Source organism: Acidovorax sp. SRI_002, from assembly GCF_057586455.1.
Map to the genome: position 1 here is coordinate 560,792 of NZ_JBYCZW010000003.1, position 57,671 is coordinate 618,462.

General features: G+C 66.7%; 46 protein-coding genes (2 of these 46 running past the window's edge). 23 read left to right on the forward strand and 23 right to left on the reverse strand.

The window, feature by feature from the left end; genetic code table 11:
• On the forward strand, positions 1 to 308 hold the final stretch of the coding sequence (locus tag AC2YJX_RS10720; protein WP_487256026.1) for an EamA family transporter. Its footprint begins 667 nt before the window's first position; only the last 308 of its 975 coding nucleotides appear in the window; its start codon lies beyond the left edge, outside the window; its stop codon occupies positions 306 to 308.
• A 119-nt stretch (positions 309 to 427) separates the two neighbouring features.
• Here AC2YJX_RS10720 and AC2YJX_RS10725 read toward each other — a convergent pair whose 3' ends face one another.
• From AC2YJX_RS10725 to def, 12 genes are all read right to left on the reverse strand, one after another.
• The gene (locus tag AC2YJX_RS10725) at positions 428 to 1,432 is read right to left on the reverse strand and encodes a M14 family metallopeptidase (RefSeq protein ID WP_487256027.1); all 1,005 of its coding nucleotides are present in this window, start codon (positions 1,430 to 1,432) and stop codon (positions 428 to 430) included.
• Positions 1,429 to 2,403, reverse strand: a complete 975-nt coding sequence (locus AC2YJX_RS10730) for a Bug family tripartite tricarboxylate transporter substrate binding protein (RefSeq protein ID WP_431151235.1) — start codon at positions 2,401 to 2,403, stop codon at positions 1,429 to 1,431. The genes AC2YJX_RS10725 and AC2YJX_RS10730 overlap by 4 nt, the downstream gene beginning before the upstream one ends.
• A gap of 124 nt (positions 2,404 to 2,527) precedes the next feature.
• A complete protein-coding gene (locus tag AC2YJX_RS10735; protein WP_487256028.1) occupies positions 2,528 to 3,424 on the reverse strand; it encodes a LysR family transcriptional regulator in 897 nt (298 codons plus the stop codon).
• A 56-nt stretch (positions 3,425 to 3,480) separates the two neighbouring features.
• Positions 3,481 to 4,308, reverse strand: coding sequence for an orotidine-5'-phosphate decarboxylase (pyrF, locus tag AC2YJX_RS10740; protein ID WP_121508156.1), 828 nt, complete (start codon positions 4,306 to 4,308; stop codon positions 3,481 to 3,483).
• Between the two features lie 191 nt (positions 4,309 to 4,499).
• Positions 4,500 to 5,057: a FlgO family outer membrane protein gene (locus tag AC2YJX_RS10745; RefSeq protein ID WP_055400340.1), complete on the reverse strand. Its 558-nt coding sequence runs from the start codon at positions 5,055 to 5,057 to the stop codon at positions 4,500 to 4,502.
• Entirely contained in the window at positions 5,054 to 5,743 is a 690-nt protein-coding gene (locus AC2YJX_RS10750; protein ID WP_055400342.1) for a hypothetical protein, read from the reverse strand. The genes AC2YJX_RS10745 and AC2YJX_RS10750 overlap by 4 nt, the downstream gene beginning before the upstream one ends.
• Before the next feature lie 209 nt (positions 5,744 to 5,952).
• Entirely contained in the window at positions 5,953 to 7,152 is a 1,200-nt protein-coding gene (locus AC2YJX_RS10755; RefSeq protein ID WP_121508157.1) for a phosphoglycerate kinase, read from the reverse strand.
• A 238-nt stretch (positions 7,153 to 7,390) separates the two neighbouring features.
• Positions 7,391 to 7,729, reverse strand: a complete 339-nt coding sequence (locus tag AC2YJX_RS10760) for an AzlD domain-containing protein (RefSeq protein ID WP_121421627.1) — start codon at positions 7,727 to 7,729, stop codon at positions 7,391 to 7,393.
• Complete coding sequence (locus AC2YJX_RS10765; protein ID WP_487256029.1) at positions 7,729 to 8,553, reverse strand: AzlC family ABC transporter permease; 825 nt, start codon at positions 8,551 to 8,553, stop codon at positions 7,729 to 7,731. Before AC2YJX_RS10765 ends, AC2YJX_RS10760 begins: the two co-directional genes overlap by 1 nt.
• Complete coding sequence (locus tag AC2YJX_RS10770) at positions 8,550 to 9,617, reverse strand: methionyl-tRNA formyltransferase (protein WP_487256030.1); 1,068 nt, start codon at positions 9,615 to 9,617, stop codon at positions 8,550 to 8,552. The genes AC2YJX_RS10765 and AC2YJX_RS10770 overlap by 4 nt, the downstream gene beginning before the upstream one ends.
• 31 nt (positions 9,618 to 9,648) lie before the next feature.
• Positions 9,649 to 10,128, reverse strand: a complete 480-nt coding sequence (locus AC2YJX_RS10775; RefSeq protein WP_487256031.1) for a hypothetical protein — start codon at positions 10,126 to 10,128, stop codon at positions 9,649 to 9,651.
• 35 nt (positions 10,129 to 10,163) lie between these two features.
• Positions 10,164 to 10,673, reverse strand: coding sequence for a peptide deformylase (gene def / locus AC2YJX_RS10780; RefSeq protein ID WP_121421624.1), 510 nt, complete (start codon positions 10,671 to 10,673; stop codon positions 10,164 to 10,166).
• 199 nt (positions 10,674 to 10,872) lie between these two features.
• Here def and AC2YJX_RS10785 point away from each other — a divergent pair, with 199 nt between their 5' ends.
• Together AC2YJX_RS10785 and dprA are read left to right on the forward strand one after the other, a co-directional pair.
• Complete coding sequence (locus tag AC2YJX_RS10785) at positions 10,873 to 12,090, forward strand: LysM peptidoglycan-binding domain-containing protein (protein WP_218300823.1); 1,218 nt, start codon at positions 10,873 to 10,875, stop codon at positions 12,088 to 12,090.
• Positions 12,091 to 12,177: 87 nt separating this feature from the next.
• A complete protein-coding gene (gene dprA / locus AC2YJX_RS10790) occupies positions 12,178 to 13,365 on the forward strand; it encodes a DNA-processing protein DprA (RefSeq protein WP_487256032.1) in 1,188 nt (395 codons plus the stop codon).
• A 63-nt stretch (positions 13,366 to 13,428) separates the two neighbouring features.
• Here dprA and AC2YJX_RS10795 read toward each other — a convergent pair whose 3' ends face one another.
• The 5 genes from AC2YJX_RS10795 to AC2YJX_RS10815 form a co-directional block, all read right to left on the reverse strand.
• Positions 13,429 to 15,801, reverse strand: coding sequence for a DUF1631 domain-containing protein (locus AC2YJX_RS10795; RefSeq protein WP_121421622.1), 2,373 nt, complete (start codon positions 15,799 to 15,801; stop codon positions 13,429 to 13,431).
• A 17-nt stretch (positions 15,802 to 15,818) separates the two neighbouring features.
• A complete protein-coding gene (gene secF, locus AC2YJX_RS10800) occupies positions 15,819 to 16,769 on the reverse strand; it encodes a protein translocase subunit SecF (protein WP_121421621.1) in 951 nt (316 codons plus the stop codon).
• A 12-nt stretch (positions 16,770 to 16,781) separates the two neighbouring features.
• The gene (secD, locus tag AC2YJX_RS10805) at positions 16,782 to 18,665 is read right to left on the reverse strand and encodes a protein translocase subunit SecD (protein ID WP_436129372.1); all 1,884 of its coding nucleotides are present in this window, start codon (positions 18,663 to 18,665) and stop codon (positions 16,782 to 16,784) included.
• 161 nt (positions 18,666 to 18,826) lie between these two features.
• Positions 18,827 to 19,162: a preprotein translocase subunit YajC gene (gene yajC / locus AC2YJX_RS10810; protein ID WP_055400362.1), complete on the reverse strand. Its 336-nt coding sequence runs from the start codon at positions 19,160 to 19,162 to the stop codon at positions 18,827 to 18,829.
• A gap of 301 nt (positions 19,163 to 19,463) precedes the next feature.
• Complete coding sequence (locus AC2YJX_RS10815; RefSeq protein WP_487256033.1) at positions 19,464 to 23,039, reverse strand: indolepyruvate ferredoxin oxidoreductase family protein; 3,576 nt, start codon at positions 23,037 to 23,039, stop codon at positions 19,464 to 19,466.
• A gap of 191 nt (positions 23,040 to 23,230) precedes the next feature.
• Between AC2YJX_RS10815 and AC2YJX_RS10820 the strand changes: the two genes are divergently transcribed.
• From AC2YJX_RS10820 to AC2YJX_RS10835, 4 genes are all read left to right on the forward strand, one after another.
• A complete protein-coding gene (locus AC2YJX_RS10820; protein ID WP_094289647.1) occupies positions 23,231 to 23,716 on the forward strand; it encodes an Lrp/AsnC family transcriptional regulator in 486 nt (161 codons plus the stop codon).
• Positions 23,717 to 24,101: 385 nt separating this feature from the next.
• A complete protein-coding gene (locus AC2YJX_RS10825; RefSeq protein WP_487256034.1) occupies positions 24,102 to 27,065 on the forward strand; it encodes a DUF2339 domain-containing protein in 2,964 nt (987 codons plus the stop codon).
• Positions 27,062 to 28,546, forward strand: a complete 1,485-nt coding sequence (locus tag AC2YJX_RS10830) for a DUF3999 domain-containing protein (RefSeq protein ID WP_487256035.1) — start codon at positions 27,062 to 27,064, stop codon at positions 28,544 to 28,546. The genes AC2YJX_RS10825 and AC2YJX_RS10830 overlap by 4 nt, the downstream gene beginning before the upstream one ends.
• Before the next feature lie 82 nt (positions 28,547 to 28,628).
• Positions 28,629 to 30,389: an MFS transporter gene (locus AC2YJX_RS10835; protein ID WP_487256036.1), complete on the forward strand. Its 1,761-nt coding sequence runs from the start codon at positions 28,629 to 28,631 to the stop codon at positions 30,387 to 30,389.
• A 142-nt stretch (positions 30,390 to 30,531) separates the two neighbouring features.
• On the opposite strand, the gene AC2YJX_RS10840 is transcribed toward AC2YJX_RS10835, so the two are convergent.
• On the reverse strand, positions 30,532 to 31,086 hold the full coding sequence (locus AC2YJX_RS10840) for a hypothetical protein (protein ID WP_147433274.1): 555 nt from the start codon (positions 31,084 to 31,086) through the stop codon (positions 30,532 to 30,534).
• A 97-nt stretch (positions 31,087 to 31,183) separates the two neighbouring features.
• On the opposite strand from AC2YJX_RS10840, the gene AC2YJX_RS10845 reads away from it, so the two are divergent.
• From AC2YJX_RS10845 to AC2YJX_RS10855, 3 genes are all read left to right on the forward strand, one after another.
• On the forward strand, positions 31,184 to 31,315 hold the full coding sequence (locus tag AC2YJX_RS10845; protein WP_255424243.1) for a hypothetical protein: 132 nt from the start codon (positions 31,184 to 31,186) through the stop codon (positions 31,313 to 31,315).
• A 616-nt stretch (positions 31,316 to 31,931) separates the two neighbouring features.
• Entirely contained in the window at positions 31,932 to 32,177 is a 246-nt protein-coding gene (locus AC2YJX_RS10850) for a hypothetical protein (protein WP_055402226.1), read from the forward strand.
• A 4-nt stretch (positions 32,178 to 32,181) separates the two neighbouring features.
• The gene (locus AC2YJX_RS10855; RefSeq protein ID WP_487256037.1) at positions 32,182 to 32,625 is read left to right on the forward strand and encodes a hypothetical protein; all 444 of its coding nucleotides are present in this window, start codon (positions 32,182 to 32,184) and stop codon (positions 32,623 to 32,625) included.
• 113 nt (positions 32,626 to 32,738) lie between these two features.
• On the opposite strand, the gene mltA is transcribed toward AC2YJX_RS10855, so the two are convergent.
• Positions 32,739 to 33,962 carry a murein transglycosylase A gene (gene mltA / locus AC2YJX_RS10860; RefSeq protein ID WP_487256103.1) on the reverse strand — a complete coding sequence of 408 codons (1,224 nt, stop codon included), beginning with the start codon at positions 33,960 to 33,962 and terminating at the stop codon, positions 32,739 to 32,741.
• On the opposite strand from mltA, the gene AC2YJX_RS10865 reads away from it, so the two are divergent.
• From AC2YJX_RS10865 to AC2YJX_RS10875, 3 genes are all read left to right on the forward strand, one after another.
• Entirely contained in the window at positions 33,895 to 34,071 is a 177-nt protein-coding gene (locus AC2YJX_RS10865) for a hypothetical protein (RefSeq protein ID WP_199731485.1), read from the forward strand. The genes mltA and AC2YJX_RS10865 overlap by 68 nt on opposite strands.
• Entirely contained in the window at positions 34,068 to 34,196 is a 129-nt protein-coding gene (locus tag AC2YJX_RS10870) for a hypothetical protein (RefSeq protein WP_487256038.1), read from the forward strand. The genes AC2YJX_RS10865 and AC2YJX_RS10870 overlap by 4 nt, the downstream gene beginning before the upstream one ends.
• A gap of 78 nt (positions 34,197 to 34,274) precedes the next feature.
• Positions 34,275 to 34,922, forward strand: coding sequence for a YiaD family glycine zipper/OmpA-like lipoprotein (locus AC2YJX_RS10875; protein ID WP_055394716.1), 648 nt, complete (start codon positions 34,275 to 34,277; stop codon positions 34,920 to 34,922).
• Between the two features lie 41 nt (positions 34,923 to 34,963).
• Here AC2YJX_RS10875 and AC2YJX_RS10880 read toward each other — a convergent pair whose 3' ends face one another.
• The 4 genes from AC2YJX_RS10880 to AC2YJX_RS10895 all read right to left on the reverse strand — a co-directional run bounded on the left by AC2YJX_RS10880 (position 34,964) and on the right by AC2YJX_RS10895 (position 42,753).
• Positions 34,964 to 35,593 (reverse strand): response regulator transcription factor, encoded by a 630-nt coding sequence (locus tag AC2YJX_RS10880; RefSeq protein WP_487256039.1) that lies wholly within the window; start codon positions 35,591 to 35,593, stop codon positions 34,964 to 34,966.
• Between the two features lie 142 nt (positions 35,594 to 35,735).
• Positions 35,736 to 37,781 carry a two-component system sensor histidine kinase NtrB gene (locus tag AC2YJX_RS10885; protein WP_487256040.1) on the reverse strand — a complete coding sequence of 682 codons (2,046 nt, stop codon included), beginning with the start codon at positions 37,779 to 37,781 and terminating at the stop codon, positions 35,736 to 35,738.
• Positions 37,778 to 38,593, reverse strand: a complete 816-nt coding sequence (locus AC2YJX_RS10890) for a carbon-nitrogen hydrolase family protein (RefSeq protein WP_121508917.1) — start codon at positions 38,591 to 38,593, stop codon at positions 37,778 to 37,780. The genes AC2YJX_RS10885 and AC2YJX_RS10890 overlap by 4 nt, the downstream gene beginning before the upstream one ends.
• Positions 38,593 to 42,753 (reverse strand): YhdP family protein, encoded by a 4,161-nt coding sequence (locus tag AC2YJX_RS10895; RefSeq protein WP_487256041.1) that lies wholly within the window; start codon positions 42,751 to 42,753, stop codon positions 38,593 to 38,595. Before AC2YJX_RS10895 ends, AC2YJX_RS10890 begins: the two co-directional genes overlap by 1 nt.
• A gap of 98 nt (positions 42,754 to 42,851) precedes the next feature.
• On the opposite strand from AC2YJX_RS10895, the gene glnE reads away from it, so the two are divergent.
• The 10 genes from glnE to AC2YJX_RS10945 form a co-directional block, all read left to right on the forward strand.
• Positions 42,852 to 45,599 carry a bifunctional [glutamate--ammonia ligase]-adenylyl-L-tyrosine phosphorylase/[glutamate--ammonia-ligase] adenylyltransferase gene (gene glnE, locus AC2YJX_RS10900; protein WP_487256042.1) on the forward strand — a complete coding sequence of 916 codons (2,748 nt, stop codon included), beginning with the start codon at positions 42,852 to 42,854 and terminating at the stop codon, positions 45,597 to 45,599.
• Between the two features lie 105 nt (positions 45,600 to 45,704).
• A complete protein-coding gene (locus AC2YJX_RS10905; protein WP_176887534.1) occupies positions 45,705 to 46,433 on the forward strand; it encodes a TetR/AcrR family transcriptional regulator in 729 nt (242 codons plus the stop codon).
• Entirely contained in the window at positions 46,430 to 47,866 is a 1,437-nt protein-coding gene (locus tag AC2YJX_RS10910; protein WP_121508171.1) for an efflux transporter outer membrane subunit, read from the forward strand. The genes AC2YJX_RS10905 and AC2YJX_RS10910 overlap by 4 nt, the downstream gene beginning before the upstream one ends.
• A gap of 73 nt (positions 47,867 to 47,939) precedes the next feature.
• On the forward strand, positions 47,940 to 49,139 hold the full coding sequence (locus tag AC2YJX_RS10915; protein ID WP_487256043.1) for an efflux RND transporter periplasmic adaptor subunit: 1,200 nt from the start codon (positions 47,940 to 47,942) through the stop codon (positions 49,137 to 49,139).
• Between the two features lie 12 nt (positions 49,140 to 49,151).
• Positions 49,152 to 52,259 (forward strand): efflux RND transporter permease subunit, encoded by a 3,108-nt coding sequence (locus AC2YJX_RS10920; protein WP_487256044.1) that lies wholly within the window; start codon positions 49,152 to 49,154, stop codon positions 52,257 to 52,259.
• Positions 52,260 to 52,351: 92 nt separating this feature from the next.
• Positions 52,352 to 53,557: an HD-GYP domain-containing protein gene (locus tag AC2YJX_RS10925; protein ID WP_176887530.1), complete on the forward strand. Its 1,206-nt coding sequence runs from the start codon at positions 52,352 to 52,354 to the stop codon at positions 53,555 to 53,557.
• Positions 53,558 to 53,879: 322 nt separating this feature from the next.
• Positions 53,880 to 54,473: a glutathione peroxidase gene (locus AC2YJX_RS10930; protein WP_487256045.1), complete on the forward strand. Its 594-nt coding sequence runs from the start codon at positions 53,880 to 53,882 to the stop codon at positions 54,471 to 54,473.
• 244 nt (positions 54,474 to 54,717) lie between these two features.
• Positions 54,718 to 56,037: an NAD(P)/FAD-dependent oxidoreductase gene (locus tag AC2YJX_RS10935; protein WP_487256046.1), complete on the forward strand. Its 1,320-nt coding sequence runs from the start codon at positions 54,718 to 54,720 to the stop codon at positions 56,035 to 56,037.
• Positions 56,034 to 56,825: a DUF1365 domain-containing protein gene (locus AC2YJX_RS10940; RefSeq protein ID WP_487256047.1), complete on the forward strand. Its 792-nt coding sequence runs from the start codon at positions 56,034 to 56,036 to the stop codon at positions 56,823 to 56,825. Before AC2YJX_RS10935 ends, AC2YJX_RS10940 begins: the two co-directional genes overlap by 4 nt.
• Positions 56,826 to 56,851: 26 nt before the next feature.
• Positions 56,852 to 57,671 carry the 5' portion of an SAM-dependent methyltransferase gene (locus tag AC2YJX_RS10945; protein WP_436129633.1) on the forward strand. It continues 404 nt past the right edge of the window, so 820 of the gene's 1,224 nt are visible here — the first part of the coding sequence; its start codon is at positions 56,852 to 56,854; its stop codon lies off the right edge, out of view.

Sequence of the window (57,671 nt, forward strand, 5' to 3'; positions counted from 1 at the left end):
CACGCTGGCTGCAGTGGCAAACGCTGGCGGACGTGCCCTTGCTGTCGTGGGCGGCTGTGGCCTACCTGGGCTGGGCGGCCACCATTGTTGGCTATGCGCTGTGGACCAACCTGCTGCAGCGCTACCCTGCCAACCGCGTGGCCCCCTTCAGCCTGGCGGTGCCGGTGGTGGGACTCACCGCAGGCTGGCTGCTGCTGGACGAGGGCGTGGCGCCCTGGCAGGGGGCGGGGATTGTGCTGGTGGTGGCAGCTCTGGCCTGTGTGGTGCTGGGGCCAAAAATACAAGCAAAAATGGCCTCTAGCGCTTGATGGATAAGCGCTAGTAGCTATTAAATTTATAGTATTTGAATAGGAAGAGGCGGGGGCTCCTGCCACCCACCGCCTCTGCAGTGCGCCTGTTGCGCCGCTACTGAACTGTTACTGCGCGCTTACAGCGTCCTGCGCTGCGCGAACCGCACCACCGTCACGCCCGCGCGCGCCTGGCGCACCGACGGCATCACCAGCACGCAGTTGTCGTACGGCGTGGTCACCGGCACACCGTCGTTGTCGCCGATCACGGTGCCAGCCTTTTCAAACAGCTCCAGCCCCGTGTAGGGCGCAACAAAGCGGAAGGCGCTGCTGGTGGCCACCACGGGGCCGGTCACCTCCAGCGCCCATTGGCGGGGCGTATCGGGCAGGCGCCAGCCGGGCAGTTGCTGCGCCAGGGCGTCGGCGCTCAGGGCGCCGGACTGTTCGATGAAGCGCACACACTGGTCCTGTGCCACGGCGCGGCTGGCCGGGTCGCCATGGAAGCCACATTCAATGAGCAGCGAACGGGTGCTGTTGCCGTGGTCGTCTTCCAGCGCGCCAAACCGGCCGTAGTCGCGCATGCGCACGCCGTCCTTGTGGCCCGCATCCACCACGATGTGCTCGGGCGAGCGCATGGCGCGCGCCAGTTCCAGGTTGCGCGGCTGGATGCCGGTGAGCAGCAGTGGGGCCGAGGGCTCGTGCATCGAGTGGATGTCGAGCAGCCAGTCCGCCTGCGCCACAAACGGGCGCAGCGCGGCGGCGCGGCGGCGCTCCTTGGTATCGGCTGCGTCGATGCGCTCGTCCAGCCATTGGCGGTTGAGGTCTTCGTCGGTGAAGCGCGAGGCGTCGTGGTTGCTCGCGTCAAACCGGTCGAACGCATCGAGGTTGCAGAACGCCAGCGTGAGCGTGCCCTGCTGCGGCCGCACGCCCGCTTCGAGCAGGCCCTTCAAGGCCCAGGCGCCGCACAGCTCGTTGCCATGCACCAGCGCGCTGACCATCACGTGGCGGCCCGGCTCGCCCGAGTCGAAATGCCAGACGCCTTCGGTGCCGGTGTTGCCCACGCGCCAGGCGGTGATGTCGGGCGCGGGCAGCTCAAAGGCCAGCGGTGGAACGGCCGTGTTTTGGGGGGCGGTGCTGCTGCTCATTCTTCGATCTTGGCGAATTCCACAATCTTCTTGTACTTGGCGACTTCGGCCGCCAGGAACTGGTCGATGTTGACCGTGGTCGCAGCCACGGTGGAGCCGCTGGCTTCCATCTTCTTCTTGAACTCGGGCGACTGCAGGGTGTCGTTCAGCGCCTTCTTCACCTTGTCGAACACCGGCTTGGGCAGGTTGGCCGGGCCCATCAGCGCAAACCACACGCCAATGTCCACGTTCTTGTACTGCGGGGTTTCGGCCAGGGCCGGGATGTCCGGTGTGGCGGCGGAGCGTTTGGCTTCGGTGGTGCCCAGGGCGATCACCTTGCCGCTCTTGATGTGTGGCAGGCCGCTGGAGAGCACGAACACGCCGTATTCCAGGTTGTTGCCCATGAGGTCGTTGGTGAGCGGAGCGACGCCCCGGTAAGGGATGTGCGTCATGAAGAGCTTGCCCTGCTCCTTGACCATCTCGCCCGCCAGGTGCAGCGACGTGCCCACGCCCGAACTGCCGTAGCTGAACTTGCCCGGGTTCTTGGACACCTTCTGCGTGAACTCGGCCAGGTTCTTCACGCCCGCGCCGGTGGATGCCACCAGCACCAGCGGCTGCGAGGCGATGAGGCCGATGGCGGTGAAGTCCTTCACGTCGTACTTCACCTTCTTGGTCACCAGCTTGTTGATGGCAATCTCGTTGCTGGCGCCCACCAGAAAGGTGTAGCCGTCGGGTGCGCTGCTCGCCACCTTCTGTGCACCAATCGCGCCGCCTGCGCCCCCAATGTTTTCAATCACCACCGGCACGCCCAGCTTGGCGCTCAATTCCGTGGCCACGGTGCGGCCGGTCAGGTCGGTGCTGCCCCCGGGTGGGTAGCCCACCACAATGGTGATGGGTTTGGAGGGATACACATCCTGTGCGAACGCTGGGGCCGCCAGGAGGGCCATGCCACACAGCAAGGCGGTGCGGCGCAGGGAGGGAGTGTTTTGCATGCGGGGCTCCAGTGAAGTTCTTGTGGGTGGAGCCATTGTGAAAAGGCGGGCACACGTCTGTGGTGCTGAAATGGCACCGGGGTGTGCCAAATGCGTTCTGCCCCCTCGGGCAAACCCTGGGTTGTCAGCGCTGTGCCAGGGCTTTCCAGAGCGCTTCGGCCACGGGGCCGAGTCGGCGTTTGGGTCGGTACAGGCGCACGTCGAAACGCACTTCCATGCGCGCATCGCCCGCAGGCGCAAGTCGTTTGGCCTGGCAATCGGCGTGCACCATGGACCAGGGCAGCCACGCCACGCCCAGGCCTTTTTGCACGTATTCGTAGTGCGCGTCGGCCGAGTCGCACTCCACCACCCGCTGCAGCCGGGGCGCATGCGGGTTCTGGGACAGATGGTCTTCCACCAGCCGGCCCAGTGCGAGCTGGGGGGCATAGGCCAGGTAGGGCACGGGCAGGTGGTCCTGCCCGAAGCGGTGCAGCGCCTGCCCTTGCGCCGTCGCCCGCGAAATGGGCACCAGCCGGTCGGACGCCACGGTGACATGCATGAACTGGCGCGCATCCAGCCGTATCGCCAGCGCCGGGTGGTGGTACACGAGCGAGAAGTCGGCTTCGCCCCTTTCGAGCAGCGCCACGGTGTCTGCCAGGGCGCGGGTGCGTATGCACAGCTCGGCGTTTTGCAAAATGGGCTGCAGCCGCACCAGCCAGTCGGCCACCACCGTGCGCGCCAGCGTGCGGCCGGTGGCCAGCGTCACGGTGCGGGCCTGCCGCCCGGCCAGGCTCTGCAGCTCCTCGTGCGACTGCGCCAGGCTGCGCGCCATGTGGCCCGCAGTTTCCAGAAAGCTCTGCCCGGCAGGCGTCAGGGTGACGGGGCCGCCATCGCGCTCCACCAGCGGCGTACCCGCCCAGGCCTCCAGCGCGCGGATGCGGCGGCCAAAGGCGGGGTGCGTGACATGCCGCAGCTCGGCTGCCCGCGTGTAGCTGCGCTCCTGCGCCAGCACGATGAAGTCTTCGAGCCACTTGAGCTGCATGGGTGTGATCCGGGTGCAGCTGGGGCGCGAAGGTTGTCGGAGCTGAAAGTGGGGTGTCAGCGCGCGCGGGCTGCTTCGAGCACCGCGCGGGTGCGCTGGGCCTCGGTGCGCGCCGCCGCTGCAAAGTCGTCGCCCTTGGATGCGTACAGGATGGACCGCGACGAGTTCACGATGATCGGCCCGCCATCGCGCAGCCCGGCGCGCACGGTGGCAGCGGCGTCGCCACCCTGGGCGCCCACGCCAGGGATCAGCAGCGGCAGTGTGGGCGCAATGGCACGCACGCGCTCGATCTCCTGTGGGTAGGTGGCACCCACCACCAAGCCCAGCTGGCCGTTCTTGTTCCAGGGGCCTTGCGCCAGCCGTGCCACATGCTCATACATGAGCGGCTGGCCCTCGACGCTGGCCAGGCGCTGGGTCTGCAGGTCGTCGCCGCCCGGGTTGGAGGTGCGGCACAGCAAAAAGGCGCCCTTGCCGTGGTAGGCCAGGTAGGGCTCGATGGAGTCGAAGCCCATGAAGGGCGACAGCGTGACCGCATCGGCCCCGTAGCGCTCGAAGGCCTCCTTGGCGTACTGCTCGGCCGTGGAGCCAATGTCGCCGCGCTTGGCATCCAGGATCACCGGCACATGCGGCGCGTTGGCGCGCATGTGCTGCATCAGGCGTTCGAGCTGGTCTTCGGCGCTGTGGGCGGCAAAGTAGGCGATCTGCGGCTTGAAGGCACACACCAGGTCGGCCGTGGCGTCCACGATGGCGGCGCAGAAGTCATAGATCTTGTGCGCATCGCCCTGCATTCCCGCAGGAAACCGCGTGGGCTCCGGGTCCAGGCCCACGCACAGCAGGGAGTTGTTTTGCGCCGTGGCGTCGCGCAGCATGTCGGTGAAGGTCATGGGGCCTGATTTTAGGTGGGGTGACAAGCACCGCCGCACGGTTTTCTGCCCGCCGCTGCGGCGCAGAGGACTCCGGGGTGTGGTCACGAGACCGCAGTGGGCAACAAAAAAGGCCGTCGAGACGGCCTTTTAGGGGGTGGTTCGGGAGTCCCCGTACGCAGCGGGAGCACCCCTACCGAATTCGCATTTCCTCAGCGCGGTACCGCCAGCAGGCGCTGCACATCACGGTCGTTGGGCAGTGCGTAGTCGTGGCCGCGGATGATGCGGCTGTCTTCCGTGCGCACGAGCTTGAGGCTCACGTAGGTGAAATTGGCAGCGGCCGAGTAGGTACCCACCAGCACCAGCGAGGCATTGTGGCTGCGGGCGATATCCTTGATTTCGCGGGACAGCAGCAACTCGCCAGCACCTTCGCGCACGAACACGTCGCCGCGCAGCTTGATTTCCTTCACGTTGAAACCGCTGGCCGCCATGTGCGAGGCGTATTGCTCGGACAGCGTGCGGCCCAGAGGGGCCGAGCGGCTCAGGTCGTTCACGTTGACCACGGTGGCCACCAGGACGGGGCCGCTGCCTGCAGCGCTCAGGTCGAAACCGGCGGTCAGCTTGGCCACAGCATCGCGGCTGCTGGTCAGGAACTGGTTGTTGGCGGCTTCCTGGTAGGTCGGATCGGTGCGCGTGGGCGCGCCATTGTTGGCACAGCCGGCCAGCAAAGCTGCTGCGGCCAGCGCGGTCAGAAGTGCTGCGGTTTTCATTGCGAAACTACCTTCATATTGACGTTCTTGTAGTACGACGGACGCATGAACAGCGGCGTGTCCGCGTTCTCGAGGTAGTACACATCGGTCTTGCGGGCCACATACTGGCCACCGCGTGTGACCGTGGTGGTCAGGATCAGCTCGGTGTTGGTGGGGCCGCCCGAGTTGATGCTGGCGCCGTAGTCAGCCAGCGAGGTGGCACCGAGCGCGGCCAGCAGTTGCAGATCCAGGTGCTCGTGACGCAGCCCGTAGGCTGCCATCAGGCCCGCAGCGATCATCGTGAACTGGCCAGGAATGAAGTGGGGGCGGGGGCTGTTGTGACGAACCACCTGCGTGTTGTACGTCACGTTGAGTGCCTGGCCAGGATCCTGCAAGACAGGCGCACCGCTTTGCACGAGCTTGGTGATCAGGAAATCACGGAATGCCAGATCGAATGCGCTCGGGTTGGGGGGCAGTGCGACATGCAATTGCGTGCCAGGGGCCATGCCGGTCTTGTCGAGCGTGCTGAGGGTTTGCGCCACCACGTCGTTCGAGACCAGTTCCCAGTGGCCCGCCGAGCGGACCTTGGGTTGTACCGTCAGCTCAAAGTTCTCCGCCAGGGGAATGGGCGAACGATAAGCACATCCCGCCAAAGTAGCCACAGCGCCGGCCAATACCGCCAAGCTGACTGCCTTTGAAAATTTCATGATTCCCTCCTACGGACTTTGAGAGGCGGGGACATGAACAGATACATCCCACGCGATTGAAAAATAATTCTGGGCGCGATACTCAACAAAAACAAGAAAAAATTGAGGTAACTGCGCCCAGACACACGCAATTCGTTGTTTTTGGTCACAGATTGGCGTGCTTGCTTACGCGCGGCTGCATTTGCTTGTACCGGCGCGCGTAACAAATTTCAAACGATGGTAACGAAGCGTTTTTCAAGGATTTCGAACGCGGGCAGCGTCTTGCCTTCCAGCACTTCTAGAAAGGCGCCGCCGCCAGTGGAGATATAACCCACCTGTTTTTCGATGCCGTATTTGGCGATGGCCGCCAGGGTGTCGCCACCGCCAGCAATGCTGAACGCGGGGGATTCGGCGATGGCCTTGGCAATCTCGCGGGTGCCGTTTTCAAAGGCCGCGAATTCAAACACGCCCACCGGGCCGTTCCAGACGATGGTGCCTGCGGACTTGAGCTGGGTGGCCAGGCGGGCGGCGGTTTCGGGGCCGATGTCCAGGATCAGATCGTCCTCGGCCACGTCCTTGGCTGCCTTCACGGTCGCTGGGGCATCGGCGGCAAAGGCCTTGGCGGTGACCACATCGGTGGGGATCGGCACTTCGGCGCCGCGCGCTTTCATGGCGGCGATCACGGCGCGCGCTTCGTCCAGCAGGTCGGGTTCGGCCAGGCTTTTGCCGATGGGCAGGCCCGCAGCCAGCATGAAGGTGTTGGCAATGCCGCCGCCCACGATGAGCTGGTCCACCTTGTCGGCCAGGCTCTTCAAGATGGTGAGCTTGGTCGAGACCTTGGAGCCCGCCACGATGGCAGCCAGCGGGCGCTGGGGATGGGCCAGGGCCTTGGTCAGGGCGTCGATCTCGGCCGACAGCAGCGGGCCGGCGCAGGCAATGGGGGCGAATTGTGCGATGCCGTAGGTCGTGCCTTCGGCGCGGTGGGCGGTGCCAAAGGCGTCGTTCACGAAGATGTCGCACAGCGCAGCCATCTTGCGGGCCAGGTCTTCCTTGTTCTTTTTCTCGCCCACGTTCAGGCGGCAGTTTTCCAGCAGCACGACCTGGCCAGGGGCAACGGTGACGCCGTCCACCCAGTTCGAGACCAGCGGAACATCGCGGCCCAGCAGCTCGGACAGGCGTGCGGCCACGGGGGCCAGCGAGTCCTCGGGCTTGAACTCACCCTCGGTCGGGCGGCCCAGGTGGCTGGTCACCATGACGGCCGCTCCGGCGTCCAGCGCCATGCGGATGCAGGGGATCGATGCGCGGATGCGGGTGTCTTCGGTGATGCGGCCAGCATCGTCCTGGGGAACGTTCAGGTCGGCACGGATGAAAACGCGCTGGCCTTGGGCCTTGCCTTGGGCGCACAGATCGGAAAAGCGGAGGATGTTCATGGCGGGAGGGGTGGATTGAATCGGGCTCTTGAGGGCTGCCATTTTAGTGAGCGAAGCCCATGCGGCTCCCGCGCCCGTGCCAGTGCAACCGCGGAACTGGCTCTGCCAGGCCCCTGGCGTCGTCCCCCTGGGGGCTGAAGGGCAGCGGCTCCAAGCCTGCCTGCGCAGGCTTGGACTGCACCGAAGAGCCACCGCCTCTGGCGGCGGCACTGACGCACACGGCTCAGGAGGTGCTTCTCTACCAATTCCAGCCGATGTGCAGCGGCAGGTACACCACCATGCCCACCACGATGGTGCCCAGGATCCCGCGCCGCCAGAAGTAGTAGGCAGTGGCGCACAGGACGGCAGGGATGCGCGCGTCCATGAACGTGCCGATGAGTTCGCCCTGGGTCATCAGGATCTCGGGCGCGATCACGGCGGTGAGGGCGGCCAGCGGTGCGTACTTGAGGCCGCGCTTGAGCCAGTCGGGCAGCGGCAGCTCGCGCTCGGGGATCATGAAGAACGAGCGCGACACCACCGTGATCACGGCCAGGCCGAAGATGGCGATGGCGGGTTCGATCCAGGACCAGTCGTTCATCATGGATGGCGCTCCTCGCGCAGTGGCACCACGTCGCCCGCCTCGACCTGCTCGCGTTCTTCAGGGGGCAGCACGCTGTCGGCGGGCAGCAGGACCAGTTCGGGCTTGTGGCGGCGGCGGTCCACTGCTTCCATCAAGAGGCCCGCAGCCACCGCTGCCGCAATGGCCACCAGGATGTTGAGCTTGAGCGGCAGTGCAAACGCGGCAATCGCAGCCGTGGCGGCGACCGCGGTGGCCAGCCAGGTGGCCCGGTCGAACAGCAACGACAGCAGCACGCCCAGCAACGCCAGCACGCCCGCAAACCCCAGGCCCCAGGACAGCGGCACGGCATTGGCCAGCAGAATGCCGGCGATGGACGGCACCTGCCAGGCCAGCCAGTTGGTGCTGGCAGCACCCCAGAAATACGGCACCTGCTCGGGTTGGGGGCGCGGCTCCGGAAAGTGCTTCATGAAGGCCACGTAGATGACATCGCCGCTGAAATAGCCCACCGCCAGGCGCTGGCGCAGCGGCAGGTGCGCGAAGTAGCTGCGCCACATGCTGCTGAAGATCACAAAACGCAGGTTCACACAGCTCGCCGTGAGCCAGACCACCCACAGCGGCGCGCCCACCGCCATCAAAGGGATGACCGCCAGCTGCGCGCTGCCGGCATACACCACCAGCGACATGAAGATGGCCATCCCCACGGGCAGCCCGCTCTTGACCATGACCACTCCGGTGACCAGGCCCCAGGCCCCGATGCCCACGGCCGTGCCCGCCATGTCGACGGCGGCCACGCGAAAGGAGGGGTGACGCAGTGTGTTGCCGATGGCGGCCCGGCGGCTCATGCCGGTGTCGCGGCGGTAGTGGGCGCAGCGCCCAGCACCATGCCGGGCTGCAGGTCAAAGCCCCGCAAGAAATCGGCCGCTGCGAGCCGCTTGCCCCCCGCGCGCTGCAAGGTGGTCAGGCGCAGCGTGCCTTCGCCGCAGGCGACCGTCACTCCGTCGCCATTTACCGACAAAATTTGGCCCTGTCGCTTATCTGTATTGGGTTTATTGCTATCAATTTCATAACTCCACACTTTGATCGTTTCCCCGGCGCATTCGGTGCTGGCCCCGGGGAACGGGTCAAACGCCCGAATACGCTGGCCGATCACCGTGGCGGGCAGCGACCAGTCGATGGTGCTCTCGGCCTTCTCGATCTTGTGGGCGTAGGTGATGCCCTCGGCGGGCTGGGGCACGGCCTTCAGCCCTCCACAGGCGGCCAGTTCCAGAGCCTCCACGATCATGCGGCCCCCGAGGGCGGCCAGCCGGTCGTGGAGGGTGGCGGTGGTGTCTGTGGGCGCAATGGCCAGCCGCTCCATCAGCAGCATGTCGCCGGTGTCCAGGCCAGCATCCATCTGCATGATGGTGACGCCGGTTTCTGCATCCCCGGCCTCGATGGCGCGATGGATGGGCGCGGCGCCGCGCCAGCGCGGCAGCAGGCTGGCGTGGATGTTGAGGCATCCCAAACGCGCCCCCACGCTTCCCGCTGCGCGTGGTTCGCTGCCCCCCGCGGGGGCCTTCGCGCCTTCGGGCGGCCGTGCGGCGCTCATGGAATCCAGCACCCACTGCGGCAGGATGAGGCCATAGGCGGCCACCACCATCACGTCGGCCTGCGCAGCCAACAAGGCATCGCGGGCAGCGGCTGCGTCATCGGGGTACTTGCCGTCCAGGCGCAGGCTGCGTGGCTGCGCGACGGCGATGCCATGCTCCAGCGCGCATTGCTTGACGGGGGAGGCCTGCAGCTTCATGCCGCGCCCCGCGGGGCGGTCGGGCTGGGTCAGGACCAGGGGTACCGTGAACCCTGCGGCCAGCAGCCGCTCCAGCGCCACGCGGGCAAATTCGGGCGTGCCTGCAAAAATGACTCTCATGGGAAACCGTTGTCAGGAGGTAAGTACGCACTCAGTCGCGCGCGTTGTCAAAATGGGGAAGCTCGTCCGTGAACATGACCAGCCGAACCACGCCCTGGCGGTCCAGGTGGACGTGGGCAAGGCGCGGGTCGGAGTTCTGGCGGAAGCGGTAGGTCCAGATGTCGCCCTCGAACCGTGCCACACGCTCCACGCGCAAAGGCGCACCAAAGGTGCGCTGCACATCGGCGGTGGTCCATACGCCCACGGGAAGGTTCTCAAAGCGCGCCTGCGTCAGCACCTGCTCGTTGCGCACCAGCCTGCCGCTGGCGTCGAAATCCAGGTTGTAGGCCGCAAACCCCGCGGGCAGCTCGGAGTACAGGAGCCGCTCGCCGCTTGGCAAAGGGAAGGAGGCGGTGGGCGGCCCGAGACGGGCAACCACCTCGGCGCGCAGCGCGCCGGCTTTTTCGCGGGCCGGCAGCGCACAGCCCGAAATTTGCACCGCCAGCACAAGAAGCGCCAGGCGCGCCAGCACTCCGCCACCCCTGCGGGTGCAGAGCGCCGGACCGGTCACTCGCGCGCCCCCCGCTGCTGCTTGACCATCTTGGTCTTGATGCGGTTGCGCTTGAGTGGGGAGAGGTATTCCACAAACACCTTGCCCATGAGATGGTCCATCTCGTGCTGGATGCACACGGCCAGAAGGCCATCGGCCTCAATGACGCGGGACTGGCCCTGGGCGTCCAGTGCCCGCACATGCACGGCATCGAAGCGTTCAACGCCGTCGTAGATGCCGGGCACCGAGAGGCAACCTTCTTCGTTGAGGTGCTTTTCGGCACTGGTCCATACCAGTTCGGGGTTGATGAGCACCAGCGGCTGGTTGCGTTCCTCAGAAACGTCGATGACCACCAGGCGCTCGTGCACGTCCACCTGGGTGGCGGCCAGGCCAATGCCATGGGCGTCGTACATGGTGGCCAGCATGTCGGAGACCAGCGTCCGGATGCGGTCGTCCACCGCCGCAATGGGGCGTGCAACCTTGTGAAGCCGGGGGTCCGGGTAACAGAGAATGGGAAGGATTGCCATGAAAGCTGCCAAGAGATGTCGCTATTTTCGCCACTTTTAAGGCCTGCTGCAGCGCCGCCAGCCAATAATCGTTGCCGAATCAAGGGCTTGAGCAGAGAATCTAAGAAGCTTTGTAACGTATTTGCCCGGCTGCGCGGTTGCTCCGTGCGTCGAGGTGCCAGCGAGGGGGCGTTTCCCAATGCATGAGAAAAGGAACAACATGACAGCATTCACCAGCGTGCGGCGGACCGCCCTGGGCGCGCTCACCATCATCGCTGGCGCTTTGCTGGTCGCACCGGCTCAGGCCCAGACCCCTCCCATCTCCAGCGGTCAGCGCGCCACGGCACAGCAAGTGTCGGAGCGTGGCATCCCGCTGTCCGAGCTGGCGCCTAACGCCCCGGACACCTACACGGTGCAGCGCGGCGACACGTTGTGGGGGATTTCGGGTCTGTACCTCAAGCGGCCCTGGCGCTGGCCCGAACTGTGGGGCATGAACCTCAAGGCCATTGCAAACCCGCACCTGATTTATCCGGGCCAGACGCTTTACCTGGACAAGGATGGCAGCTACGCCCGCCTGCGGACGACACCCCCTGGCGTGTCGGATTCAGAGCCTCAGACGGTGCGCGTGTCGCCCCGCACCCGCAGCGACAGTCTGGCCAGCACGGCGCTCCCCACTCTCAAGTCTCACCTGATTGAGCCCTTCCTCGTGGAGCCTCTGGTGGTGGATGCCGACGTGTTGCAACGGGCTCCCCGCATTGTGGCCACCACCGAAGATCGCGTGCTCATGGCCAGTGGCGACCGCGCCTATGTGCGCGGCGATGCATCCGCCCCCGTTCGTGCAGAACCTGGCGAGCCCCGTTTTTTCCGTGTTTTCCGCGATGCCGTGGCCATGAAGGATCCGGTGACGGGTGAAATCCTGGGGTACGAAGCGCAGTACCTGGGCAAGGCCGAGCTGGTGCGTGGCGAGTCTTTTGAAGAGATTCCCAACGGCAAGGGCGGCTATGTCTCTGAATATGTGCCTGCCACTGTGGATCTGTCCGGCACCAAGGAAGAGATACGCGCAGGGGACCGCATCCTGCCAGCGCCTGCCCGGGTCTTCACCAGCTACACCCCACGAGCGCCCCACATCGATGTGGACGCGCGCATCGTCTCCATCTACGGCAGCTTCTCGGCAGCCTATGCCGCCCAGAACCAGGTGGTTGCGATCAACATGGGTTCGCAAGACGGCATTGAGCCAGGTCATGTCCTGTCGCTGCTGACCCAGGGCGACCGCATCAAGGATGTGACTGGTGAGGGGAAGACCATGATCAAGCTACCCAGCGAGAGCAACGGGACGGCCATGGTGTTCCGGACCTTCGACCGCGTCTCGTACGCGCTGCTGCTGGAAATCCGCAGCGGCGTGCGCGTGGGCGACCGCCTGATCAATCCTCAGGAATAACGGCGGACTGGCTGAAGCCGCACGGCTGCCTGTGGGTGGCGCGGCGGCGGGGCTGGCGTTGCCGTGGTTCTTCTATCAACTGCCTCCATGGACCGCGACGAGCTGGGCGCTTGGTTGCGCCTCACGCTTTCCCAGGGCGTGGGCAATGGCGCCGCGCGGCGCCTGCTGTCCCGTTTTGGGCTGCCGCAGGACATCTTCCGCCAACCCGAATCTGCCTTGCAGGACTGTGTGACCTTGGCCCAGGCCAAGGCGCTGTGTACCGTACCCAGCGGATGGGAGGCGTTGCTGGAGACCACCTGGCATTGGCTGGAGGGCGCAGACCGACAAGGACCTGCCCGTGCGGTGATCACATTGGGGGATGCCCGGTATCCCCAGTCGCTGCTGGACACCGAAGATCCCCCGCTGCTCATGTACCTGATGGGGGCGGCCCGGCTGGTGGCGCAAAACCCGTTCCCGACCGGCCGGTGCCTGGCCGTGGTCGGCAGCCGCAACCCGACGGCACAGGGCGCGGACAACGCGCGGCTCTTTTCGCGCGCGCTGCGGGGGGCGGGCTTCACCATCGTCTCGGGGCTCGCGCTGGGTGTGGATGCGGCAGCCCATGAAGGTGCGCTGGATGTGTCCTCCGACCCCTTTGCGGAGGCAACACCTGCCACCATTGCGGTCGTGGGCACCGGGTTGGATCGCGTCTACCCCCGCAAGAACCTTGACCTGGCCCACCGCATCGCAGCTCACGGGGTGTTGGTCAGCGAATACCCCCTGGGCACGCCACCGCTGGCCGCCAATTTCCCCAAGCGCAACCGCATCATCTCCGGCCTCTCTCAAGGCACTCTCGTGGTCGAGGCGGCGTTGGCGTCTGGTTCGCTGATCACCGCCCGAATGGCGGCGGAACAGGGCCGTGAGGTTTTTGCCATCCCCGGCTCCATTCACGCACCGCAATCGCGGGGTTGCCATGCGCTCATACGCCAGGGCGCCAAGCTGGTGGAGTCCGCGCAGGATGTGCTGGAAGAACTGCGCATGCCCCCTGCGGCAGGCAAGCAGAGCGCCTCTTCTGGCGCTGCCGTGCTTGACGAAGAAGGCAGCAGGGATATCGACACTCGCCAGACTGAAAGCCCCTTGTTGCAGGCGCTGGGTTTTGACCCCATGGGGGTGGATGCCCTGGTGGCCCGCACGGGCATGGATGCGGCGTCGCTGCAGGTGGAATTGCTGGAGCTGGAGTTGGATGGCCAGGTGGCGCGTCTGCCCGGCGGCCTGTACCAGCGGCTGGGCAGCGCCTGACGCTGGCGGTGACCTCTCGTTGCCCGGTGGCACAGGCATCGTCTTGATGCCCCTGAAACCGCGTCAGTCCAGCAGCCGCTCGGGGTTTGCGTCCAGCTTGGCCAGTGCATCGCGCGTGGCGCGCAAGGTCAGGCCTTCTTCGTCCTGGGCCACGAGCAAGCCCGCTTGCAAGTACGCAGCCAGCCTGCGCAGCTGGATCAGGTAGCTGCTGCCATCCACGGCTGCGAACAGGTGCAGCTGCTTGCGCTGGCTTTGCCACGCGTACTGCACCTGGGCCGATGCGCCGTTGTGGTCCAGTGTGTACCAGGTGCCAGGCTGCAGTTCCTGGGCCCAGGCCACCATGGCGTCTTCCACCGGGGCGCCGTTGTCGGCGACCACATGAATGGACGAAGCGTCGATACCCAGCATCATTTCGATGTTGTCGGCATTGAGCGGCATGTCGCCCAGCGTGGCGTCGCTAATAAAGTCCTCCAGATTGGCCAGGCGCTTGGCCATGGCGTCAATGTGGGCCTGCGGGATGGAGGCCGTCTTGGACAGGAAGGCATCGGCCAGGGTGTCGGTGAGGATCTTGATCTGGGCGTCCTGCGGCGCGCCGTTCACGCCCATGAGGGCCAGCCCCTGGCGCAGTCGCTGCAGCAGGCCAGGAAGATTCTGGATGACCTGCGCGCGGTCGCTGCGGTTGGGCTTGGCACTGGCGGCCCAGACGAGGTCGGCGGCTGTGCGCTTGAGCGAGATGGTGTCTGCGTGCTGGGGGCCGTCGCGCACGGCCGAGAGGGCCAGGACTTCGGCCCAGGTCTTGAACAGAAACTCGCGGATCTCGTCGCGCACCGGCATGTCGCGCAGCATGGTGCGCAGCTCGATGGTGTACTGGATCGCCAGCGTCTCCCTTTGCTCCACCTGTTGAGCCACCGTAACCAGGCGCGACGTAGCCTGTTTTTCGGTGAGGAACTTGGACAGGAATTTCTCGAACTCGTCGTAGACGAGCTGGAACACCCGGCGGCCGGTTTCAGGGTACTGCTCAATCACCTGTACCACGCGGCGGATTTCCGCCTCCAGTGCGCTGCCATTGATGCTGGTCGCATCAAAACCCATTACGCAGGCGCCCATGCGGTCGATCAGCTGGCGCGCTGGGTGGTTGAGGTTGCTGAAAAACTCTGGCTCGGCCAGTGCCACACGCAGCACAGGCACCTGAAGCCGCGCAAACCACACGCGCACGGCTGGCGGGATGCGGTCTTCGGCCAGGATGCTCTGGAACATCAGGGCCACCACTTCAATGATGGCTTTTTCACCGGCCGTCGAGGCTTTTTTCTTGAGTTCGGTCGAGCGTTCGCGCACGGCACCTGCCAACTGGACCACGGCCGCAGGGCTGTAGTCTTCCATCAGGGTGGCGACACCGCTGTAGTACGTGTCGGCGTGCACACGGTGGGCGGTCAGTGCATGGGCCAGCGCCGCGGACGCTGGTGGGGCATTGACCATGTCGAAGCCGGTGGCGGGCTGTGTGAGCAGCCTGCGCAGTTGCCCCATCACACCGTGGGCGCGCTGGCGGGCGCGTGCCAGCGGAGTCATGCCGGTGGCAAACGCAGTGGGCATTCCGTGCTGCGGGTAGCCCGGTGGGGGCATGCGGGACGGATGCTGGGGCATGGGCCGACCGCCTTGGGGGGGCATCATGCCCCCGCGCGCTGCCGCCATGGCATCCCGGGTCTGGGCCAGGGCCTGGGAGGCCAGGCCTCCGGCCCCGGAGTCGTTGCTCCCACCGCTGCCGGTGATCGCCCCCCCTGCCGTGCGCCGCACGCGGGACTTCAGGTCCGCCTGTGGCGTCACACCCTGTTCCACATAGAACACGTTGACGGCCTGGTACTGTTTCTGGAGCAAGTTGGCCAGTTCCCGCTGCAGCGGGTCCACCACGGTCTGCAGGTCGGTGCGGGGCAGTCCGGCCTCCACCCACTGCTCGACCAGCAGCAGGCACACGGCTTCCGGACGGAGGATATCGCTGCTGTCGAGTTCCTGGCCTTCCAGCGACTGGGTGCGCTGGCGCAGTGTGTCGAACTGCTGGCTCACCTGTTCGCTGACCGTCAGGGCCATGCGTGAAGCCAGGATCTTGTTTTCCACCACGTCGTCGCTCAACAGTTCGAACTGGGGGTTTGCGCCATTGGCTGCCAGGGCACCCCGGGTGGTGCTGCTGTGGGGGGCCAACGCATCGCGCCAAGCCTTGCCGGTGCGATCTGTCCAGGCTGCGTGGTGCTGTTGGTACCGCATCCAGGCATCGCGGTGCGACTGCATTTCGCGCGCCGTGCCCGTCTGGGTCATCAGCGTTGTCAGGAGGTCCAGGACCGTCTTGTCCAGGTCCGGGAGCCCTGCACAGATGCCCTCTACGAACCGCTGGCGCGCCTGGCGGGCCAGGCGGCGCTGCGGAACGGAAGAGGGCGTGGGCTGCATGGGCAGATATTAGCGGGTCAGACGGTGGCTCCGGCATGGGGATCATTCGGATCCCCATCTTTTCTGACGGGCTTGACAAGGTCCTCGCGTTTTACGCCCAGCCACATGGCGATGGCGGCTGCCACGAACACGGACGAGTAGATGCCGAACAGGATGCCGATCGTCAGCGCCAGCGCAAAGTAGTGCAGGCTGGGGCCGCCAAAGAAGAACATCGACAGCACCATGGCCTCGGTCGAAGCGTGGGTGATGATGGTGCGGCTCATCGTGCTCGTGATGGCGTGGTCGATCACCTCGTGCGTGCTCATCTTGCGGTACTTGCGGAAGGCCTCGCGGATCCGGTCGAAGATCACGACCGACTCGTTGACCGAGTATCCCAGCACGGCCAGCACAGCAGCCAGCACCGACAGTGAGAACTCCCACTGAAAGAACGCGAAGAAGCCCAGGATGATCACCACGTCATGCAGGTTGGCGATGATGGCGGCGACCCCGAACTTCCACTCGAAGCGGAAGGCCAGGTAGATCACGATGCCCACGACCACCATGGCCAGCGCCATAAGGCCGCCGTGCACCAGTTCCTCACCCACCTGCGGGCCGACGAACTCGGTGCGGCGCAGCGTGACCTCGGGGTCAGCGGCCTTGAGCGCGCCCAGTACCTGCTCGCTTTGCTGCGCGGATGTGACGCCCTTTTGCACGGGCAGCCGGATCATCACGTCGCGGGCGGTGCCGAAGTTCTGCACTTGCACGTCCGGATAGCCCAGGCCGGAAACCGTCTCGCGGACCTTGGCCAGTTCGGCGGGCTGGCTGTAGGCCACTTCCATGACCGTACCGCCGGTGAACTCCACCGACAGGTGCAGGCCGCGGGTCAGCAGGAAGAACACTGCGAGGGCAAAGGTGATGAAGGAGATCGCGTTGAAGATCAACGCGTGCTTCATGAAGGGGATATCTTTTTTGATGCGGAAGAATTCCATGGCCGTTGTCCTTTAGTTCGTCTTGGCCACGGCGGTGTCGGCATCTGGCTTCCAGACCGTACCGATCGACACGCTCTTGAGCTTCTTCTGGCGGCCGTACCACAGGTTCACCAGGCCCCGCGAGAAGAACACGGCCGAGAACATGCTGGTCAGGATGCCGATGCAATGCACCACGGCAAACCCGCGCACCGGGCCGGAGCCAAAGGCCAGCAGGGCCAGGCCTGCAATCAGGGTCGTCACGTTGGAGTCGAGAATCGTCGCCCAGGCACGCTCGTAGCCCGTATGGATGGCCGCCTGTGGCGAGACACCCGAGCGTAACTCCTCGCGGATGCGTTCATTGATCAGCACGTTCGAGTCAATGGCCACCCCAATCGCGAGGGCCATAGCGGCAATGCCCGGCAATGTGAGTGTGGCTTGCAGCATCGACAGAACCGCCACCAGCAGCAGCACGTTCACGCCCAGCGCAATGCTGGAGAACACGCCAAACAGCATGTAGTAGGCGCACATGAAGATGGCAATCGCGATCAGACCCCAGACCACGCTGTTGATGCCGCGCTCGATGTTGTCGGCGCCCAGGCTGGGGCCGATGGTGAATTCTTCGATGATTTCCATGGGCGCCGCCAGCGAACCGGCGCGCAGCAGCAGCGCGGTGTCGTTGGCTTCGGCCGTGGTCATGCGGCCCGAAATCTGCACGCGCCCGCCGCCGATCTCGGTGCGGATCACCGGCGCGGTCACCACTTCGCCCTTACCCTTTTCAAACAGCACGATGGCCATGCGCTTGCCTACGTTCTCGCGCGTGATGTCCTTGAAGATGCGTGCACCCTTGGCGTCCAGCGTGAGGTTCACAGTGGGTTCCTGCGTCTGGCCGTCAAAGCCCGGCTGGGCATCGGTCAGGTTCTCGCCGGTCAAGATCACCTGCTTCTTGACGATGACCGGCTGGCCGCTGCGTTCCAGATAGCGTTCCGAGCCGAACGGCACGGGGCCACGGCCAGTCTCGGCGGCGCGGGCTTCGGTGCCCTCGTCCACCAGGCGAACTTCCAGCGTGGCGGTGCGGCCCAGGATGTCCTTGGCCTTGGCCGTGTCCTGCACACCGGGCAGCTGCACCACGATGCGGTCCAGGCCCTGCTGCTGGATCACGGGTTCGGCCACGCCCAGTTCGTTGATCCGGTTGTGCAGCGTGACCATGTTCTGCTTGAGCGCCTGCTCCTGCACCTTGCGCGTGGCTTCGGGCTTGATGGCAACGCGCAGCTTGAATTCAGTGCCCTCGGGCGTGCTGGTGACCTGGAGGTCGGGGAACTGGTCCGCAATCAGGTTGCGGGCTGCAGTCATCGTGGCTTCGTCGCGTACCTTGATGTCGATGTTCTGCCCTTCGCGGCTGATGCCACCGTGGCGGATGCTCTTGTCGCGCAGTGCGGTGCGGATGTCGCCTGCGTACGACTCGGCTTTTTTGGTCAAGGCCGCCTGCATGTCCACCTGCAGCATGAAGTGCACGCCGCCGCGCAGGTCCAGGCCCAGGTACATGGGGTTGGCGTGCAGGGATTTGAGCCAGACGGGCGAGCGGGACACCAGGTTCAGCGCCACGATGTACGAGGGATCGCTGGCGTCGGGCACCAGGGCCTTCTGGATCGCGTCCTTGGCCTTGAGCTGCGTGTCGGGCGCATCGAAACGCGCGCGCACCGAGTTGCCTTCCAGTTCCACGAAGTCTGGCGTGACGCCAGCCGCCTTGAGCGCCTCTTCCACCCGCTGCTGCACGGCGGTGTCCACCTTGACGGTGGCTTTGGCCGACGAAACCTGCACGGCAGGTGCCTCGCCGAAGAAATTGGGCAGGGTGTACAACACCCCCACCAGCAGCACGATCACCAGGATCGCGTACTTCCAGACCGGATAACGGTTCATGATCGCGCTCTTATCTCAGTATTTCAGGCGCTGTGTGCGCCGATCCCCTCATGCCAGCGGACACCGTGGAACTGGCGTTGCCAGGCCACGGGCGTCGTCCCCCTTCCCGCGCGCAGCGCGAGAGAAAGGGGAAGCGGCGCAGCCGCTCAGGGGGTTGATCCTCACTTCACCGAACCCTTGGGAAGCACCTGAACCACGGCGCTGCGCTGCAGCTGCACTTCCACGCCGCTGGCGATCTCGATGTGCAGGAAACCTTCGGACAGGCGCGTGACCTTGCCGACGATGCCGCCTGCGGTGGCCACTTCATCGCCCTTGGCAATGGCTTCGATCATGGCGCGGTGTTCCTTCTGGCGCTTCATTTGGGGGCGGATCATGACGAAGTACAGCACCACAAACATCAGCACCAGGGGCAGCATGCCCGTGAGCGTGGACATCATGTCGCCGCCGCCAGCGGCTGCTGCGGGTGCGGTTTGGGCAAAAGCGGAAGAAATAAACACGGACTGGACTCCACAACGGATGTTCAAAATTCACACAACCCGCCAGAGGCAAGCGCCATAGCGCCTGTCAGGGCAGAACAGGGCATTGTATGCGGCGCCCCGCCTGTGTCCCCAGGAGGAAGACCCAAGGCGGCAGCGGGTGTTTGCCGCGCCAGGCGGCGCAGGGGATGGATTGACAGTTATTTAGGTAAAAATGGCTGCTAGCGCTTGATGGTTATGCATTTATAGCTCATCAATTAATAGCAAAAAGCCCGCGCCAGGCGCGGGCTCTCCGCCCCAAACGGCCGCTGCGGGCCGTGTGTCAGGCCGCCTGGCGCCGGGGCTCGGTCACCTTGCCGCTGCGCCACTGGGCCATCAGGCCGTCCCATTTGGGGCGTGCCGCTTTCAGGTGGCGCTCCTTCACGTGGCCATAGCCCCGGATCTCTTCGGGGATGCGGGCGATCTCCACGGCCAGGGCCAGGTTGTCCGCATTCAGCGTGGCCAGCAGTTCGTCGATGCAGGCGCGGTATTCCACGATCAGCGCGCGCTCCATGCGGCGCTCCTCGGTCTTGCCGAACACGTCCAGCGCCGTGCCGCGCAGACCCTTCATCTTGGCCAGCAGGCCAAAAGCGCTGCGCATCCAGGGGCCGAAGGGCTGCTTGACGAGTTCGCCCTTGTCGTTCTTCTTGGCCGTCATGGGTGGTGCCAGGTGGTGCACCAGCTTGTAGTCGCCTTCGAACATGTTGGCGATCTTGTCCGTGAAAGCCTGGTCGGTGTGCAGGCGCGCCACTTCGTACTCGTCCTTGTACGCCATGAGCTTAAACAGGTAGCGGGCCACGGCTTCGCTCAGGCGGGTGCCGACGTCCAGCCGCGATTCGGTCGCCTTCACCTTCTCGACAAACGCGTGGTACTCGGCCGCGTAGGCCGCGTTCTGGTAGCCAGTGAGGAATTCGACACGCTTGGCGATCATCTCGGTCAGCGAGGGCTTCTTCACAAACTGGATCACCTGCGCAGCCTGGAACAGCGCCTGCACCGACGCCAGATCGTGCGCGCAGCGGCGGCCCCATTCAAACGCCGCCTTGTTGTTGTCCACCTGCACGCCGTTGAGTTCCATGGCGCGGATCAGCGATGCCAACGTCAGCGGCACGCGGCCCTTTTGCCAGGCGTAGCCCAGCATCAGCGGGTTGGTGTAGATGCTGTCGCCCAGCAGCTGGGTGGCCACCTGCTCAGCGTCAAAGCTGCCCACACCGCCTGCGCCGACCGCCGCGGCAATGGCGCTGTCGCAATTGGCGCCGGGGAACTGCCAGTCCGGGTTGGTCACGAAGGCCGCCGTGGGCGTCCCGTGCGTGTTGAGCGCTACAAAGGTACGGCCCGGCTGCATCACTGCCAGCGTGTACTTGTGGGCCGCCACGATGGAATCGCAACCGATTACCAGGTCCGCCTTGGCCGTATCGACCTTGGTGGTGTAGATGGCTTCGGGGCGGTTGGCGATCTGGATGTGGCTCCAGGTGGCGCCACCCTTCTGGGCCAGGCCGCCAGCGTCCTGCGTGATGACGCCCTTGCCATCCAGGTGCGCCGCCATGCCCAGCAGCGAGCCGATGGTGATCACGCCCGTGCCGCCCACGCCGCCGACCACGATGCCCCAGGCCGCTTCGGCCACCGGCAGCACGGGTTCAGGAATGGAGGGCAGCGCCGACAGGTCGCCCTTCTTTTCCTTCTTGGGCTTCTTGAGCTTGCCGCCCTCCACCGTGACGAAGCTCGGGCAGAAGCCGTTCACGCACGAGTAGTCCTTGTTGCAGGTGCTCTGGTTGATGCGGCGCTTGCGGCCGAATTCGGTCTCCACGGGCTCGACGGAGAGGCAGTTGGACTTGGTCGAGCAATCGCCGCAGCCCTCGCACACCAGCTCGTTGATGACCACGGTCTTGTCGGGCGTGGCCAGGGTGCCGCGCTTGCGGCGGCGGCGCTTTTCGGTCGCGCAGGTCTGGTCGTAGATGATGACCGTGCAGCCCTTGATCTCGCGGAACTGGCGCTGCAGCGTGTCGAGCTCGTCGCGGTGGTGCACCGTCACGCCCTCGGCCAGCGGTACTCCGTCGTACTTCTGCGGCTCGTCGGTCACGATGATGAGCTTGACCACGCCCTCGGACTTCAGGCTGTTCATGATCTGCAGCACCGAATGGCCCTCAGGCCGCTCGCCCACCTGCTGGCCGCCGGTCATGGCCACGGCGTCGTTGTAGAGCACCTTGTAGGTGATGCTGGTGCCCGCCGCAATGCTCTGGCGGATGGCCAGCAGCCCGCTGTGGAAGTAGGTGCCGTCGCCCAGGTTGGCAAACACGTGCTGGTCGGTGGTGAACGGTGCCTGGCCCACCCAGGTCACGCCCTCGCCGCCCATCTGCGTGAAGGTGGAGGTGTTGCGATCGGGCATCCAGTTGGCCATGTAGTGGCAGCCGATGCCCGCCACGGCGCGCGAGCCCTCGGGCACGCGGGTGCTGGTGTTGTGCGGGCAGCCGCTGCAGAACCACGGGGCGCGTTCGCCCGTGTCCACCTTCAGCTCCGTCATCGCGCGTTCGCTGGCCTCGATGACGGCAATGCGCGAATCCATGCGCGCGATGATGTCGCTCGATACGCCCAGCTTCTTCAGGCGCTTGGCAATCGCCTTGGCGATGATGGCGGGGGTCAGGTCGGCCTTGGCGCGCAGCAGCCAGTTCTGGCTGGGGTTGGGCATGCTCCATTCGCCGCCCGTCGCATCGCCTTCGGGCTCGTCGAACTTGCCCAGCACATTGGGGCGCACGTCGGCGCGCCAGTTGTACAGCTCTTCTTTCAGCTGGTATTCGATGACCTGGCGTTTTTCTTCCACCACCAGGATCTCTTGCAGGCCCTGGGCGAAGTCGCGGGTGATGGTCGCTTCGAGCGGCCACACCACGTTGACCTTGTGCACGCGGATGCCCAACTGGCGGCAGGTGTCGTCATCGAGGCCCAGGTCCACCAGCGCCTGGCGTGTGTCGTTGTAGGCCTTGCCGCTGGCAATGATGCCGAAGCGGTCGTTCTTGCCTTCGATGACGTTGTAGTTGAGCTTGTTGGCGCGGATGTACGCCAGGGCCGCGTACCACTTGTAGTCCATGAGACGCGCTTCCTGCTCCAGCGGTGCGTCGGGCCAGCGGATGTGCAGGCCGCCGGGCGGCATCACGAAGTCCTCGGGCATCACGATCTTCACGCGGTCCGGGTCGATGTTGATGCTGCTCGAAGACTCCACCACCTCCTGGATGGTCTTCATGCCCGACCACACGCCCGAGAAACGGCTCATGGCAAAGGCGTGCAGGCCCATGTCCAGGATTTCCTGCACGCTGCTAGGGAAAAACACCGGCGTGCCGCAGGCCTTGAAGATGTGGTCGCTCTGGTGCGCGGCCGTGCTGCTCTTGCTGATGTGGTCGTCGCCCGCAATCGCGATAACGCCGCCATGCTTGGCGGTGCCGGCCATGTTGGCATGCTTGAACACGTCCGAGCAGCGGTCCACGCCCGGGCCCTTGCCGTACCAGATGCCGAAGACGCCGTCGAACTTCTTGCTCTGCGGGTACAGGTCCAGCTGCTGCGTGCCCCAGACGGCCGTGGCGCCCAGCTCTTCGTTCACGCCGGGCTGGAAGACGATGTTGTTGGCCGCCAGGTGCTTCTTGGCAGCCCACAGCGCCTGGTCGTAGGTGCCCAGTGGCGAGCCCCGGTAGCCGCTGATGAAACCCGCCGTGTTCAGGCCCTCCACGGCATCGCGCTGGCGCTGCAGCATGGGCAGGCGCACCAGGGCCTGCACCCCGCTCATGAAGGCCCGGCCGTGGTCCAGGGAATACTTGTCGTCAAGCGTGACGGTTTCCAGCGCCTTGCGGACGGATTCTGGGAGTGGGGCATTCATGGCTATGTCTCCAATGGCTTTTTTGTGGGGTCCGCGCCTTGTGGGCCGGTGGGGGGCAGAGTCCATCCGCCCGTTTAGGGCCGCGACTCCAGTGTGGAGAGAAGTGTATGTCTGCGCCGCTGATATGTCTTTGCGTTCTGTGCCGTGTTTAGGCTATTCTGAGAAAGGATCTTTCTCATTGCAGCCATTTTGTGAACACTCTCGACAAATTCGATATCGCCATCCTCAACGAACTGCAGGCTGACGCCCGCCTGACGAACGCCGAGCTGGCCCAGCGCGTGGGCCTGTCGGCCGCGCCCTGCTGGCGCCGCGTGCGGGCGCTGGAAGAGCAAGGCTTCATCAAGGGCTACCGCGCCGAGATCGACCGGCACAAGATTGGCCTGGGGGTGCTGGCCTTTGTGCGGCTCGATGCCGACCGCAGCACGGGCAACCTCACGCGCAAGATGGAAGAGGCCATCCGCCAGATCCCCGAGGTCGTGTCGTGTCACTACATCAGCGGCACCGGCACCTTCGAACTGCAGGTGGTGGCGCGCGACCTGGACAGCTTTTCGCAGTTCGCGCGCGACGTGCTGCTGAACCTGCCCAATGTGAAAGACATGCACACCAGCTTCTCGCTGGGCGAGGTGAAGGCCAGCGGGGCGCTGCCGCTCACGCACCTGGCGCGGGTCAAAGGGTAATTGCTATTAAATCAATAGCTGTTAGGGCTTGATGGACGCGCGGAAAGGCCTGTTTTGGCTTCAAATCCGTGCAGTGCAAGCCCTCGCCCCGGGGCGAGGGGCTCGATGTGGCCGGGCGTCCTGCAAGGTAACAAGGCGTTAGGGCGTGGTTCCTGCGCGGGGTGTGCTGTATAAGCCTGCGGAACCACAGCGGGGCTGCCAAGCTGCCGCACGCACCCTCTCCGCCACGCGCCTGCAAGGCCCTGCACCTCGTGTCCCTGACCGGGGTGTTGGTTCGCAAGGTGGCTGCGCGAGCGGTTGCCGGTGGATCTACCAATACAACGGCTCCTTTCGCGCACAGCCCCAGGGCCTGCCGACCGGAGCCCAAAAAGAGGGCGAGGGCGGCATGATCATCTGGGGCATTTTCTGGGGCGCGGTGCTGGGCTCGTGGTTCGGCGGCTACGGCGACTTCGGGCCGTTTGTGGGCGGCATTCTGGGCTTTTTCGCCGGGCTGTCGTTGCGCTGGGCGATCCGCTCGGCCATCCGCACCGAGCTGCAGGCGCACGCTACCAAGGCCACCGCCCAGCCCACGCGGGCACCGCAGGCGGCTGCGGTTGCCGAAGACCGGTCTGAGGCGGCGGCGCCCGTGCCGCAAGGGCCCGTGCCACACGCACCCCCTCCACCACCCACCCCCAGCGACGATCCTCGGGATGCGGACGACGTTTTTTGGGCCGGCGAACTCACGCCCCAAGGCCTGCCGCGTATCCCTTCGTCGGCCCCGGCGTCGGCCCCGGTGGTCGCCCGCGCGGACGCGCCCGCCGAGCCCCGCAAGACAACAACCCAGCCCGCCCCACCCAACCCCGTCGAGCTGGCCGTGCTCGCGGCCAAGAACTGGCTCCTGGGCGGCAACACCATCGTGCGCGTGGGCCTGGTGATCCTTTTCATCGGCCTGTCTTTCCTCGCACGCTACGCCGCCTCGGCCGGGCTGCTGCCGGTTGAATTCCGCCTGGCAGCGGTTGCCGCGGTAGGTATTGCGCTGCTGGGGGTGGGGTTCCGCAAGCGCACCGACAAGCCCGGCTTTGCGCTGGCCCTGCAGGGCGGCGGCGTGGCGGTGATGTACCTCACCGTGTTTGCGGCCTTCCGGCTCTATGGGCTGTTGCCGCCGCTCTGGGCCTTCGGGTTGATGATCGCGGTCTGCGCGGCCAGCTGCGCGCTGGCGCTGCTGCAGGATTCGCGCGCGCTCGCGGTGGCGGCGTTCGCCGGGGGCTTTGCGGCGCCCATCCTGCTGTCCACCGGCCAGGGCAGCCACGTGGGCCTGTTCAGCTACTACACCCTGCTCAACCTGGCGATTCTCTTCATCGCCCACCAGCGCTCCTGGCGCGTGCTCAACGTGGTGGGTTTTGTCGCCACCTTTGGCGTGGCCACGGCCTGGGGGGCGCTCAAGTATGTGCCCGCTCACTACGCCAGCACGCAACCCTTCCTCGCGGGCTTTGTGCTGATCTACCTCGCCACCGCCATCCTCTATGCGCGCAACACGCCCACGAAGCTGGGCAAGACGGTGGACAGCATGCTGGTCTTCGGCACGCCGCTGGTGGGTTTTGGGCTGCAGGCCGGGCTGGTGCAGCCGTTTGAGCTGGGCGCGGCCTTCTCGGCGCTGGCCTTTGCTGCGCTCTACCTGCTGACCGCGACCGTGCTGGTGCGCCGCGCGCAAGCCAGCTGGCGCCTGCTCACCGAATGTTTCATCGCCATCGGCGTGGGCTTTGCCACGCTGGCCGTGCCGCTCGCGCTGGATGCGCAGTGGACCTCGGCGGTGTGGGCGCTCGAAGGCGCGGGCGCCTTCTGGGTCGGCATGCGCCAGGCGCGCTGGATGCCGCGGGCCTTTGGTCTGGTGCTGCAGGTCGTCGCCATGCTGGCGTTCATGAGCGGTGTGGACGGCGGGGGCCTGCAGGTCTCGCCCCTGCCGCTGGCCAACCCGGCCTTCCTGGGTGCGATGCTGATTGCGCTGCCCGCGCTGCTGCTGGCCTGGTGGCTGCGCCAGCCGCTGTCACACAGCGGTTCGGCCTGGGCCCAGGGCTATGCCAGGGTGGAGGTGCTGCTGCCCAATCCGGCCTACCTCTACGGCTTTGTCTTCTGGTGCCTGGCCTGGTGGCTGGAGATCACGCGGCGCGTGCCTAGCCTGGAGGCGGGCCAGTGGCCCGTGCCGGTGTTCTCGGACCGCGTTGCCGAACTGCTGGGCATGTTGGCCGTGGTGCTGAGCGCCGCGCTGTCGATGGTGCTCGGCCTGCGCACGCGCTGGGCCGTGGCCACCTGGCCTGCGCGCGCCACCATCGGCGTGCTGGCGCTGGGGTTCGTGGCGCAGGTGGTGGACGGCCACCGCGTGCTGAACACGCCCGCCTGGGCCGTGTGGCCCATTGTGCTGGCGCTGCATGGGTGGATGCTGCGGCAGACCGATCGCTGGCAGGCGGCGGACGCTGAGGGCCCGTCCGCCCAAAGCGCGCCGCGCTTCGGCTGGTTCCACGCCGCCACGGCCTGGCTGGTGACCTTGCTGCTGGCCGACTGCCTGTGGTCCGGCATCGGCAAGGCCGAGCTGTGGCGCACCTCGTGGGCCGGTGTGGTCCTGCTGGTCAGCGCGATTGCGGTGCTGATGCTGCTCGCGCTCTGGGCAGGCCGTGGCAACCAGCCTGCGGCACGCGCGGCGCTGCCCTGGCCGCTGAACCCCCATGCCGAGGCCTACTACTGGCTGGCCGCCCTGCCCCTGGCGGTGCTGGTGTTCGGGGGCGCGCTGCTGGCCGCCGTGCATTCGTCCGGACACACGGCGCCGCTGCCCTACATCCCGCTGCTCAACCCCACCGACCTGACCCTGGCGCTCGCGCTGGGCGGCCTGGTGTTCTGGCGGCGCGTGCTGCTCGCAGCGCTGCCGCCCCCGGCCCGCTCGGGCGGGCTCACCGGGCGCCATGCGCTGGTGGCCTTGGCGCTGCTCGCGTTCATCGTGATCAACACCGTGTGGCTGCGGGTGGCCCACCACTTCTTTGGCGTACGCTGGGATGCCTCGGCGCTGTTCAACAGCTTTGTGGTGCAGACCGGCTACGCGATCCTGTGGACGCTGCTGGCGCTCAGCATGATGGTGCTGGCACACCGCTGCGTGCAGCGGCCGCTGTGGCTGGTGGGCGCGGGCCTGCTGGGCGTGGTGGTGGTCAAGCTGCTGCTGATCGATCTGTCCAACGCGGGGGGGGCCGAACGCATCATTGCCTTCATCGCCGTGGGTGTGCTGATGCTGGTGGTGGGCTACTTTGCGCCGCTGCCGCCCAAGGCTGCGGCCCCTGCGGAGCCTGCTGCGCCACCGCCATCGCAACCAGAAACACTGCCATGAAGAAGCCTGTCGCCCTGAACCTGCCCCTGGTGCTGGCCGCAGCCGCCTTGTCCCTGTGCGCCGGCGTGGCCCAGGCGGCGGCCGATGCCAACAGCCCTGCGGCCTACGCCATCCGCGTTCCTGTCACGCTCGCGGCCGATGCGCCGCTGCAGCGCGTGGTGCTGCCCGCCGAGGTGCTGGTGCGCCTGCAAAGCCCGGGCTATGCCGATGTGCGCCTCTTCAACGGCGCGGGCCAGCCCGTGCCGATGGCCCTGGCCGGTGTGGCGGCGGCCAGCGCGCCCGAGGAATTGGTGACCTTGCCCGCGTATCCCATCCTGGGCGCCGCCAGCACGGGCACGGCCGGGCTGGAGGGGCTGTCGCTGCGCATCGAGGAGCGCCAGGGCCAGCGTGTGGTGCAGATCGACACGGCCGCCACGACCACCACGGCAGGCCCTGCCACCCCGCAGGCCGTGCGCGGCGCGCTGCTCGACGCGCGCAATGTGCAGCTGCCCGTGGCCCGCATGGCCCTGGACGTGGATCTGCCTGCGGGCCAGCCCGTGACGTTCCGGGTGCAGGCCAGCAAGGACCTCAAACATTGGCAGCCACTGGCCGAGACCGTGCTTTACCGTGCCGACGCTGCGGCGGCGCCCACGGCACCGGGCCGCCTGGGCAACGAGCAGGTCGACCTGCAGCGCGCCGACCTGAAGGGCCACTACCTGCGCGTGACCTGGGGCGACGCTGCCGTGACCCTGCGCGGCGCCACGCTGGCTACCTCGTCCAAAACGGGCCCGCGCGAGCGCGTCAGCGCCAGCATGGCCACGCCCGCCCTGGCCAACCCGCGCGAGCTGGTGTTTGCGCTGCCGTTTGCCACACCGGTCGCCGCGCTCGCCATCACGCCGCCCGGCAGCAATGTGCTGATTCCCGTGCGCGTGCTGGGCCGCAACCACCGCGAGCAGCCTTGGTCGCCATTGGCCAGTGCCGTGGTCTACAAGATGGCAACCGGCGGCAAGGAACAGGCCAGCGGGCCCGTGGAGCTGGGCGGTGCCTCGGTGCGCGAGATCAAGATCGAAGCCGACCCCAAGACCCCCGGTTTTGCTGCCGCGCCCGCTTTGGCGCTGCAGTTCGAGCCCGCGCAGCTGGTGTTCCTGGCCAGCGGGCAGGGGCCCTTCACGCTGGCGGCGGGGCTGCCCGGGGCCACGGCGGCGGCCAGCGCCTTCCTGCCCCTGGCCAGCCTGGTGCCGGGCTACCAGCCCGCGCAAGAGAACCAGCTGCCCGTGGCGCTGGCCGATGTGGCCCGTGCCGATATCACCGGCGGCCAGCCCGCAGACGGCGCGCAGGTGCCCGCTGCGGCGGCCAGCGGCGGCATCTCCACGCGCAGCGCCGTGTTGTGGGGCGTGCTGCTGGCGGGCGTGGCGGCACTCGGGCTCATGGCCTGGCTGCTGCTGCGGCAAACCAAACAGGCGGGCCACCAGGCCCCTGCTGCGCCGACCGATGCGGCGTGACGAGACGCGCGGGACATGCCTGCAGTCGGCTATTTAGCGCGGAACCACCACAGCCGCGCCAACCGTCGCACAATGCGCAGACATGCCGCCATTGCCGTCCCACGAAAGCACGCGCAGCGTTGCGCCCCCGCCCTCCCCTGATGCCCCGGACCTGAGCCCGGGCGCCCCGCCGCAGAACGATGCGGCTGCAGACCGTGCCGCGCGTGCGGATCTGGCGCATGGCACCGAAGAGTCCGTCGCCGCCCAGTTGGGGGACAGCGCGGCGCTGAACCAGGCGGCTTCGCTCTCACCGTTTGCGCCCTTGTCGGTGCCTGTGTTCCGCATGCTCTGGCTCACCTGGGTGGCGGCCAACACCTGCATGTGGATGAACGACGTGGCGGCCGCCTGGCTCATGACCACGCTCACCACCTCGCCCGTGCTGGTGGCGCTGGTGCAGACCGCTTCCACGCTGCCCGTGTTCCTGCTGGGCCTGCCCAGCGGTGCGCTGGCCGACATCCTGGACCGGCGCCGTTACTTCATCGCCACGCAGTTTTGGGTCGCGGCCGTGGCGCTGGTGCTGTGTGTGGCCATCCTGGCCGGAGGCATGACGGCGCCGCTGCTGCTGGCGCTCACCTTTGCCAACGGCATCGGCCTGGCCATGCGCTGGCCGGTGTTTGCGGCCATCGTGCCGGAGCTGGTCAGCCGCCCGCAGCTGCCCGCCGCACTGGCGCTCAACGGCGTTGCCATGAACGCCTCGCGCATCATCGGCCCGCTGCTGGCGGGCGCCATCATCGCCAGCGCGGGCAGCGCCTGGGTGTTTGTGCTCAACGCTGTGCTGTCCATCCTCTCGGGCCTGGTCATCATGCGCTGGAAGCGGGTGCACACACCCAGCCCGCTGGGCCGCGAGCGTCTGACCAGTGCCATGCGCGTGGGCCTGCAGTTCGTGCGCCAGTCGCCGCGCATGCGGGCCGTGCTGTGGCGCATCTCCATCTTCTTTCTGCACGCCACCGCGCTGCTGGCCCTGCTGCCGCTGCTGGCCAAAGGGCTCGAAGGCGGCGGCGCGGGCACCTTCACGCTGCTGCTGGCCAGCATGGGCGCGGGCGCCATCACGGCGGCCATGTTCTTGCCGCGCCTGCGCCAGGCCATGGCGCGCGATGTGCTGGTGATACGCGGCACAGCGCTGCAGGCCGCCGCCACGGGCGTGATGGCCGTGGCGCCCAATGTGTACGTGGCCGTGCCCGCGATGTTCGTGGCGGGCATGGCGTGGATCACCACGGCCAACTCGCTGTCGGTGTCTGCCCAGCTCGCGCTGCCCAACTGGGTGCGCGCGCGCGGCATGTCCATCTACCAGATGGCCATCATGGGCTCCACCGCGCTGGGCGCCGCCGTGTGGGGCCAGGTGGCCACGGTCACCGATGTGCATGTGAGCCTGGGCATTGCCGCCGCCACCGGCGTGGTGGCCATGCTGCTGGTGCAGCGCCTGGTGGCCGACCGCAGCATGGAGGAGGACCTGAGCCCCTCGCGCGCCTTCAAGGCGCCCGTGGCCGACACACCGCCCGGATCAGGGCACCTGGTGGTCACCATCGAATACTTCATCGACCCCGCCCGCGCCGCTGAATTTCGCGCCGTGATGCAGGAAAGCCGCAGGAGCCGCCTGCGCCAGGGCGCCCTGGGCTGGCAGCTGCTGCACGACATCAGCCAGCCCGCGCGGTATGTGGAGCGCATCGAGGACGAGTCCTGGACGGAGCACCTGCGCCGCTTTGACCGCGTGACCGCCTCGGATGTGGCGCTGCGGGACCGCAAGCTGGCGTTTCATGTGGGCGATGCGCCGCCCCGGGTGACGCGCTGGGCGGTGGAGCAATGAGGGGCCTCCCCGGGTAGCTATAAATCACCCGCGCATGCCGCTGGTGCAGACAATGCGGTAGCCCGAAAAAAAGGGAACACACGATGGTGTTCCCTTTCAATAGGAGCGTGCAACGCCCCGAAGCCAATGAGCGGCTGTTGGATCAGTCGGGCGAACCGGCCCAGATATCGGAACGCAAGCCCGCATCTGCGCCCACGGCTGCAGACTTCGCGCTCGCCGCCTTTGCCGTGACGTCGGTCACGGAGATCGCCACCGGACGAAGCGCATCGCCGCCGGAAACTTCACGCGAAGTCACACAAAACCATTCGCCTGGAATCGCCGCGACCACTGTGCCAGCATCACTTTCGCGCCCTGGGTTGCGGCCCAGCCATCCTGCAGTATTCGTCCGGATGGGTTTGCCGCTAGCGTCGATAGATGTGGAATTCCAGTCGTCGTTGCTCCCGGTGGAGTTGTCGCTGAATCGGATCACCAGCGTGGGGTTGGAATCGGCAGCCATGCCTTCTGCCAGGACGACGAACACTTTGCTGCCGTCCGGCAACGTTTTCCCACCTGCGCCCACAATCGTGCACGCCGCTGTCAGCGTGTTCTGCGATTGCACCGCAATCGTGCTGATGTTGAGCAGCTCTGCATGCACACCCGTGGCCATCGCCAGGCCCAAGCTCATTCCCAAAACACTCTTCAAAATACCTTGTCGCATGGTGCGATCCTCTCATTGTTAATAACAAACACGATCTGTGCTGGGGCACAGACCTCCTCCCTGTCTTCGGCGCTGGAACAGAACAACTGCCATCGCCATGACGCCACCATGGCACCGCAATGAAGCCCATGCCGACGCAGGCCTGGCAGGTTCGGCGCCCCTGCACTCCGCTGTCAAAAGCGGCGGCTTTGTGCCATCCGTGCGCTTCGCGCGATTCTTGGCTGGCTGAAGGGTTACGGCGGCGATAGGCCGTTGGTCGCCCAGAGAGCCACTACCTGCCGAAGACGAGCGCAGATTCTCAAGGGCCAATCTGGTAGTGGTGCCGTTGACTTTGTAGTCATCTGTAAATGCACTTGGCCCGCAGGTATGGCCATTCACAGGAGGGTTTACAACCTCCGCACGCGCGTCGATGCGGGCGGCGGCGTTGCTTCGTTCCGCGAGTGCCTCTTACAACGCGTCACAAAAACTCCATCGGTTTCACCATCCTGCTCCGGGGCATGTGGGGCTGGCCATTGCTGCATGGCATCAGCCAGTCCGTTCGGTTTGTGGAACGCATCCGCGAGGAAGCCCGGACGGAATACCTGCTGTGCTTTATCGGGTGATGGCTGTATGACGTGGCGCAGCGGGGCCACACGCTGGGGCTTTATGGGGGATGCGCCGCCGAGGGGGACAAGGTGGGCGTTGGGCCGTGGGCTGGGTTTTGTGCGATTTGAGATGTTTTTGGTCGCTAGCGCTTGTGGGGTAAGTGCTATAAGCTATAAATTTTGTAGCATTGTGGCTCGCCTCACTCCGCCCTTCGGGCTGAACGCCCCCGGCCAGTGCGACTCGGTTGAAAATCCCGGCCCATGACCTTCATTTTTCAGATGCTCTACCAAGTGCATCCGCTGCTTCCACTCGCGTATTTGATCGTGCTGGGGAACGGGGTTCTCGCCCCCGCTATCTATTGCGCCGCGCGCGGTATCCCGTATGACATCACGAAGATCTGGTCGTTGGCCAAGCACGGCCAGATCGGCGCGAGATATACCGTGATCTCGTGGGCCGCATTTGCCGCAGCGTCGGTCTTGGTTCTTGTTCTGTATGGGGTGAGATGAACCTATGAATCTCCTCGCGCGCTCCCGCCTGCTGCTTTCTTTCCTGTGTATCGTCCCCTGCGTCCACGCCGCCTCCGACCCAGCCCTGCTCGGCTGCTGGCGCGCCACCAACATCGTGCTGACCACCCCCGATGGCGAAAAGGCCGAAGACACCTCCGGCCGCTGCACCCTGCAGTTTAAGGAAGATCAGTTCGAATCGACCTGCAAGACCGCCAGCGGGACGGCCATTACCACGTACCGTTACCAGGTCGTCCGCCCCCAGGTGTATGCGGCTACCATGGCGGGCAGCACTTTCAGGACGGAGATGGTGGGCTCGACGCGCGAGTACGAGTACCGCATCACGGGCGATCAACTGCGCACTGTGACCGTGCCCCCAGCCATGGCGTTCGCGGCAGCGGCTGCGGCCCAGCGGGTGGAAACCGAAGCGGCAAGGGCGCCGTGCCCGTGAACCCGGCGGCCAACCACTGGGCGTAGGTTCGCAGAGGGGTTGAGAGTTTGCTATTAATCTAATAGCTATTAGCGCTTGCTGAATAAGCGCTGGCGGCTAAAATCATCCAAAAATCATCGGGGCCACAACGCCCACAGACGCAGGTTCTGCTTCAGGCGCCCGGCGATGTCGCCCGCTTCCGGGCCCCAGCCAGTGAAGAAGTCTGCACGCACCGCCCCCAGGATGGCGCTGCCCGTGTCCTGCGCAAGCACCATGCGATTGAGCTGTACCTGCGGGCCGCTGGAGGCCAGCCAGACGGGTGTGCCGTACGGGATGCTCTGGCGGTCCACGGCGATGGAGCGGCCGGGGGTGAGCGGTACACCCTGGGCGCCGCGCGGGCCGAAGCCCGCGTCCAGCGGGTTCAGAGGCTCCTCGCGAAAGAACACATAGCGCGGGTTGGTCCACATCAGCTCGTTGGTGCGCTGGGGGTTGGCGGCCAGCCAGGCGCGGATGCCGGGCCAGGTGGCGTCGCGGGTGTAGCCCTGGTCGAGCAGCCAGCGGCCGATGCTCTGGTAGGGCTGGTCGTTGGTGCCCGCGTAAGCCACGCGCACCAGCGACACCGTGCCGTCTGCCTCGGCGATGCGCAGGCGGCCCGAGCCCTGGATGTGCAGCACCATCGATTCCACCGGGTCGCGCAGCCAGGCGATGGCGCGGCCCGCGAGCGCGGCCTGCGCTTCCGGCAGGGTCTCGATCTGCTGGCGCGTGTACCAGGGCTTGCGGGCCCCAAGGCTGGTCGGTACGCGGTAAATGGGCACGGCAAAGCCATTGCCTGGCTGGCGGGTGGCCTCCATCATCGGCTCGTAGTACGCGGTGAGCAGGCCTTCGGGGTTGCCGTCGGTTGCTTCAACGCGGTAGGGCTGCAGGCGGGCGATGAGCCACGCGCGTTGCTCGTCGGCGGTGGCAATGCTGAGCTGGCGCACTTCGCTGCACAGCGCAGTGAAGGGGGGCTGGGGGCGTTCGCAGCTCTTGATCCAGGCGTTCCAGGCCTCGTGCAACGCATCGTCGGCAAAGCCCGGCAGCTCGGCCCAGCGCACGGGAATCCAGCGGCTTTTGGGCTGTGACATCGGTGGCGGCAGCGGGCCGGTGTCGCCGGGCAGCACCACGGTGCTGGGCGGTGGTGGCGCGGGGATGGCCCCGGGGCGGGAGGGGCTTGGGGCAGGGGGCGTTGAGCAGGCGGCCAGCGTTCCTACAATCAGCGCCGTCAAAGCAACGCGCAGGAGTGTCAATTTCATGGGGCTGATTTTGCTTGAAGCGCTGCTGGCGCTGGTGTTGCTGGTGGCCATCGTCTGGTGGACGATGTTCTCGGGCCGCAAGGGTGGCGAGCTGCAGCCGCCGCCGCAGGAGCCTTTGCCACCACCGCCAGCGGCATCCCCCCAGGCAGCTCCCCCACCACCTCCGGCGCAATGACCTTGCCTGCGCGCGGGCAGCGGGCCCAGGCGGCTTCGTCCTACAGCCAGGGTGCCGCTGTGCCGATGGTGCCCCGGCCCGGCTGCAGCCACGATGGCGATGAGCTGGGCGCACCCGATGCCTAGGCCCACCACAGGCCATGCGGCACGCGATCGGAAGTCCCGAAGCGCCCAGCTCCGTTGAATCTTTCAAGGAGCACCACCATGCGCAAACACATTCTTCTCGGCGCCACCGCCGTCATCGTTCTGGCCACTGGCTGTGCCAGCATGGACGACACCCAGCGCCGTACCGCCACCGGGGCCGGCGTGGGCGCGCTGGCAGGCGCCGTCATCGGTTCGGCCACCGGCGGCAGCGCTGGCACCGGGGCAGTGGTAGGTGCCGGTGTGGGGGCCCTGGGCACCTACATCTGGTCGCAGAACATGGAGCGCCAGAAGCGCGAGATGGAGCAGGCCACGCGAGGCACCGGCATCGGCGTGACGCAGACAGCCGACAACCAGCTCATGCTCAACATCCCCAGCGACATTTCGTTTGCCGTGGGCCGTTCGGACATCCAGCCCAATTTCGCGCCCGTGCTCGACCAGTTCGCTGCCGGGCTGCGCAACAACCCCAACACCGATGTCCGCATCGTCGGCCACACCGACAACACCGGCAGCGACGCCATCAACAACCCGCTCTCGATGGACCGGGCTGCCAGCACGCGCAGCTATCTCACGGGGCGGGGCGTGGACGGGCGCCGCATCGCCATCGACGGAATGGGGGAGCGGTATCCCATCGCCACGAACGAGTCGGCCGACGGCCGGGCGCGCAATCGGCGCGTGGAGATCTTTGTGGGCGAGCGGCCACGCGGGTAAGCAACCACACCCGAGAGGGCGTGGGGCGGGCGCGCAGAGCCCTACTTCTCTATGCGCAGCAGGTTGGCCAGCTCCACGGCCGACTTGACCTGCATCTTGTCGAACACGCGTGAGCGGTGCACCTCCACCGTGCGCACGCTGATATCGAGCTGGTCAGCGATCAGCTTGTTGGGCAGGCCCGCTACCACGAGGTCCATCACATCGCGCTCGCGGTCCGTCAGATCGCGCAGGCGCACCTGAAGGTCGCTGCGCTCACGCAGTTGCGCCAGGCGCTCGGCCGACTTGGCCAGCGCCTGCTCAACACGGTCTACCAGCGCGTTGTCGGAAAACGGTTTTTCGCAGAAATCAAACGCACCCCTCTTGACGGTGTCCACGGCAGTGGGCACGTCCGCGTGGCCGGTCAGGAAGATCACCGGCATGGTGGCCAGGTCACCACGCACCGCCAGCAGGTCGAACAGCGCCAGGCCGCTCATGCCGGGCATGCGCACGTCCAGCAGCAGGCAGCAGGGCTGGCGCTGCGCGGGCCGGCTTGAGAGCATGGCGTCAAAGGCCTCGGCACTTTCAAAGGACTCGCTGAATAGCCTGCGCGAACGCAATAGCCACGCCAGCGCTTCGCGCACGCTGGCGTCGTCGTCCACGATGTACACGGTGGCGTTGGTGGTGGGCTCCATGGTTTAACTCGGTTAACTAGTGCATTGTCGGTTACGCGCGGTCGACGCAACCGGCGCGACCTGGGCGGGGGCCGCCCCGCCGCGCTAGCGGCGTACCCCTTCCCGCGCGCAGCGCGAGAGAAGGGGGAAGCGACGTAGTCGCTCAGGGGCTTGTTGCTGGTAGCGTGAAGGTAAACACCGTACCACGCGGTTCATGGGGCGCAAATCCGAGAAAACCGCCATGCTGCTCGATCACCGTGCGGCACATGCTCAGCCCCAGACCCATGCCCTCGGGGCGGGTGGTGAAAAACGGGGTGAAAAGCCTTTCGGCTACGTCCTGGGGAATGCCCGATCCCAGGTCGGTCACCGCAAACTCGATCCAGCCGCTGTGCTGGTTTGACGCCGCACGCCGCACCCGAATGTCCAGAATGCGCGTGGGTAGGGCGGGGTCGTCCATGGCCTGCATGGCATTGCGCGCCAGGTTGAGCAGCACCTGCTCGACCATGGTGCGGTCGCACAACACGGGGGGCAGGTGGGGCTCCAGCGAGGTGTTCACGCGCACCCCCAGCTTGCGTGCCTGCAGGCTCACCAGCGGCAGGATGGCATCGAGCAACTGCTGCGCGTACACCGCTTCGCGCGCCTGGTCGCGGCGGCGCACAAAGTCGTGGACGCTCTTGATCACCTTGCCTGCGCGCTCGGCTTGCCGCGCAATATGTTGCATGGCCATGCGCACATCCTGCAGCTGCTCGGCATGGGCAGCGGCGCCTGCGCCCTGCTCTGCCGGTGCGGGCGCCTCCAGCAGGTTGATGGAGCCGGTGGCATAGCTGGAAATGGCGGCCAGGGGCTGATTGAGTTCGTGGCTCAGCAGCGAGGCCATTTCGCCCACGGTGGCCAGGCGGGCGGTGGCCTGCAGCCGCTCTTGTGACGCCCGCGACAGCTCTTCCACCCGCCGCTGCTCGCTGATGTCGAGGAACGCGCTCATCCAGCCCGTGTGCAGGCCCTGGGCGTTGATGAGCGGGGCCTCGATGATCAGCACAGGGAAGCGGGTGCCGTCCTTGCGCATGAATTCGGACTCGAAACCCTCGCGCGGCGGCATGGTGCCCGCAAAGCGGATGGCCTGGCGCTGGCGATACTCCTCCACCCGCTCGGGGGGCCAGTAGGGCGCGGTCACGCTTTGGCCCAGCAGCTCCGGCGCGCTGAACCCCACCATGGCGCAGAAGGCCGGGTTGACATAGGTGATGCGGCCTTCCAGATCGCGGGCGCGCAGGCCTGTGACCAGCGAGTCCTCCATGGCCTTGCGAAACGCCAGCGCGTCGGCCAGATCGCGCTCGGCGCGCAGGCGCCTGCGGTTGTCGCGCACCAGCACCACCATCACGGTGACCAGCGCAATCGACATGGCGGTGACCAGCGCGGTCAGCACGTTGGGGAACAGGCTGGGCGCGCTATGCCAGGTGTCCATGCGCAGCACCAGGGTGCTGCCGGGCAGATCCAGCAGGTGCGTGGCCGTGAACATGCGCGAGCCGCGGCGCGCGGCGCCCAGCACGGCCAGCCGGGTGCCGTCGGCCTCGGTGAACGAGGCCTCCTGGCTGCGGGTGAGGTTGTGCGCCACCAGGTTGATCAGCACGTCCTGCAGCGAATACGTGACCACCAGGAAACCCGTGCTGCGCCCGCCCGAGGTGAGCGGCAGGCACAGCTCCATCATCTCCGAGCCCAGCCCGTCGCCGTGGGGCTGAAAGTAGCTGCTTGAATAGGCTGGGCTGCTCAGGCGGCGTGCGTTGGCACAGGCAATGGCGGCGTCGGACTGGTTACCCTCACGCAGCCGGGCGTCCCAGGCCACGGGGCGGTAGGGCGACTGTGCATGGGTGCGTACCCGCAGGTCGGCATCGCGCCACTCGATGCGCACGAGCTCCCGCCGGTTGCGCAGCAGCTCGGCTGCATCGACCTCCCAGGCCAGCTGGCCCGGGTCGCCCGCGTGCAGGGCCTGCAGGCTTTGCAGGTTGCGCGTAAGCGCCACGCGGATGTCGGACACCGCGTCGGCCGTGTCACGCTCCAGGCGCGACTGCACCTGACTGGCCTCGTAGCGCCCCGCAAGCCACACCATGGTGGCGAGCATGGAGATCACCAGGGCTACCAGCAGGGTCCACAGCGACCAGCGCCGCCATGCGCCGCGCCAGCGTCTGAAGAGTGTGCGCTGCTGCGGGATCTTCACAGGACGCGGTGCGACAAGGCGGGCAACTGAAGGCGAATGTCGCGCAGGCGCTGCGGGTCCACCACACCTGACACCACGCCCGCCAGTTGGTCCTGCTGGGCGAGCACGGTGCCCCAGGGGTCAACCAGCATGCTGTGGCCCCAGGTGTGCCGCCCGTTTTCGTGCACACCGCCCTGTGCGGGCGCCAGCACATACGCCAGGTTTTCCACGGCGCGGGCGCGCAGCAGCAGCTCCCAGTGCGCCTGGCCGGTGGTGTGGGTGAACGCGCTGGGCACGAGCAGCAGGTCTGCGCCTGCGCTGGCGTGGGCGCGGTACAGCTCGGGAAAGCGCAGGTCATAGCACACCGAGAGGCCCACGCGCCAGCAGTGGCCGTCGCGCGATGGCAGCTCGAACTGCACGGGGGTGTTGCCCGCTTCGATGACCCGGCCTTCGTGGAACTGCTCGCGCCCGTTGTCAAAGTAGAAAAGATGAATCTTGTCGTAGCGTGCCACGCAGTCGCCAGCGGGGTTGAACACCAGGGTGGTGTTGCGCACCCGGTCGGGTGTGGTGGCGACCAGCGGCAAGGTGCCCCCCACAATCCACATCTGCAGCTCGCGTGCCGCGCTGGCCAGAAAGTGCTGGATACGGCCCTCGCCCGGTGCTTCGCGCAGGGCGAGCTTGTCGGTGTCCTTGTGGCCCATCACGCAGAAGTATTCGGGCAGCACGGCCAGCTCGGCACCTGCGCTGGCGGCCTGCTCCAGCAGGGCGCGTGCAGCGCGCAGGTTGTCGTCGAGCCGGGTGCAGGACACCATCTGGATCGCAGCAACTTTCATCATGACGGTTCTCCGGTGCGGGGTGCGCTGGGGCGTGTGGGCGTGCCGGTTGCAGGGCCTGCCTCGCGGTTGCGGCGGGCCACGCGCACCACGCGGGGGTCCGTCCAGGTGCCATCGATGCGGAACTCCTGCGTGGCCGCCTCGATCAGCGGGCCGCGCAGAAATACCTGGGCCAGGAAGCTGCCCAGCCCAATGACCGGGTTGATGGCTGTGGCCACCAGGGACGCGGTCATGGCGTTGATCTCGGGCACCACCACCACGCGCAGGTCCTGGGTTTCCTGGTCGATGTTGGCGCTGCCCTCCATCAGCACGGCGGCGTTGACGCCCTTCATCTGCAGATTGTTCGTGGTGGCCACGCCCTGCTCGATGCGCACATCGCCCCGGACAAAGTCGAACGCAAAACCCTCGCTGAACACATCGCGGAAGTCGAGCGTCAGGCGGCGTGGCAGCGATTGCAGGCTCAGCACGCCCAGCAGCTTGGCCAGGCCTGGGTCGGCCTTGAGGAACTGGCCGGACTCCACGTTCAGGTTGATCTGCCCGGTCATGCTGCGGTAGTCAGGGCTGAACGGCGCGCCGATCCAGGCCACCTGCCCTTCCATGCGGCCCTTGCCACGCCGGACCACATTGGCCATGCCCATGCGGCCCAGCAGGTCGCCCGAGTCGCGGATGTCCAGCTTGAAGTTGAGCACCGTGCGCCGCTCCGGCGTGCGGGGCCCCACCCCTGCGGTGTTCAGCACCGCCCAGTTGCCGTTGGCTGTGAAGTTCGCCTCGGGCGCGAGGATATTGAATTTGGAGAGACGCCATTCGCGCTGCGTGCCATCTCCGCCCCGGTTCTGCGCTTCTATTTCCACACGCCCGAGGCGTTTGCCGCGCAGTTCAAAGTCATCCACCACGATGTCCAGCGCAGGCAGGGCGCCGGGCTGCTCGTCCAGCAGAGCCTCGACCTGGGTGACGTCGCTCTGGGGCATGTTCACGCGCGAGAGCCGCGCAAACAGGCGCCCGTTGGGGTGTTCGGCGCCGCCTGGCTGGCGGTATTCCAGATAGCCGTTGAGTTCCGTGGCGTCGAGGTTGGCACGCCAGGTGGTGCCATCCCGCAGCGCGCCGGCCACGATGTTGTGCAGGGTGCGACCCTGCAACGTGAGTTCGCGGGCGCGCAAGGCCAGTGTGGTGGGCAGGTAGTCCTGCGCCGTGCTGGGCGTTCCCGTTGAGCCTGGCGATCCGGGTGCGGTCGCGGGGCGCGCAGCGGGTTCGCTGCCGGTTGCCTGGGTCAGCACGTCTTCCCAGGCATCCACATCGAGCTTGCCCTGGCTGATGTTGGCCGCCACACCCTGCGCGGGCACCGGGGCGGATTCCCCGCCCGACAGGCCGATGCCGATGGCACCGCGCAGCACCCGGGCCTGGGGCCCGCCCAGATCCCGAACGTAGGTGGCCGAGCCTAGTGCGCCCAGGTCCAGCGTGATCTGATCGCGCAAAGGCGGGGCTTCGGTGCCATTTCCAGCCTGCGTAAGGCCCACCAGCGATTCGCGGGCCACCTGGGTTTCAAACCGCAGTGGCAGGCTGCTTTCGGCCGTCTTGCCCAGCGGGGCGGGCAGCGCCAGCGCCAGCCCCTGCAGGCTGGTGGTGACCTGCACCTCCGGCACGCCACGGCGAAACGCGAGCGCCATGGAATACGCGGTGCTGCCCGTGGCGCGGCGCGCCAGCTGCGAGAGCATGCCCAGTTGTGATGCCTGCTGCAGCCCTTCGGCCGTGGCGGTGCCCTGTGCGCGAAGCTGCACAGCCGATTCGGTGGCCGGGGCATTGGAGGGCAGAGCGCGCATGCCGCCCTCCAGCCGGACAGCGCCGCCCAGTGCCTGGGCCTGCACGGTATTGAGCGAAAAACCGCCTTCGGTGAACTGCACCACGCCCCGCACCCGGCTCAGCGTCGGGGTGTCGGGGGTAATGCGAAGTTCGTTGCCCGCCAGCGTGACGCTGCCCTGGACCTTGGATTTTTCGATGTCGCTGATCGGCAAGGTCAGGCGCAACTTGAAATCTGCGTTGCCGGCGCCGCTGGCCTGCTCCAGTGCATTGCCGGTCATCCGGCCCAAAGGCGACGTGTTCATGAGCGTGAGCAGCTCGGTCAGCGGCCCCCGGGCATCGGCACTGACACCCACCACGGTATGGGAGAGATCTGGAATCTTGGCGTCCACCTTCGACAGGCGCAGGCCCGGGCGTCCCGCAAAACTGCCACTGGCGCCGCGCACCTGCATGGAGGAGCGTTCAAAGATCAGCTCCCCCGCCAGCTCCGTCAATGCAGGCCACGGCAACGTATTGGCCGGTTGCAGCTGCGTGGGGACGTAGGCGTAGGTGACATCCTTCACGCGGGCTGCGATGCGAAATTCGCCTTGTTTGGGGTCGTCGAAAGGCAGGTGGTGCAGATCCCCCTTGACGCGGAACTGCACGTTGCTCGCGCTGCCCGCCACCACGGCGTCGCGCACATAGTGGCGCGACTCCTGGGGGATGGACAGCGGCAGGTAGCGGTGCACACGGGTCCCGTCCGCCCGGTTCAGGGTGCCTGTGAGGTCCAGCACCCCCGGAAAGCGAGAGCGGTGTGCCACTTTGCCCGCATCGCTGGTATGCCAAGTGGCCCGGGCCTCGCCCTGGGCGTCGGCATTGGCAAACTGCACATCGGTGGCCTGCACGGCGATGCGGTCGCCATCGAGTTGCCAGCGCACATCGGCGCTGAGCCGGTCCAGCGGCAGCACCGGGTCTTCGAACACGCCGGGCAGCACCAGCGCGCCGGAGGCAATGGTCAGCGCTGCCTTGCCGCCCGCCTGGGTCATGTCGATGTCCACCGTGGCACCCCGCAGGCCCAGGTGGGTGGACGCGCTGGCGGGGGTGTCGCCTGCCAGCGCCAATCCGCGAATGCGCCCGCGTACTTGATACTGCTGCAGGTTTTCGAGAGGGCCTTTCCAGGTGGCCTGGATCTCGTCCACGAGCCCGTGGGGTGAATAGGTGCGCACGGCCTCATGTGCCGTGGCGCCCAGGGGCAGGCGGCTGGCGACCTGCGCCAGGGCAGCCAGGTCCAGGCGGTCGGCGCGGAACTCGCCTTGCGCGGGTGCCTTGCCGGCCGCTGCCGTGTGCACCAGCCGGACGTTGCCTCCGGGCCAGGTGAGACCATCGTCCGTCTTGAATTGCAGCGCCTGGGTCGAGAATTCGAACCCCCCGTTCAGTCGGCGCCCACCCAGCCGCCCCTGAATGGACGGCAGCACCAGCGCCTGTAAGCCTGCACCCAGTGTGGCATTGACATCGGCCAGCGCCAGGTCGGCTGTGCCGCCCACAATCTGCCCGCGCTGCACATCGGCCCAGGCTCGCAGCGCGCCCCGGCCCTGGGCGATCTCCACGCCTACATCGGCATGGTGGCGCAGCCGCGAGACGTCCACCCGGGAAAAGTCGGCGAAGACCTGCCCGTTCCAGTGTTTCCAGTTGCCGTCGCGCGCGCGCAGCAAGGGGGCGCGGAACAGCCCCGTCACCGTGAAGCGGTCTCCCCAGGCTTCGGGCGGCGTGGCATCCAGCCGCATGTGGTGGTGCCAGTTGCCGTTGCGCAAGAGCAGGTCCACCTTCTCCAGCGCAAGCTCCGGGGCGCCGCGCTGCTCATCGGTCCAGCGCACCGTGCCACCCCGGATGAACACCTCGCCCTGTGAAAACAGCCAGTCGGCGGCGGCGTTGTCCTCGCCCTGCTGCTGGGAGAAATCCAGACCCGCCACCTGGATGCGGCCGTCCGCAGTGCGGCGCACATCCAGCTCGGGCTCTTCGATGTACAGCTGCTCGAACCCGCCCTTGAGCAGGGAGCGCGGCGACAGCGCCACCACCACCCGTGGAAGGCGCAGGGCAGAGCGGCCGGCAGCGTCCAGCAGGGTGACATCCGAGAGTTCAATGGAAGGGATCAGGCCTTCGGTGTGCGCCGCGATGGCGCCGATCTGGACAGGAACCCCCAGCGCCCGTGCGGCATGCGCCTCCAGCTGTGGGCGGAAGTCACCGATTCGCGGCACAATCCAGCCATGAAGGGCCCCCCACGCGATGGTCAGCAGCAGCCAGAAGGCCAGCAGCAAGCCCAGTGACCACCGCGCGAGACCTGCCACAATTTTCAGCAGGCGGGTGGGGTGCGTGGTGGGATCGATCATGGTGGGATTGAATGTGGCAGGAATTATGACCCGCAGGCTTAGCGCGGGTTCACTACAAACCAGTGTTCTTATGTACGCAGCATTGCGCTGCGGCTGCCATGTCGATCCCGTATCCTGAATCCCCCTGCAATCCCTCCGCGACCTTTGTTCACGGGGCCGCGCACTCGCGTTTCTATCAGCGCCTGCATCGCCGCTACGAGGCTGACCTGCTGCTCCTGCCGCCCGGTGTTCCCCGGTGGCCCAGCATGGAGCAGGCCTACGACGCGCTGCGCGCACGCGGTTGTGACACGGGCACCGCGCTCCGGGTGCTGCGCCAGCTGGTCATGGAGCGGCTGATCCAGATGGATTGCGAGGCGCAGGCTCCGCTGGCGGACATTACCAGCGCGGTCACCGAGCTGGCCGAACTGGCGCTGGACAGGGCCTGCCAGCATGCCCGCCAGGAGCTGGACGAGCGCCACGGCGCGCCGCGCGGGCCGGACGGCCAGCCCGTGCAGCTGTGGATCATCGGCATGGGCAAGCTCGGTGCCCGCGAACTGAATGTCTCCAGCGACATCGACCTGATCTACGTGTACGAGCACGATGGCGAAACGGCGGGCACGGCTGATGGCCGGGGGCGCATCTCGAACCACGAATACTTTGCACGTGCGGTCAAGGCCATCTACAGCCTGGTGGGCGACACCACCGAACACGGATTTGTGTTCCGCGTGGACCTGGCGCTGCGCCCCAATGGCAACTCTGGTCCGCCTTCGGTCTCGTTGTCGGCGCTGGAGGAATACCTGCAGCTGCATGGGCGCGAGTGGGAGCGTTTTGCCTGGCTCAAGAGCCGGGTGGTGGCACCGCGTGATTGCATTGCCAGCCCTGAGGTTCAGGCGCTGCGCGGTGTGGTGCTGCCCTTTGTGTTCCGCCGCTACCTGGACTACAGCGTGTTCGATGCGCTGCGGGTGCTGCACCGCCAGATCCGGGACCATGCCGCCAAGCGCAGCGCGGGCCACCCGGAGCGCGCCAACGACGTCAAGCTCTCGCGCGGCGGCATTCGTGAGATCGAGTTCACGGTTCAGCTGCTGCAGGTGGTGCGGGGCGGCCAGTTCCCCGAGTTGCGCCGCCGCCCCACGCTTGATGCGCTCACACGCCTGTCCCAGGCGGGTCTGATGCCGCAGGAAACGGCTGATGCGCTCGCGCGGGCCTACGTCTTCTTGCGCCGTGTGGAGCACCGCATCCAGTACCTGGATGACCAGCAGACCCATGTGCTGCCCACGCGCGATGACGATCTTGCGTGGATCGCGCACACCCTGGGGTATCCCGATTGCTGCGCCTTCCTGCACGAGCTGGACGCACACCGTGAACTGGTGGCCCAGGAATTCGACACCCTGCTGGGCGGGGCGGGCAAGAAGCAGTGCAATGGCGGAGGCTGTGGCGGCCCCCGCGCTGCGGCAGCAGCCCCCCCCGAATTCGACACGCTGCTGGAGCAGTTGCCGCCCGGATTTCGCGAGCGCGTTGCCGAATGGCGCAACCACCCGCGCGTGGCGGGGCTGCGCGACGAAGCCCGTGCCCGCCTGTTCCGGCTGGTGCAACGCACCGCACAGTGGCTCAAGGAAGGCCGCGTCACCGAAGAGGCCGCCCTGCGCCTTGCCAACTGGCTGGAGCCGCTGCTGCGCCGCGAGAGCTATCTGGCGCTGCTGCTGGAGCGCCCCTCTGTGCACGAGCAATTGCTGCACTTGCTGGGCGCGGCCAAGTGGCCCGCCCGCTACCTGCTGCAGCACCCCGGTGTCATCGATGAACTGGTGGGGGATTCGCTGCTCGCCGAACGTTTTGTGGTGGCCGACTTCGAGCGCGAACTGGCCGTGCGGCTCGCGTCGCTGCAGTCCACGGGCGAGGACGATGACGAAACCTTGCTCAACCTGCTGCGCCGTGCCCAGCACGCGGAAACCTTCCGCACCCTCGCGCGCGACGTGGAGCGGCGCATCACCGTCGAGCAGGTGGCGGATGACCTGTCCGCCCTGGCTGACAGCGTGCTGCGCATCACGGCCCAGTGGTGCTGGAGCCGGCTCAAGACGCGCCACCGCGAGAGCCCGCAATTCGCCATCATTGGCTACGGCAAGCTGGGCGGCAAGGAACTGGGCTACGGCAGCGATCTGGACATCGTCTTTGTGTTCGATGACGACGACGAACGCGCCCCCGAGGTCTACGCGGCCTTTGTGCGCAAGCTCATCAACTGGCTCACCGTGAAGACGGGTGAAGGCGATCTGTACGAGATCGACACTGCGTTGCGGCCCAATGGCAGCTCAGGTCTGCTGGTCACGAGCTTCGAGGCCTACGCCAACTACCAGCAGCGCCGGGGCAGCAACACCGCGTGGACCTGGGAGCACCAGGCCATGACACGCGCGCGTTTTGTGATGGGCAGCGAGGCCTTGCAGGCGCGCTTCGATGCCGTGCGGGAGGCCGTTATCACCTCCGAACGCGACCCTGCCGCCCTGCGTGAGGAAATCGTGGCCATGCGCGAGCGTGTGCGCGCAGCGCACCCCACGCGCGACGGGCAGTTTGATGTGAAACACAGTTCGGGTGGCATGGTGGATGCGGAGTTTGCCGTGCAGTACCTGGTGCTCTCGCAGTCTGCAAACCACCCGGAGCTGGTGGGCAATGTGGGCAACATCGCGCTACTCCAGCGCGCCGAGCAGGTGGGGCTGTTGCCCCCTGGCGTGGGTGTGGCGGCTGCGGATGCGTACCGCGAACTGCGGCGCGTGCAACACGTGGCGCGCCTGGACGAGGCGCCCACCCAGGTTGCCCCCCCCGCACTACAGGCCGAGCGCGATGCGGTGCTGGCCCTGTGGAGGTCCGTGTTCGGTTGAGTCGCACCAAGATGTGACGTTTTGTTGCATTTTTGCGGGCTGAATTTTCCGCGTGGCATCGCTAATTCAAACGGTTGTTTGAATTCTGGTGTGTAATCCGGTGCCATGAGTTTTGGCGCCCATTTCATTCCCGCAGCCCAGCGCACCGCCCGCAGCGACGGAGAAGACACGCGCGTGCGCCTGCTGCGCGCCGCGCTGCAGCTGTTTTCCGAGCGGGGCTTTGCGCAAACCTCGGTGCGTGCGATTGCCGAAGCCGCTGGCACCAACGTGGCAGCGATCGCCTACCATTTTGGCGACAAGGCGCGCCTCTACACAGCCACGTTCTACGAGCCCTTCGGCAGCGGCAGCGACCTCATCCCGGTGTTTGCCGACCCTGCGCTGACCTTGCAGCAGGCGCTGGCCGCCTACTTCGGTGGCTTTCTGGAGCCGCTCAAGCACGATGACCTTGTGACCCAGTCGCTGCGCTTGCATGTGCGCGAGTTGCTGGACCCCACCCACGTGTGGCCCGAGCTCATCGAGCGCGAGTGCCGGGCCCCCCATCTGGCGCTGGTCCAGGTGCTGTGCCGCCACATGGGCGTGGCCGCAGCGGACGACGACATGCACCGCCTCGCCTTCTCGCTGGCCGGGCTGGTTATGCAGATGTGGACCCAGCGCGACCCGCTGCAGGCTATTGCACCGCAGCTGGCGGGGTCTGGGGCTGTGGACGAATGGGTGGACCGGCTGACCGGTTACGCCCTGAGCATGGTGCAGGGCGAGATCGCCAGGCGGCAGGCCGTACAACAGCCCGCGCGCCGCAGTACTTCACGGAATTCGCACAAGGAATCCAACGCATGACTTTGAGCAAGACCCGATTCTTCTGGGCCACCTGCCTGCCCCTGGCCCTGGGCGCCTGTGCCATCACAGCGCCTCCCGCCCAAGTGCCCACCACTCCACCTGTGGCGTGGCAGGCGCCCTTGCCGCACCAGGGCTCTTTGGGGGATCTGACCCGATGGTGGACGCAGCTGGGCGACCCGCTGCTCGTGGAGTTGATCGACGCGGCCCAGGCCGTCAGCCCCGGTGTGGCGCAGGCCCAATCCCGCATTGCGCAGGCCCGGGCCACGCAGGTGGCCAGCCGCGCCGCGCTGCTGCCGTCGCTCGATGCGCAGGCCAGCGCCAGCCGGGGTTTCAACGAACAGCTTGCAGGCATCGCGACCACGGCGCAGGCCGGGCTGCAGGCGAGCTGGGAGATTGACCTCTTTGGTGCGAACCGCGCTACCAAGACCGCTGCCGATGAGCGGCTGGCGGGCGCACAGGCGCTGTGGCACGAGGCGCGCGTGAGCGTGGCCGCCGAGGTGGCGCAGCAGACGAGCAGCCTGCGCACCTGCCTGGAGCAGCTGCGCGTGGCCGAGCGCGATGCGCAGTCGCGTGGCGAAACCTCGCGCCTGTCAGGTCTTAGCGAACGCGCCGGCTTCACGGCGCCCGCCACGGCTGCCCTGGCCCGTGCCAGCGCCGCCGAAGCGCAGGCGCGTGCATCGCAGCAGCGCATGCAGTGCGACGTGGAGGTCAAGACCCTGGTGGCACTGACCGGGTGGGAGGAGCCGGCGCTGCGTTCGCGCCTGTCCACGCCTGCCGCCACAGCCCCCGACACCCTGTTCGCCGTCGCCACGCTACCCGCCCAGGTGCTGGCCCAGCGCCCTGATGTGTACAACGCCGAGCGCGAAGTCGCCGCTGCCAGTGCCGAAGTGGGCAGCGCCCAGGCCCAGCGTTACCCGCGCCTGTCTCTCAGCGGCTCGGTGGGCACGGCGTGGGTGCGCAGCGGTGGCGTGACCACCGACCTGAACACCTGGACCATCGGCCCGCTGGCGCTCAGCGTGCCGCTGTTCGATGGTGGCCGGCGCGGCGCGCAGGTGGACGCGGCGCAGGCGCGCTATGACGAAGCCGCCGCGCTCTACCGCGCCAAGGTGCGCCAGGCCGTGAGCGAGGTCGAACAGGCGCTGGTGCGGCTGCAGAGCACGGCCGAGCGCAGCACCAGCGCGCGAACGGCGGCTGCGGGCTATCGCACATCTTTCGATGCCACCGAAGCGCGCTGGCGCGGCGGCCTGGCGAGTCTGGTGGAGCTGGAAGACGCGCGGCGCACGTCCTTGGCGGCCGAGAACGCGCTGATCGCGCTGCAGCATGAACGCCAGGCCGCCTGGGTTGCGCTGTACCGCGCCGCTGGCGGTGGATGGGACGGGCAGACCACCACCACGGCAGCCTCCCCTTCTGCTGCGGCTACCGCCGCACGCTGAATGAAAAAACCGGGGGGGTGGGCTGATCGCTCACCCCTTCTCCTGACACCGACTGGATGAACGGATACACACAATGCAAACGCAAGGTTTCAAGATTTCTCCCACGGCCTTCGCCGTCATCGCTGCCTGCGCGCTGGCCACCGGTGGCGCCCTGGTGTTCTCCAGCGCATCGCGCGCCGCCGATGAGCCCAAGGCCAGCCAGCCCCGCCCCGCGCTCACCGTGAGCACGGCCCAACCCCAGCGCACCTCGGTGCCGCTGCGCCTGGCGGCCAATGGCAACATCGCCGCCTGGCAGGAGGCCAGCATTGGCGCCGAAAGTAACGGCCTGCGCCTGACCGACGTGCGTGTGAACGTGGGCGACGTGGTCAAGGCCGGCCAGGTGCTGGCAACTTTCTCTGCCGAAACCGTACAGGCCGATGTGGCCCAGGTCCGCGCCAGCCTGCTCGAAGCCCAGGCCAATGCGGCCGAAGCCGCTGCCAATGCCGACCGGGCCCGCTCGCTGCAGGCCACGGGCGCCTTGAGCCAGCAGCAGATCCAGCAGTACACCACGGCCGAGAAGACCGCGCAGGCTCGCGTGGAGGCGGCCAAGGCCACGCTGAACGCACAGCAGTTGCGTCTCAAGTACACCCAGGTGGTGGCGCCCGACAGCGGCGTGATCTCGGCCCGCACGGCCACCGTGGGCGCGGTGGTGGGCGCGGGCACCGAGCTGTTCCGCATGGTGCGCAAGGGGCGCCTCGAATGGCGCGCCGAAGTCACGTCCACCGAGCTGCGCCGCATTGCGCCCGGTGCCAAGGTCAGCGTGACGGCGGCCAGCGGCGCGACGGCGGAGGGTACGGTGCGCATGATTGCGCCGACGGTGGACCCGCAGACGCGCAATGCGCTGGTGTACGTTGATCTACCCCTGAACACAGACTTCCGTGCGGGCATGTTCGCGCGCGGCGAGTTCGCGCTGGGCGCCAGCGATGCACTCACCGTGCCACAAGAGGCGCTGGTGGTGCGCGACGGCTTCTCGTACGTGTTTGTGGTGGGTGCCGAGCAGCGTGTGCAAATGCGCAAGGTGCAGACGGGCCGCCGCGTGGCTGACCGGGTCGAGGTGCTCTCGGGTCTGGACGCGAATGCCTCGGTAGCGGTGCGTGGCGCTGGCTTCCTGAACGACGGTGACCTGGTGCGGGTGGTGAGCACGCCGCCCGCCAGCAGCACCTCGCAAGCTCCGGATTTCAAGCAAAAAATGGCTCTAGCGCTTACCAATAAAGCGCAAACAGCTATCAATTGAGGAGCATTCGACATGAATGTATCCACCTGGTCGATCAAGAACCCCATACCGGCGCTGATGCTGTTTGTGCTGCTGACCTTCGGCGGCCTGCTGTCGTTCAACGCCATGAAGGTGCAGAACTTTCCGGACATTGACCTGCCCACGATCTCCGTGACCGTGGCGCTGCCCGGCGCCTCGCCCGCGCAGCTCGAAAACGATGTGGCGCGCAAGATTGAAAACAGCATCGCCACGCTGCAAGACCTGAAACACATCTACACCAAGGTGCAGGACGGTGGCGCCACCATCACGGCCGAGTTCCGCCTGGAAAAGCCCACGCAGGAAGCGCTGGACGACGTGCGCTCTGCCGTGGCCCGCGTGCGCGGTGACCTGCCTGGCGACGTGCGCGACCCCATCGTGACCAAGATGGACCTGGCCGCGCAGCCGGTGCTCGCGTTCACCATCGCCTCCACCCGCGTGGACGACGAGGCGCTGTCCTGGTTTGTGGACGATGCCGTGGCCAAGAAGCTGCTCACGGTGCGGGGTGTGGGCGCGGTCAATCGCGTGGGCGGTGTGCAGCGTGAGGTGCATGTGTTGCTGGACCCGGTCAAGCTGCAGGCGTTGAACGCCACGGCGGCCGATGTCTCGCGCCAGCTGCGGCTGGTGCAGACCGAAAGTGCCGGTGGCCGCACCGACCTGGGCGGCAGCGAACAGCCTGTACGCACCCTGGCCACGGTGCAGTCGGCGCAGGAGCTCGCAGGGCTCACGCTGGCACTGTCAGACGGCCGCCATGTGCGGCTCGATCAGGTGGCCACGGTGACAGACACGATTGCCGAGCCGCGCGCACTGGCCCTGCTCAACGGCAAGCCCGTGGTGGGCTTCGAGGTTGCGCGCAGCAAGGGCGCGAGCGAGGTGGAAGTCGGCTCTGCGGTGCAGGCGGCCCTCAAGGAAATTCGCGCTCAGCACCCCGATCTGGAGATCACCGAAGCTTTCAACTTTGTGCAGCCTGTGCAGGAGGAGTACGACGGCTCCATGCACCTGCTGTATGAAGGCGCGTTGCTGGCCGTGCTGGTGGTGTGGCTCTTTTTGCGCGACTGGCGCGCCACGTTCGTGTCGGCTGTGGCGCTGCCGCTGTCGGTGATCCCGGCGTTCATCGGCATGCACTGGCTGGGCTTCTCGATCAACGTGATCACGCTGCTGGCGCTGTCGCTGGTGGTGGGCATTTTGGTGGATGACGCCATCGTGGAAGTGGAGAACATCGTGCGCCACCTGCGCATGGGCAAGACGCCCTACCAGGCGGCCATGGAGGCGGCCGACGAAATTGGCCTGGCCGTGGTGGCCACCACGTTCACACTGATTGCGGTGTTTTTGCCCACCGCGTTCATGAGCGGCATTGCGGGCAAGTTCTTCAAGCAGTTCGGCTGGACGGCGTCGCTGGCGGTCTTTGCCAGCCTGGTGGTGGCGCGGGTGCTGACACCCATGATGGCGGCCTACATCCTCAAACCCATCCTGGATACGCACAAGGACCCGCGCTGGATGACGGTGTACCTGCGCTGGGCGGCCTGGTGCATCAAACACCGCTGGATGACCTTCATTGCCACGGCAGCGTTTTTCATCGGTTCTCTGGCGCTGATCCCGCTGCTGCCCACGGGCTTCATCCCGGCCGATGACAACTCGCAGACCCAGGTCTACCTGGAGCTGCCACCTGGCGCCACGCTGGCCCAGACCCGCGCCGTGGCCGAGGATGCGCGCCAGCGCATCGCCAAGGTGAACCATGTGCAAAGCGTGTACACCACCATCGGTGGGGGCTCGGCCGGTGGCGATCCGTTCATGGGCAGCGCCAATGCCGAAACGCGCAAGGCCACGCTCACCATCTTGCTGGCCGAGCGCGGCGACCGGCCGCGCAAGCAGGGCATCGAGAACCAGATCCGTGCAGCGCTGGAGACGCTGCCGGGCGTGCGCAGCAAGGTGGGCCTGGGGGGCTCTGGCGAGAAGTACGTGCTGGTGCTCTCGGGCGACGACCCGCAGGCGCTGACCTCGGCCGCGCTGGCGGTCGAGAAGGACCTGCGCACCATCCCGGGCCTGGGCAGCATCTCGTCCACGGCCAGCCTGGTGCGCTCCGAGATCGCGGTGCGCCCGGACTTTGCGCGCGCCGCCGACCTGGGAGTGACCAGCAGCGCGATTGCCGAAACGCTGCGCATTGCGACCGTGGGCGACTACGACGTGTCGCTGCCCAAGCTCAACCTGGCCTCGCGCCAGGTGCCGATCGTGGTCAAGCTGCAGGACGACGCGCGCAAAGACCTGTCGCTGCTGGAGCGCCTGTCGGTGCCGGGCAGCAAAGGCCCAGTGATGCTGGGCCAGGTGGCCACGCTCGAGTTCAGCGGCGGACCGGCCGTGGTGGACCGGTATGACCGCGCGCGCAATGTCAACTTTGAGATCGAGCTGTCAGGCCAGCCGCTGGGCGACGTGACGAAGGCGGTCGAAGCGCTGCCCTCCATCCAGAACCTGCCGCCGGGCGTGCGCCAGATCACCATTGGCGATGCCGAGATGATGGGCGAGCTGTTCGCGAGCTTCGGCCTGGCCATGCTGACCGGGGTGTTGTGCATCTACATCGTGCTGGTGCTGCTGTTCAAGGACTTCCTCCACCCGGTCACCATCCTGGCAGCGCTGCCGCTGTCGCTAGGCGGGGCGTTCGTGGGCCTGCTGATCGCGCAAAAGAGCTTCTCGATGCCCTCGCTCATCGGGCTGATCATGCTCATGGGCATTGCCACCAAGAACTCCATCCTGCTGGTGGAATACGCCATCCTGGCGCGGCGCGAGCATGGCATGACGCGCTTTGAGGCACTGATCGACGCTTGCCACAAGCGCGCACGGCCCATCATCATGACCACGCTGGCCATGGGCGCGGGGATGATGCCGATTGCGCTGGGCATTGGTGCGGCGGATGCCAGCTTCCGCTCGCCCATGGCGGTGGCGGTGATTGGCGGGCTGATCACGTCCACGCTGCTGAGCCTGCTGGTCATCCCCGCCGTGTTCACGGGGGTGGATGATCTGGGGCAGTGGTTTGGTCGCATGCTGCGGCGCTTGCGGGGTGCCCACCCCGTGCCCGCCCCCGAGGCGCCCGCTACACCCCCAGCGGGATGATGGAGACCGGTGGTTGCTTGAAAAAGCAGGCAATCCCCGGGGTTGCCCCGGCTTAGCCGGGCGTGTGGCCGTTAGATAATGTAACGACCACCATGAACCTCGTCAGCCTGAACATCGAATCCATCCAGCTGGGCCACCCTCTGCCGTTTGTGCTGCGGGGTGCTGATGGCGTGTTGCTGGCGCAAAAAGGCTATGTCATCCGTACTCGGGAAGAGCTGGCCAAGATGGTGGGCCGGGGGCGGCAGCTGTGTGTGGATACCGATGAGTCCGGTGACAGCCACCGGGCCTACCTCGCGCAATTGCAGCGCATGCTGATCGCCGACACCAACCTGGGCGAAATTGCCGCGATGAAGATGACGGCGGCCGACGACGCAGGAGGGCGGGGCCGCACTGGCAAGACGCTGCCTGACTGGCCCGAACTGCAGTTGCGTGCCACACAGTTGCTGCGTGCACCTTCGCCCGCTGATTTTGGCGGGCGCTTCCAGACGCTGCACGACGAGCTGGCCCGCCACTGCGAGCAGACGCCCGACGCGACGCTGCTGGGCCTGATTTACCTGTCTGCGCAGGAAACGCGCATGTACAGCGCCACGCATTCGATGCTGGTGTGCTGTGTGTGTATGGTGGTGGCGCGCGAGATGCTGCGCTGGCCCGCCTCCCGCGTGCAGCAGCTGGGCCACGCGGCGCTCTCTATGAACATAGCCATGTCCGAGCTGCAGGACCAGCTGGCCCAGCAGACTCATCCGCTCACCGCCCAGCAGATTGCGGCGGTCGAGAGTCATGCGGAGCGTTCCGAGGCGCTGCTGCGCACGCTTGGCGTGGCCGACCCGGTGTGGCTGGAGGCGGTGCGCTGCCACCACCACCGCACCCCCGGCCCGCTGGCCAAGAAGACGGAACCCCAGCAAATGGCCCGCCTGCTGCAGCGTGCCGACATTTTTGGCGCCCGCATGGCACCTCGCGCGGCCCGGTTGCCCATGCCCGTCACGGCGGCCATGCAGGCCAGCTACTACGACGAAGAGCACCAGGTGGACGAGGCTGGTGCCGCGCTCGTCAAGACCCTGGGTGTATACCCGCCCGGGGCCTTCGTGCGGCTGGCCAGCCAGGAGGTGGGCGTGGTCGTTCGCCGGGGCACCACGGCCACCACGCCCAAGGTGGCGGTGGTGACCAACCGTGACGGCATGCCCACGGGCGAGCCCATTCCGCGTGACACCGGCATGCCCCCCTGGAAGGTCACGGGCGTGGTGGCTTTCAAGGACGTGAGAGTCAAGCTCTCGCTGGACCGCCTGCTCAACCTGGTCTGACCCCGCGCCGGGCTGCGGGCGCATCCCCCCACCTGCAGTGGGTGGGCTGGCACAGGCCCACGCCACCCAACGGCGCCCAGCGCCACTGGCGGGCAGCTTGTGCCCGGAACTCCCCCTCTCTTGCCACCACGACGGCAAACCTTCAGCCGTGCGACGCCTGTCGCCCCGTTCCCGTGCGCGCCCGCAATACCCCTTTCTTTTGCAGGACTTTGAATCCGAGCGGTTCGCATTTCCGTAAACCAATCAGTCCAAATAAAAACTCATGTGGACAAAAAATGATGGAATGGTTAAATTGCCCACACCCACTGCGATCCCAAGTCCTATGAACACCTCTAACAGACGCTTTCTTTCGGCCGCCAGCCTTCTGCTGCTGGTCGCGGTGGCGGTCGGCTATGCCCCCCCGGTCCGCGCGGCGGGTTCCGAAAACTGCCCGGCCACGCTGCAGCACACGTTTGCGAGGTTGCAGGACGAAAAGCCTCAGTCGCTGTGCCAGTACAGCGGCAAAGTGGTGCTGGTGGTGAACACGGCCAGCTTCTGTGGCTTTACGGGCCAATACAAGGGCTTGGAGGAGCTGTACGCCCGCTACAAAGACAAGGGCCTGGTGGTGCTGGGCTTTCCGTCCAACGACTTTGCCCAGGAAAAAGGCAGCAACAAGGAGATTGCTGACTTCTGCGAAAACACCTTTGGCGTGAAATTTCCGATGTTTGCCAAGAGCAGCGTGAAGGGCTCCGAGGCTTCGCCGCTGTTCCAGCAACTGGCGCAGCTGTCGGGCACAGCGCCGCGCTGGAACTTCCACAAATACCTGCTGGGCCGCGACGGCAAGCTGGTGGACAGCTACTCCAGCCTGACCGCCCCAGACAACAAAGGCCTGGTGCGGGCCATCGAACAACAGCTGAACCAGCCTGTGCCCCGGTGACCGCCATGACTTCTTTACATTTCTTGAAAAAAAATACAGTGAGCCTCTGGAACTTCGCCAGCGTGACCCCACTCTATCCATTGCGCAAGACGATTGCGCAGCGTACAGTTTTAACGTTGCGAAGCCTTTCGGGCCCCCGGGTTCCGACTGACCTCCTGGAGCGCTTCTCCTCCCTCCCTCTCTTATTCGTTTCGGGACGCTTCGCAACCTTTTTATTCCGTGCACCGGCCAGAGGGAGCCGGTCATGAAAATCGCCATCATCGGCTCCGGCATCTCGGGCCTCTCGGTCGCGCACCAGCTGCGCGGCCAGGCGGACATCACACTGTTTGAGGCAGGCGACTACTTCGGCGGGCACACCCACACGGTCGATGTCACGCTACCCGATGCCTCGGGCACCCCCGTCACCCACGGTGTGGACACCGGCTTTCTGGTGTTCAACGAGCGCACCTACCCCCACCTGATCCGCCTGCTGGCCGAGCTGGGCGTGGAGACCGCCAAGTCGGACATGTCGTTCTCGGTGCAGGTGCCGGGCGCCCTGAGCGGCCCTGGTGGTGGCCGCGCGCTGGAATGGAGCGGCACCAACCTCAGCACCGTGTTTGCCCAGCGCTCCAACCTGGTCAACCCGCGCTTTCTGGGCATGCTGCGCGACCTGCTGCGCTTCAACAAGCTTTGCACGCGCATTGCCGAAAAGCAGGCCGAGGCCGCGCTGATGCAGCCCCTGGGAGACTTCTTGCGCGAGCACCGCTTTGGCGACGCGTTCCGCGACTGGTACTTCTTGCCCATGCTGGGTTGCATCTGGAGCTGTCCCACCGACCAGATGCTGAAATTCCCCGTGGCCACCATGATCCGGTTCTGCCACAACCACGGCCTCATCCAGGTGAGCAATCGCCCGCAGTGGTGGACGGTGTCTGGCGGTGCTCGCCACTACGTGGACAAGATCGTGGCGGGCATCGCCGACAAGCGCCTGAACACCCCCGTGCGCCGCATCGAGCGTGACGCCGCCGGTGTGCGCGTGGTGACGGCTGGCCACACCGAACACTTTGACAAGGTGGTGCTGGCTACCCATTCCGACCAGTCCCTGGCGCTGCTGGCCCAGCCCACGCCGCACGAGCGCGCGGTGCTGGGTTCCATTCGCTACCAGGCCAACCGCGCCGTGCTGCACACCGATACGTCCGTGCTGCCCGAGCGCCGCGCCGCCTGGGCCGCGTGGAACTACGAACGTGCCCCGCAGCGCAGCCGCGAGTCGGCCCGCGTGTGCCTGCACTACCTCATCAACCAGTTGCAGCCCGTGCCCTTTGCGCAGCCTGTGGTGGTGTCGCTGAACCCGGTGCGCGACATAGCGCCCGAACACGTGATCGGCAGCTACGAATACGCGCACCCGGTGTTCGACATGGCCGCCATCCGCGCGCAGCAGCAGGTGGGCAAGCTGCAAGGGCAGCAGCACACCTGGTTCTGCGGCGCCTGGACGGGCTACGGCTTCCACGAAGACGGCCTCAAGTCCGGCCTGGCCGTGGCCGAGCAACTGCTGGCGGCCCTGCCAGCGCCTTTGGCGGAGGCTGCGTGAGCCACGCCGCAGCCCCACCCGCAGCGCCCCTCATCGGCTTCGGCCAGGTGCGCCACACGCGGCTGCGGCCCCGGCGGCATGCGTTTGCCTACCCCACGTTTTTTCTGATGCTGCCCATGCGCAGCCTGCCCGGCCTGGGCAGCGCGCTGGCGGTGAACCGGCGTGGCGCCATCAGCTTCCATGACGTGGACCACGGCGACGGCCGCAGTGCCGCCCAGGGTGGTGCGCTGGCCTGGCTCGATGAGCTGCTGCGCACCGAAGGCATCACCGACGCCACGGGCGAGGTCTGGCTGCACTGCTATCCGCGCGTGCTGGGCTACACCTTCAAGCCCGTGAGCTTCTGGTACTGCCACCGTGCCGACGGCCACCTGCGCGCCATCGTGGTCGAGGTGAACAACACCTTTGGCGAGCGTCACTGCTACCTGCTGGATGCGCCGCAGTACGGCGTGGAGCAGCAGGCGCGCAAGGTGTTCCACGTCTCGCCGTTCTGTGCGGTGAACGGGGGCTACCGCTTTCGCTTCATGCGCACCGAGGCGGGGGCACAGGACGCAGGCCGCACCGTGGTGCGCATCGACCACGACGACGACACCGGCCCACTCATCCAGACCAGCGTGAGCGGCACCTTGCAGGCCATCACCCCGCAGACCCTGCGCCAGGCGCTTTGGGGCTACCCCGCCATGACGTTGGCCATCATTGCCCGCATTCACTGGCACGCGCTGCAGCTGTGGCTCAAGCGCGTGCGTTTCCACCGCAAGCCCGAGGCGCCTGCATCCATCGTGACCCGCTGAATTCCATGACGAACGAGAACGCCGCCATGAACTCCACCACCGCCCCCCGCACCGCCCTGGCCCTGCCCGCTGGCACCCCGGCTGCCGCCCGCACGGCGCTTAAGCTGCTGCAGCGCCTGCAGCATGGCCACCTCACGGTGCAGCTGCCCGACGGCACGCTGCAGCACTTCGGCCACGGTGATGGCCCCTCGGCGGCCATCACGCTCAAGAACTGGAACGTGTGCAGTGCCGCACTCCGGTCGGGCGACATCGGCTTTGCCGAGAGCTACATCGCGGGCGACTGGACCACGCCGCACCTGACCGACCTGCTCAAGCTCTTCATCGCCAACCGCCAGCAGGTGGAAGGCGTGATCTACGGCACCTGGGCCGGGCGTCTGCTATATCGCATAAAGCACCTGCTCAACCGCAACACCCGCGCCAACAGCCAGAAGAACATCCATGCCCACTACGACCTGGGCAACGCGTTCTACGAACTCTGGCTGGACGACACGATGAACTATTCGTCCGCCTGGTTCGAGGGCGATGCAGGCGGCGACATGCGCAAAGCCCAGCACGCCAAGGTGCGCCGCGCGCTGCGCATGGCGGGGGTGCAGCCAAATTCTCGAGTGCTGGAAATTGGCTGTGGCTGGGGTGCGCTGGCCGAGATGGCGACCGTGGAATTCGGCGCCCACCTGACGGGAGTGACACTCTCCACCGAGCAGCTCGCATTCGCGCAAAAGCGCATGGCACAGCAGGGGGTGGCCGAGCACGCCGACCTGCGCCTGCAGGACTACCGTGACATCCAGGACGGCCCGTACGACGCCATCTGCTCCATCGAGATGGTCGAGGCCGTGGGCCGCGAATACT

Bases quoted from the DNA above. Each gene is read 5' to 3' on its own strand.
- secF (WP_121421621.1), bottom strand. From the start codon at position 16,769: ATGGAATTCTTCCGCATCAAAAAAGATATCCCCTTCATGAAGCACGCG.
- AC2YJX_RS10935 (WP_487256046.1), top strand. From the start codon at position 54,718: ATGAAAATCGCCATCATCGGCTCCGGCATCTCGGGCCTCTCGGTCGCG.
- AC2YJX_RS10825 (WP_487256034.1), top strand. From the start codon at position 24,102: ATGATCATCTGGGGCATTTTCTGGGGCGCGGTGCTGGGCTCGTGGTTC.
- secD (WP_436129372.1), bottom strand. From the start codon at position 18,665: ATGAACCGTTATCCGGTCTGGAAGTACGCGATCCTGGTGATCGTGCTG.
- AC2YJX_RS10850 (WP_055402226.1), top strand. From the start codon at position 31,932: ATGACCTTCATTTTTCAGATGCTCTACCAAGTGCATCCGCTGCTTCCA.
- AC2YJX_RS10795 (WP_121421622.1), bottom strand. From the start codon at position 15,801: ATGCAGCCCACGCCCTCTTCCGTTCCGCAGCGCCGCCTGGCCCGCCAG.
- AC2YJX_RS10915 (WP_487256043.1), top strand. From the start codon at position 47,940: ATGCAAACGCAAGGTTTCAAGATTTCTCCCACGGCCTTCGCCGTCATC.
- AC2YJX_RS10870 (WP_487256038.1), top strand. From the start codon at position 34,068: ATGACCTTGCCTGCGCGCGGGCAGCGGGCCCAGGCGGCTTCGTCCTAC.
- AC2YJX_RS10770 (WP_487256030.1), bottom strand. From the start codon at position 9,617: ATGAGAGTCATTTTTGCAGGCACGCCCGAATTTGCCCGCGTGGCGCTG.
- AC2YJX_RS10880 (WP_487256039.1), bottom strand. From the start codon at position 35,593: ATGGAGCCCACCACCAACGCCACCGTGTACATCGTGGACGACGACGCC.
- AC2YJX_RS10865 (WP_199731485.1), top strand. From the start codon at position 33,895: ATGGGGCTGATTTTGCTTGAAGCGCTGCTGGCGCTGGTGTTGCTGGTG.
- AC2YJX_RS10755 (WP_121508157.1), bottom strand. From the start codon at position 7,152: ATGAACATCCTCCGCTTTTCCGATCTGTGCGCCCAAGGCAAGGCCCAA.
- AC2YJX_RS10785 (WP_218300823.1), top strand. From the start codon at position 10,873: ATGACAGCATTCACCAGCGTGCGGCGGACCGCCCTGGGCGCGCTCACC.
- AC2YJX_RS10845 (WP_255424243.1), top strand. From the start codon at position 31,184: ATGACGCCACCATGGCACCGCAATGAAGCCCATGCCGACGCAGGCCTG.
- AC2YJX_RS10840 (WP_147433274.1), bottom strand. From the start codon at position 31,086: ATGCGACAAGGTATTTTGAAGAGTGTTTTGGGAATGAGCTTGGGCCTG.
- pyrF (WP_121508156.1), bottom strand. From the start codon at position 4,308: ATGACCTTCACCGACATGCTGCGCGACGCCACGGCGCAAAACAACTCC.
- dprA (WP_487256032.1), top strand. From the start codon at position 12,178: ATGGACCGCGACGAGCTGGGCGCTTGGTTGCGCCTCACGCTTTCCCAG.
- AC2YJX_RS10730 (WP_431151235.1), bottom strand. From the start codon at position 2,403: ATGCAAAACACTCCCTCCCTGCGCCGCACCGCCTTGCTGTGTGGCATG.
- AC2YJX_RS10875 (WP_055394716.1), top strand. From the start codon at position 34,275: ATGCGCAAACACATTCTTCTCGGCGCCACCGCCGTCATCGTTCTGGCC.
- AC2YJX_RS10835 (WP_487256036.1), top strand. From the start codon at position 28,629: ATGCCGCCATTGCCGTCCCACGAAAGCACGCGCAGCGTTGCGCCCCCG.
- AC2YJX_RS10765 (WP_487256029.1), bottom strand. From the start codon at position 8,553: ATGAGCCGCCGGGCCGCCATCGGCAACACACTGCGTCACCCCTCCTTT.
- AC2YJX_RS10920 (WP_487256044.1), top strand. From the start codon at position 49,152: ATGAATGTATCCACCTGGTCGATCAAGAACCCCATACCGGCGCTGATG.
- AC2YJX_RS10725 (WP_487256027.1), bottom strand. From the start codon at position 1,432: ATGAGCAGCAGCACCGCCCCCCAAAACACGGCCGTTCCACCGCTGGCC.
- AC2YJX_RS10745 (WP_055400340.1), bottom strand. From the start codon at position 5,057: ATGAAAACCGCAGCACTTCTGACCGCGCTGGCCGCAGCAGCTTTGCTG.
- AC2YJX_RS10735 (WP_487256028.1), bottom strand. From the start codon at position 3,424: ATGCAGCTCAAGTGGCTCGAAGACTTCATCGTGCTGGCGCAGGAGCGC.
- AC2YJX_RS10855 (WP_487256037.1), top strand. From the start codon at position 32,182: ATGAATCTCCTCGCGCGCTCCCGCCTGCTGCTTTCTTTCCTGTGTATC.
- def (WP_121421624.1), bottom strand. From the start codon at position 10,673: ATGGCAATCCTTCCCATTCTCTGTTACCCGGACCCCCGGCTTCACAAG.
- AC2YJX_RS10910 (WP_121508171.1), top strand. From the start codon at position 46,430: ATGACTTTGAGCAAGACCCGATTCTTCTGGGCCACCTGCCTGCCCCTG.
- AC2YJX_RS10750 (WP_055400342.1), bottom strand. From the start codon at position 5,743: ATGAAATTTTCAAAGGCAGTCAGCTTGGCGGTATTGGCCGGCGCTGTG.
- AC2YJX_RS10930 (WP_487256045.1), top strand. From the start codon at position 53,880: ATGAACACCTCTAACAGACGCTTTCTTTCGGCCGCCAGCCTTCTGCTG.
- AC2YJX_RS10895 (WP_487256041.1), bottom strand. From the start codon at position 42,753: ATGATCGATCCCACCACGCACCCCACCCGCCTGCTGAAAATTGTGGCA.
- AC2YJX_RS10890 (WP_121508917.1), bottom strand. From the start codon at position 38,593: ATGAAAGTTGCTGCGATCCAGATGGTGTCCTGCACCCGGCTCGACGAC.
- AC2YJX_RS10830 (WP_487256035.1), top strand. From the start codon at position 27,062: ATGAAGAAGCCTGTCGCCCTGAACCTGCCCCTGGTGCTGGCCGCAGCC.
- AC2YJX_RS10815 (WP_487256033.1), bottom strand. From the start codon at position 23,039: ATGAATGCCCCACTCCCAGAATCCGTCCGCAAGGCGCTGGAAACCGTC.
- AC2YJX_RS10760 (WP_121421627.1), bottom strand. From the start codon at position 7,729: ATGAACGACTGGTCCTGGATCGAACCCGCCATCGCCATCTTCGGCCTG.
- AC2YJX_RS10925 (WP_176887530.1), top strand. From the start codon at position 52,352: ATGAACCTCGTCAGCCTGAACATCGAATCCATCCAGCTGGGCCACCCT.
- AC2YJX_RS10905 (WP_176887534.1), top strand. From the start codon at position 45,705: ATGAGTTTTGGCGCCCATTTCATTCCCGCAGCCCAGCGCACCGCCCGC.
- glnE (WP_487256042.1), top strand. From the start codon at position 42,852: ATGTCGATCCCGTATCCTGAATCCCCCTGCAATCCCTCCGCGACCTTT.